The following is a 55,386-nucleotide window of genomic DNA, read 5'->3' as shown; positions in this document are numbered from 1 at the left end:
TCTGGCCTACATCAACGAACTTTTCGCCAGCCCGCCGATCGTCGCACTACGGCGCATCGATGTCGCACAGATGATGGAACGCGCATGGGACGCCGGACTCGTCGTCGACATGTCGGTGTCGAGGAGTCTGTTGGCACCTGCTCCCATCACCGACCGGGCAGGCTGAGCCTCGCGATTCGCCACACGGTGCGACGGTTCGGCGGATTGCCCACACTTCGACCCACTCGACTGGTTAGCTCGGACCTGCACGTGCCGTTTCGACGTGACACTCGTCGAATCACAACTCGTCACAACAAAAGGGGAGAGCTATATGGGTCGCCTTCATGTAATGCGAAAACTGACCGGCGTTGTCGCCGCAGCCGCCGCCGCAGCACTCGTATTCGCAGGACCGGCAAGTAGCGCGCCGACCGTCGGTGAGGACATCGACTGGAACGCCGCCGCACTCCAACTGCGCGACATCGCGCGCGAATCCGGCAACGCAGACGCGTTGGCAGCGATGAATCGTCTCGTCGAAGCGCCGAAGCAGTTCGCGCCGCAGGACTTCGCGCGCCAGGATGCCGCCCTGCCCGCGCAGCCGTTCCAGATCCCGGCGTTCTCGGACACCGGACGTATGGATCCCGCGTCGGGTCAGCTCTACGGCTCCGGCATCGCTCTCGGTGTCGATGGTTTCCGCTTCGGATTCTTCGGCGGACCCGGCACCATCTCGCCGAACCAGGGTGGGGCCAAGCTGGAGGTCATCTGGCTGAACCTGCTCAGCGGTCGTAGCGGTACCGAGGTGCTCAACGAACACCTCGACGTTCCCGTCGACACGACGATCAGGACGCGCGCCCTCAATCCCGGTGGCGGACCGATCGTCGCGGCCGTCTACGGATCGCTGTGGCATCGCTGGTCGGTACCCGTCAGCGACCAGTACCCCGACGGCTTCAAATACGTGAAGAGCAGCATCTTCTGGCCGTCGATGGGGTCGGTACTCGGCTGAGTCTCCTCGCTGTTCTCAACTGTTCAAAGAGCCGAGAAATTGCTCGAGCGCCGGGTTGACCTGGTCGGCGTGGGTCATGTTGGACGAGTGTCCGCCACCCTCGACGACCACCAACTCGGCGTTCGGCAGTTCGGCCGCGTACTTCTGCGCGATCGATAGCTCTATCGAGGCATCGTTCGAGCCGTGGACGACAAGGGTCGGCGCGGTGATTTCGGCCAGTCGTGGTGTGACGTCGTTCTCGCGGCTCACGAGCGTCGTGTAGGTTTGTCGCACGGTCGTGGTGTCGAGGTCGCGCCACTTCTGTTGCCAGGCAGGCGTGTCCGCGAAGCCAGGTCCGATGATGATTGCCGCGACTATCTCCGCGAGCTGATCGGTCATGCCAACGGCGGTCCAACCGTCGAGCAACTGGTTGTACGCGGCGACCTTTTCCGGATCCTCGACACCGGGTTGGCTGTCCATGAGAACGAGTGCGCGGACCCGCTCGGGTGCGGTCAGCGTGGCCCGCAGTGAGAGAAAACCACCCTGCGACATACCTGCCAGAACGGCGCGTTCGATGCCGAGATGATCGAGCAGTCCGAACAGATCGGCCGCGCTGTCCCAATAGGTGAACGCCGCCGACGACGTCTCGGTTCGGCCATGGCCACGTTCGTCCCAGCGAATACAGCGCCAGTTGCCGGAGAGTGCCGCAACCTGCGCATCGAACATCGTGTGGTCCATGAGGAACCCGTGGGAGAAGATGATCGGATCTCCGGAACCGGAATCCTCGTAGTAGAGCCGCTGACCATTGACTTCGGCGTAGGGCATTGCGGTTACTCCTTCGATCGGCGACGCTGCCGCCGCCGACCATACGCCTGTCATCGACTAGCGTTTCTGCTTGTGAGCGAAACCGTGTCAGGACCGCTTTCCGGTGTCCGTGTGATCGAGATGGGCCAGCTGATAGCGGGTCCGTTCGTGGGAAGTCGGCTCGCCGATTTCGGTGCCGAAGTTCTCAAGGTAGAGCCGCCGGGCAAGGGCGATCCGATGCGTAATTGGGGCCGCTCGTTCGAGGGCAACAGTCTGTGGTGGTCGGTGATCGGCCGCAACAAGAAGTCGATCGGCATCGACCTCGCGACCGACGAGGGACGCGACCTCGTCCGTGGACTCGTTGCGGAGGCAGACGCCGTCGTCGAAAATTTTCGGCCAGGAACGCTCGAGAAGTGGGGCCTCGGCCCGGCGGAGCTGCACGAGATCAACCCGAAGCTGGTGATCGTCCGCATCTCGGGTTTCGGCCAGACCGGTCCGTACGCGACCCGGCCGGGTTTCGCGAGCGTCGGCGAAGCGATGGGCGGACTCCGCTACATCAACGGGTTCCCCGGTCAGGTGCCGCCGCGCAGCGGTATCTCGCTCGGTGACACGCTCGCAGCACTGTTCGCTCTCGAAGGTCTGCTGATGGCGTTGTACTGGCGTGATGCGAAAGGTGGCACCGGCCAGGTCGTCGACGCGTCGATATTGGAAAGCTGTTTCGCGATGCTCGAGTCGACGCTGCCGGAGTACGACAAGCTCGGCATCGTCCGCGAGCCGATGGGCACAGGGCTGAAGAGTCTCGCACCGTCGAACGTCTATCCGACCAAAGAAGGCCGCAGCCTCATCATCGCCGCGAACGCGGATCCGCTCTTTCGCCGCCTCACCCAGGCGATGGGGTCGCCGGAACTCGCCGGCGATCCACGCTTCTCGACCCACGTCGCACGTGGCCAGAACTCCGACGAACTCGACGACCTCATCGCGCAATGGTCGGCGACCTTGGATTTCGGCGACCTCACCGCCGTCCTCGACGCACACTCGGTCGTCTGGGGACCGATCAATTCCATCGCCGACGTGGTCGCCGATCCCCAGGTCGAGGCGCGGGAGATGATCGTCCGCAAACAGGACCCGAGGTTCGGCGACCTCGCCGTGCCGGGTGTCGTCCCGAAACTGTCGCAGACGCCAGGCGCTATCGCGTGGCTCGGCAGGCAGACGCCCGGCGAGGACAACACAGCCGTCTACACCGAGGTGCTCGGACTTTCCGCCGAACGGCAGCATGAGCTTGCCGACAAGAACATCATCTGATCATGTCGGTACTACGAGTGTGCGAAGTCGGTCCGCGCGACGGCCTGCAGAACCAGACCCGGCATTTCTCTGTCGACGAACGCATCGAGTTGATCGATCGCCTGACCGGAACGACCCCTGCCGCGGTCGAAGCGGTGAGCTTCGTCAACGATCGCAGGGTGCCGCGAATGGCAGGTGCGGAAGAGATCCTCGATCGGATCGCCAGGCCGTCCGGTGTCGATATCGCAGCACTGGTACTGAACGGTCGCGGCGTGACCCGTGCACTCGAGTGCGAACTCGACGAGATTCGGTTCGCGGTCTCGGCGACCGACGCGTTCAATCTGCGCAACGTCAACGCACCCGTTTCCGCAACGGTCGACGACTTTCGAGCCAGCGCACGCGCGATTCGTGATCGCGACATCCGCCTCACCGCGATCATCGCGGTTGCGTTCGGTTGCCCTTTCTCGGGTGTGGTGGCTGCCGATGCGGTGATCGAGCTTGCCGGTGAGCTCGCGGCGGCGGGGGCCGAGGAGATCCTGCTCGCCGACACGATCGGGTGCGGCGTTCCGAGCCAGGTGTCGGTTCTGCTTGCAGGTGTCGCACAGGTGGCACCCGGTATTCCGCTCGGCGTGCACCTGCACAACACCCGCAATACCGGCTACGCAAATGCCGTCGCTGCTGTGTCGGCGGGCGCGACGACCTTGGATTCGTCGGTCGGTGGGCTCGGCGGGTGTCCGTTCGCTCCCAACGCGACAGGCAACATCGCGACCGAAGATCTGTGTTTCATGCTGCGCAACATGGGGATCGAAACCGGTGTGCGGCTGCCTGCGTTACTCGACGTCGTCGGTTGGCTCGGAAAGGTCGTGCCGGACGAGATCACCGGCCAATTGGCTAGGGCAGGGCTGTTTCCCGAGGTGGCCGGCGAGTAGCTGACGCGGTCGAGGTGACGGATTCTCACGGGAGTACCTGCTTGCATTTGCGCAGGAAGAAACCTCATGGCAACACAGACCCGTGATGCGTTCACGGGCGTGAAACATCCCAGCGTCATACCTGAAACACCGAGTGAGCACTCTTCTCTCCAGGTCGTCAGTCGGAATTGGCTGGGCTATGAAGGAGGAGACACAAGGTGGATGGATTCCCATTAACCGGCGCGCCCGACGCCGGCGACACAGCATGGATGTTGGCTAGCGCCGCGCTCGTGCTGCTCATGACCCCAGGGTTGGCGTTCTTCTACGGCGGCATGGTCCGCGCCAAGAGCGTCCTGAACATGATCATGATGAGCATCAGTGCCATGGGCATCGTGACGGTGCTCTGGGTGCTCTACGGCTTCTCGATCGCGTTCGGCAACGACAAGGCAAATCTGTTCGGTGACCCGACCCAGTACTTCGGTCTGAAGTCGGTATTCGGTGGCACCGACCAGGGCAACGTGCTTCCGGACGTCGACACGAGTGTGCCGCTGTTCGGCACGATTCCACTCTCGGTGTTCGTCGCATTCCAGCTGATGTTCGCCATCATCACCGTCGCGCTGATCTCGGGCGCAGTCGCCGACCGCATGAAGTTCAGCGCTTGGCTGGTGTTTGCAGGCGTCTGGGCAACCTTCGTCTACTTCCCGGTCGCGCACTGGGTGTTCGCCTTCAACGGCTACACCGGTGAAAACGGCGGCTGGATCGCGAACAAACTGAAGGCTATCGACTTCGCAGGTGGTACAGCGGTCCACATCAACGCTGGTGCAGCGGGTCTTGTGCTCGCCCTTGTGCTCGGCAAGCGGGCAGGCTGGCCGCGTACGCCGTTCCGGCCGCACAACCTGCCGTTCGTCATGCTCGGTGCCGGTCTGCTGTGGTTCGGCTGGTACGGCTTCAACGCTGGTTCGGCTGTCGGCTCGACTGCCGCAGCGGGCAACACCTTCCTGACCACGACGATTGCCACCGCAACCGCCATGATCGCCTGGTTGGTCGTTGAGAAGATCCGTGACGGCAAGCCGACGTCGCTCGGTGCAGCCTCGGGTGTCGTTGCAGGCCTCGTCGCCATCACGCCGTCGTGCTCCTCGGTCAATGCTCTCGGTGCTATCGCAATCGGTGCAACCGCAGGTGTCCTGTGTGCACTCGCCGTCGGACTCAAGTACAAGTTCGGCTTCGACGATTCGCTCGACGTCGTCGGTGTCCACCTCGTCGGCGGCATCGTCGGCACCTTGATGGTCGGCCTGGTTGCCGCCCCTGAGTCCTACGCCGGAATCAAGGGTCTGTTCTACGGTGGCGGAATCGAGCAGCTCAAGCTGCAGGCTGTTGGCGCGGGCGCCGTTCTTGCCTACTCGCTCGTTGCGACTGCAATCATCGCTTACATCATCAAGTTCACGATCGGCCTGCGCGCAAGCGAAGAGGACGAAGCGGTGGGCCTGGATGAATCCGACCACGCAGAGACGGCATACGATTTCGCTGCAATGGGTGGAAGCTCTGCAATTGGCCACGCGACCCGCAAGGAGGTATGAGCGAAAATGAAGCTGATCACTGCAATTGTCAAACCGTTCACGCTCGAAGACGTCAAGACCGGACTCGAGCAGGCGGGCGTGCTCGGCATGACCGTGAGCGAAGTACAGGGCTACGGACGCCAGAAGGGTCACACCGAGGTTTACCGCGGTGCGGAATACTCGGTGGACTTCGTTCCCAAGGTCCGGGTGGAGGTCGTCGTCGACGACGCCGCCGTGGACAAGGTCGTCGAGGTGATCGTCGAGGCATCCCGCACCGGCAAGATCGGTGACGGCAAGGTCTGGGTCACCCCGGTCGAAGCGATCATTCGAGTTCGTACCGGTGAACGTGGCGCGGATGCGCTCTGACCCACAAGGGTCGCGGAACAGCGGCCCCGTTCCTGCCGGGAAACCGGCGGGCGCGGGGCCGCTCGCATCTAGCGGGTCGGCGGGAGGTGCGAAGCAGGGACCCGAAGCTGCCGCCGATCTGGTCCGCGCCAGAAAGCAATTGCTCGACGGAGGCGGTACTCGCAATCGGCGGCTCGATGCTCACGCCCTGCGTCAAGCACTCGTCGATCTGCACGAATTCTGGCTGACGACAAAGGCAGCCGAACTCGGCATCAGGTCCGACACCGGCTTCGCGGTTGTCGCGGTCGGTGGGTTGGCTCGTCGTGAGATGTTGCCGTATTCCGACCTCGATCTGATTCTGCTGCACGACGATGTCGATCCGAAGCGGGTCTCCGAAGTCGCGGATCAGCTGTGGTATCCGCTGTGGGACGCGCACATCAAACTGGACCACAGTGTGCGGACGGTGCCGCAGGCGCTGCAGGTTGCGGGTTCGGATCTGACGGCAGCGCTCGGTATGCTCGAAGCTCGGCACATCGTCGGCGACGAGGATCTCTCCAATCTGCTGATCGGCGGTGTACGACGGGAATGGCGTACCGGTATCCGCACGCGCTTCGACGAATTGGTTGCGCAGACCCAATCGCGTTGGTCGCGTAGCGGCGAGATCGCACATCGCGCCGAACCCGATCTCAAGAACGGTCGCGGTGGTCTTCGGGACGTGCAGTTGCTCGATGCTCTCGCGATCGCGCAACTGACCGACGCGATGCCCGGTCTCGGGCCGGAGGCGCCGGGAGGCGGCCTCGAACAATCGCATCGACGACTGTTGGACGTCCGCACCGAACTGCATCGCGTCGCAGGACGTGCCCGCGACCAACTGCGAGCACAGGACGCCGACGAGATCGGTGCGGCGCTACGGATCGGCGACCGGTTCGATCTTGCTCGCACGCTGAGTGATTCGGCTCGGACCGTCAGCTATTCGGTCGATGTCGGTCTGCGTACTGCCGCCGCCGCCATACCGCGACGCGGGTTCTCTCGCCTTCGGCGCGTACCTGTGCGCCGACCACTCGATGAGGGAGTGGTCGAGCACGGTGGTGAGGTTGTGCTCGCACGCGATGCCAGGCCGAAGAAGGATCCCGGGCTGATTCTTCGGGTGGCAGCGGCGTCGGCGCAGACCGAGATGCCCATGTCGGCAACGACATTGAACCGCCTGTCCGAAGGCGCACCCGAGTTGCGTGAACCGTGGCCGAAGGAAGCGCTCAACGATCTGCTCGTGCTGCTCGACACAGGCAAGAGCGCGGCCGCCGTGATCGAGGCACTCGACCGCACCGGGCTGTGGGGTCGACTCCTTCCCGAGTGGGGCGCAATTCGCGATCTACCACCCCGAGATGCCGTTCATACCTGGACGGTCGACCGTCACCTCGTCGAAACCGTTGCCTACGCAAGCGGTTTCACGACCAGGGTGGCGCGACCGGACATTCTCGTCCTTGCCGCGCTACTACACGACATCGGCAAGGGGCGCGGCGGCGACCACAGTGTCGTCGGTGCCGACCTCGCGGTTCAGATCGGAAACCGCTTGGGGCTGTGGCCATCCGACGTCGCGCTGCTGAGTTCGATCGTCCGGTACCACCTGCTGCTGCCGGAAACCGCGACCCGTCGCGATCTGGAAGATCCGCTGACCGTGCAGACCGTCGTCGACGCGCTCGACGGCGACACCATGCTGTTGGAACTCCTGCACGCTCTCGCCGAAGCCGATTCTCTCGCAACAGGACCCGGCGTGTGGGGGGACTGGAAGTCGTCCTTGATCGGCGAACTGGTCCGCCGGTGCAGGCTGGTCATGGCAGGTGAGCCGTTGCCACAGCCCGATCCCATCGATCCGGACCACATCGCTCGCGCCGCGAACGGTGGCGTGTTCGTCGAACTGCAACCCGAGGGCGGCCAGCACACCTACATCGTCACCGTCATCGCACCCGACGAGCCCGGTCTGCTTTCGGATGCCGCGGGTGTTCTCGCGATGAATTCGCTGCGTGTCCTGTCGGCCTCGGTCGGCAGTCACGCCGGGTCGGCGATCAACACCTTCGTCGTGTCACCGAAGTTCGGCACACCGCCTGCCGCGGGTCTGATCAGGCAGGAACTGATCAGGGCGATTGCGGGCGACCTCGATCTGATCGCGCTGCTGGACAAGAAGGAGAAGGACGCCATTGCGGCCGCTCCGGTACGCGTCGGCGACGAAGGGGTGCCGACGACAGCGTTCGCGCAGGCGCCGCCGAAGATCATCTGGTTCGACGCAACGGAGGACGGGGAGGTCATCGTCGAGCTGCGTGCCGAGGACCGCGTGGGGCTGCTGTGCCGTTTGGCTCGGGTACTCGAGCTCGAGGGCGCCGACGTTCGCTGGGCAAAGGTGTCGACGCTGGGTTCGGTTGTCGTCGACTCGTTCTGTCTCGCACTCAGAGACGGGGACAGCTCTGCGAATCGCGAACGGATCGAAGCGGGCATCCTGGGGGTTGTTCCCATGATCCGGCCGCCCAAGCCCGTAGAAGAACAGACCACCTGAGGCGGCGACGGTCGTCGGTGTAGTCCTCACGCACTAGGCTGGTCTCCGACGTGTACCCATAGCCCATGATCAGGAGCGCGATCGGTGTTCGAATCCCTTTCCGACCGGTTGACCGGTGCGCTGAAGGACCTGCGCGGCAAAGGCCGCCTTTCCCCAGCCGACATCGATGCGACGTGTCGTGAGATCAGGCTTGCTCTGCTCGATGCCGACGTCGCGCTGCCCGTCGTGCGCAGCTTCATCGCCAAGATCAAAGAGCGCGCAAAGGGCCACGAGGTGTCCGGTGCGCTCAACCCGGCGCAGCAGGTCGTCAAGATCGTCAACGAGGAGCTCGTCGGGATCCTCGGTGGCGAGACCAGGCGGCTGACCTTCGCGAAGACGCCTCCAACGGTCGTGATGCTTGCAGGTCTGCAGGGTTCGGGTAAGACGACCCTCGCGGGCAAGCTGGCCAAGTGGCTCAAGGATCAGGGTCACACGCCGCTCCTCGTCGCGTGCGACCTGCAGCGCCCCGGCGCGGTAAGCCAGCTGCAGATCGTCGGTGAACGTGCCGGCGCGGCTGTGTTCGCACCGCATCCGGGCACGTCGATCGGCGGCGGCGACAACGCGCTCGGCATCACGGCGGCCGATCCTGTCGAGGTTGCGAAGGCAGGCATCGCCGAGGCGCGAAACAAGCAGTACGACGTCGTCATCGTCGATACCGCCGGTCGTCTCGGTATCGATGCCGAATTGATGAACCAGGCCATCGGCATTCGCGACGCTGTGCAGCCCGACGAGACGTTGTTCGTACTCGACGCGATGATCGGTCAGGACGCTGTCAGCACGGCCGAGGCCTTCCGCGACGGCGTCGGATTCACGGGTGTCGTGCTCACCAAGCTCGACGGTGACGCCCGCGGTGGTGCTGCGCTGAGCGTGCGCGAGGTGACCGGTCAGCCGATCATGTTCGCGTCCACCGGCGAGAAGCTCGAAGACTTCGACGTCTTCCACCCCGACCGGATGGCCAGCCGGATCCTCGGCATGGGCGATGTGCTGACGCTGATCGAGCAGGCCGAGTCGGTCTACGACGAGCAGCAGGCGATCGATGCTGCCGAGAAGATCAGTTCGGGCCAGCTGACGCTCGAGGACTTCCTCGACCAGATGATGGCGATCCGCAAGATGGGTCCGATCGGCAATCTGCTCGCCATGATGCCTGGCGCAGGTCAGATGAAAGAGGCGTTGTCGCAGGTCGACGACAAGCAGCTCGACCGCGTACAGGCGATCATCCGCGGCATGACGAAGGCCGAGCGCGACAATCCGAAGATCATCAACGCGTCGCGACGACTCCGGATCGCGAACGGTTCCGGTGTGAAGGTGTCCGAGGTCAACCAGCTTGTGGATCGCTTCTTCGAAGCGCGCAAGATGATGGCGTCGATGGGCCGACAGATGGGGCTACCCGGTGCGCGCCGCGGGCAGTCACAACGCGGCAAGAAGGGTAAGAAGGGCAAGGGTCGTGGCCCGACTCCGCCGAAGGTGCGGGGTGGGATGCCCGGCATGCCAGGTGGATTGCCTGCCGGTATGCCTGATCTGAGTGGCATGCCGAAGGGCCTCGATCAATTGCCGCCGGGCCTGGAAGGCTTCGACCTCTCACAGTTCAAGCTGCCCAAGAAGTAGCGATGGACGGCGCGCTCCATCTGCGCGGGACCGGGCTACCCGACGAACAACCGGTCGAGTTGTGGATTCACGACGGTGTCGTCTCGTTCGAGCCGGTCGCCGACGCGCACACGGTGACGAACTCGGGCTGGATATTGCCCGGCCTCGTGGACGCGCACTGTCACGTCGGCATCAAGTACAACGGCGGGCACGAGGACACTGCCGGTGCGATCGCGCAGGCCGAGACAGAACGCGATGTCGGAGCGCTGCTGCTGCGTGACGCAGGCTCGCCCATCGACACCCGCTTCATAGACGACCTGGAAGACCTGCCGAAGATCATCAGGGCAGGCCGTCACATCGCGACGCCCAAGCGGTACATCCCCGGCCTCGCGGTGGATCTCGAAGACCCCGCTCAGCTGCCGGAAGCTGTTGCGCAACAGGCGATGTTGGGCGACGGCTGGGTGAAGCTGGTCGGCGATTGGATCGATCGCTCGGTCGGCGATCTGCGTCCGCTGTGGGACGACGACATCCTGCGTGACTCGATTGCCGCGGCGCACCGGCACGGCGCTCGGGTGACCGCGCACGTGTTCGGCGAGGACGCCCTGCCCGGGTTGATCGCAGCCGGAATCGACTGCATCGAACACGGCACCGGACTCACCGACGAGACCATCGAGATGATGGTCGACGGTGGCGTCGCACTCGTGCCGACGCTCATCAACATCGAGACGTTCCCGGCCATTGCCGATTCCGCCTCCAAATATCCGGTGTACGCACGGCACATGCGTGATCTGCACGCCAAGGTCGCCGACACGGTCGGCCGCGCACACGATGCCGGGGTACCGATCTATGCGGGCACCGATGCAGGTGGCTCGATCGTGCACGGACGGATCGCCGACGAGGTCGCAGCACTCGTCAAGGTCGGGTTGTCGCCGACCGACGCGCTCGGTGCTGCCTGCTGGGATGCGCGAACCTGGCTCGGGCGTCAGGGCATCGAGGCGGGTGCTCCTGCCGATCTGCTTGTCTACGAACATGATCCGAGAACGGGTCCCGATGTGCTTTCTGCTCCCGATGCGGTGATCCTGCGCGGTCGGCTCGTGACTGTGCGCGGCTCGGTCGGGTGAGTTCACCGGCCCGGCGCTGGGGTCTGCCCGCGGCGGCGCTTGTGCTCGCAGTCAACGCGGTAGGTTTCGTCGTCGCAGCCATGCTGATCGACGAACAGACAGCCGCGACGTTCTTCGTCGCACTCACCGTGCCGACGATGGTTGCTGCACTGCTTGCGGTCGCGATCACCGTGTTCCGCGGCAACGGCCCTGTCACCGATTTCGGATTGCCGACGACCCTGCGGGAGGCGGGCGCGCAACTGCGCGCCGGTCTCGTCTGGGGCGCCGCGTCGGTGCTTGGCGGCCTGGCCATCGTCGTCGTTCTGCTTGCCCTCTCAGGGACGACCGAGGAGTCGCCACTCACCGAGATCGGGCTGCCCAGTGGCTGGAAAGTCGCTGTTGCACTCTGGGTTTGGCTCCTCGCACCGCTGGGGGAGGAGCTGATGTTCCGCGGCATGCTGTGGGGAGCGCTCGAAAAACGATCGATGTCCGCCGGGTGGACGCGCGTGCTCGGAAGTCCGTGGGTCACGCTCGCGATCACCGCCGCGCTGTTCGCCGCCTGGCACGGCGAGTGGTGGCGCTACATCGTGCTGCTGTGGGGCGGCGTCGCCATCGGGATGGCACGGCTGCGGACCGGCAGCGTGTTCGCGTCGTGGACCGCACATTCGATGAACAATCTGCTACCGGCGATATCGGTGCTGTTCCTTCCTGCGTAGCTAGGTCGCTCGGCGTACTGTCGTTTTACGTGAGCATTCGACTCGGCTATCAGATGCCGAACTTCAGTTACTCGAATTCAGTCGCCGACCTGTTCCCGACTGTGATTGCCCAAGCGCGCGAAGCCGAGTCCGCCGGATTCGACACCGCGTTCGTCATGGACCACTTCTATCAACTCCCCGGTATCGGCGAGCCCGACGAGCCGATGCTCGAGGCGTACACGGCGCTCGGTGCGCTCGCCACGGCGACACAGTCGATCCAGCTGTCGACCCTCGTCACCGGCAACACCTATCGAAATCCGCCGATGCTGGCCAAAACGGTATCGACACTCGACGTCGTCAGCGGTGGTCGTGCCGTGCTCGGTATCGGCGCAGGGTGGTTCGAGCTCGAGCACCGCCAATTCGGTTACGAGTTCGGCACTTTCACCGAGCGCTTCGAGAAACTCGACGAAGCGCTGCAGATCATCGTTCCGATGCTGCACGGCGAGAGGCCGACGTTCGACGGCAAGTGGTACCACGTCGAATCGGCGATCAACGAGCCCCGCATCCGCAACGACATCCCGGTACTGCTCGGCGGTGGCGGTGAGAAGAAGACGTTCGGGCTCGCCGCCCGGTTCGCCGATCATCTCAACATCATCTGCAACGCTTCCGAGTTGCCGCGGAAGATGGACGCGTTGATGCAACGGTGCGACGAGGCAGGCCGCGAGCGGTCGACGCTGGAGACGAGCTTCCTTGCGTTTGTCATGATCGACGAAAGTGGCGATCGCGCGCGGGAACTGCAGCGCGAATTCCTTCGTGCGCGTGGTGTCGACATCGACACGCTGTCCGCGGAGAAGCGTGCGGAACTGACCGATCGTCAGTTCGTCGGCGATCCGGACGACGTCGCCGAACAACTGCAGGACCGAGTATTGCGCCAAGGTATCGACGGACTTGTCATCAACCTCGTCACCAACGGTCACGAGCCGGGCATCGTCGAACTCGCTGGTAAGACGTTGGCGCCGCTCGTGGCATAGGCGGCGTGCTGCCTAACGGAATTCGAGCTCGGATTCGATGCCGCGGCGTCCGGCCATCCACAGGGCGAGCGCCTCGGTGGTGCCGTGGACCTCGGGTCCGCGCCCCCATGGCTCGCCGCCCGGCGTCGTCGGAATCACCCTGTTACGCATCGGCTTTGCGTTCAGGTACCGCCATGCCTTGCCTTCGCGGAAGATGGCTGCGGCCGACTCGGCGGGCACGTCGTGTGGCTTGCCGAGGCCACGGAGCACGCCCTGGTGATGCATCGCGCAATCGCCCGCGTATAGCCATGCCATCATCCGGCCGTCGATACTCGGCTTGTCGGCCGCCGCCCAACCCTGGGCGGTCAGTTCGGCACGGCTCAGTTCGTGGCTGCCGCGAACCATCGCCGCGTTGCCACGACTGATGGTCAGACCGCTCGGCTTGAGGTAGTTCGAAAGCTTGTCGGTACCGACGATGTGCGCCAACACATCTCGTGGCGTCCACCCGTCGCAGAGGGTCGTGCCGTTCTCGAACTCGTCGTCGGTCAGCGACTCGATCGTCGTCATGAAGCGTGTACGTTCGCGACGCAGATCGTCCTCGTTGGGGAACTTCATCGTTCCGGCTCCTCGCTCTCGAGACTGCTCTCGATTTACTCGGCGGTGATCTTCGGCAACCGCAGGACGTGACCCGCGTAGGCGAGGCCCGCACCGAACGCCATCACGAGCGCAACATCACCGGGCTTGGCCTGACCGGATCGCAGTACTTCCTCGATCGCGAGGGGAATCGACGCCGCCGACGTGTTTCCGGTTTCGACGATGTCCTTGGCGACGACGCAGTCTTCGCGCAACTTCAGCACGCGGGTCAACGCCTGCGTGATGCGCAGGTTCGCCTGGTGCGGAATGAACACGTCGATGTCGTCCATGGTCAGTCCGGCGCGGTCGACGGCCGAGCGGCAGGCCTGCTCGAGGAAGGTCGCGGCCCAGCGGAACACCTTCGTGCCCTGCATTCGGATGTACGGACGAACCGACGTCGTTCCCGCAGCTTCCGCGGCCGCAACCTCGTCGAAGTACGTTCCGAAATCCTTGTCCTGCCAGATGGCTTCCCACTGGCTGCCGTCCGAGCCCCAGGAGACCGGGCCGATGCCCTCGACGTCGGACGGCCCGACGACCGCGGCGCCCGCACCGTCGGCGAAGATGAACGCCGTCGTCCGGTCGGCCCGATCGAGCAGGTCGGACAATCGCTCCACGCCGACAACAAGTACGTATTTCGCTGTACCGCCGCGGATCAATCCGTTGGCGATGGTCAGGCCGTAGCAAAAGCCAGAGCAACCGGCGCCGACGTCGAAACCGGCTGTGTCGGCCATTCCGAGCAGCGTGGCGACCTGGGGACCCGCCGCGGGACCGAGGACGAGGCGCGACGACGTCGAGACGATGACAGCGCCGATCTGATCGGCGGTGATGCCACTTGCGGCGAGCGCGTCCTTGCTGGCCGCGACACTCATGCCGATGATGGACTCGTCCTCGCCTGCGAAGCGGCGTGCCTTGATGCCGGAGCGCGTCTGAATCCACTCGTCGCTCGAGTCGATCGCGTCGACAACCTCGGAGTTCGGAACCAGGCGCTCAGGGCGGTACACACCGAGTCCGAGGATCGCGGTGTGTTCGACGCTTTGCAGCGTTGCGATTGGCGCGGTCATGTCTGTTTCTCCTCGCGTGCTTCGATGCAGCCCGGTTGCAACCGGCACCCGCACACTACCCGGCCGGGGTAGGGCGCTTTGCGCCTCGTGCGTCTTTTCGGAGGTCCGGACCACCGAAAAGACGCACGAGCGGCGTGGTCGCCGCATGCCGCCTCAGTTGTCGGGGACGCGATATCGGCGTTCGGGTCGGCCGGCGCGGCCGTACTGCAGTCGAATTTCGACGGCACCGGTCGTGAGGTAGTACTCCAGATAACGTCGCGCACTCACCCTGGACAGACCGACGAGGTCGGCACACTCGGTCGACGACAGTTCGCCGCCGGTGCGCAGGGTTTCGAGCACGAGCTTGCCGGTTTCCGCGCTGAGTCCCTTGGGGAGTTGCGATTTCGAATGGTCGACCGACGACACGGTGGTGCCTGCGGGTTTGCCTGTGCTGCCGAACAGCGAGTCGATCAGCGACTGGTCTGCACCGGAGTCGGAGCCGAGTGCGCGAGCTCTGGCAGCGAAGGCACGCAGTTTGTCCTGCAACTGCACGAATTCGAACGGTTTGATCAGATAGTCGGCCGCGCCGCCGTGCAATGCCCCGCGAACGGTGTCGATCTCGCGTGCCGCCGTGATCATGATGACGCCGACGGGGTTGCCGTCGGCACGTAGGCGACGGAGGACGTCGAGGCCGGACATGTCCGGCAGATAGACATCGAGCAAGACGAGATCGGGCTGTTCCGACGCGATGGCCGCAAGTGCCTCGGCACCGTTGCGCGCGACTGCGACGACCGCGAAACCGTCGACCTTGGCGACGAAGCGTCGGTGGATCTCGGCGACCATGAAGTCGTCGTCCACGACGAGCACGTCGAATGTCTCGCGCGCGGTCATAGTTGCGCAGTGTAGGTAGGCACCGGTGCCGGTGGGGGCGAGTCGGGCAGCGTGACCGCGGCGCGAGGAAGGCGGACCGTGAACATCGCTCCGCCACCCGGGCCGTCGGAGATCGTCACCGTCCCGCCGTACTGGGCGCTGACCAGTCGCACCAGGGCAAGTCCGATACCGCGTCCGCCGGGTACGTCGGGCTTGGACGTCACACCCCGCGCGAACACGGCCGCGCGGAGATTCTCGGGAATGCCTGGCCCGGTGTCTGCGACGGTGAGTTCCAGACCGTCGGTGTCGTCGATTCCGATCGTGACCCGTGCGTCCGCACTGTTCTCGGACACGTCGACGGCGTTGTCGATCAGGTTGCCGAGCAGCGTGATCACGTCCGTCGACAAGGCAGGGTCGAGCGCCCGCAGGTGTGCGGTCGGGTCGAGTCGAAGGGCGACACCGGTTTCGGCGGCAAGCGAGGTCTTTGCGATCAGCAGTGCCGCGACGGCTGGATCGGAGATGCGTTGGGTGACTGCGTCGCTGATCGCCGCACGGCGTCGGGTCAACGTCCCGACGAATTCTGTCACCGAGTCGAACTCGCCGAGTTGAGCGAGCCCGGAAATCGTGTGCAGCTGATTGGCGAACTCGTGGGTCTGTGCGCGAAGCGTGTCGGTCACGCTCTTGTGCGATGTCAATTGGCTTTGCATGGAGGCGAGTTCGGTGCTGTCGCGCATGGTCGTCACCATGCCGATCTGCTTGCCCTGACTCGTCGCGGCCCGGCGATTCAAGGCTAGAACCTTTGTCGGCGTTGCGATCACGACATCGCGTTCGTCGTCGTCCGACAGCAGGAAGGCGCGGACCGTAGGGTCGAGTTCGGCTGCGGCCAAAGGCTTTCCGACGGCGGCGGGAGTCAAGCCGAGAAGTTCCTGCGCGCTGTCGTTGAGTACCGTGACGACGCCGTCGTTGTTCACGGCGACGACGCCCTCACGAATGCTGTGCAACAGCGCTTCTCGATGTTCGGCAAGACTTGCGATCTCGGCGATCTCGAGGCCACGTGTGCTCTTCTTGATCCGTCGTGCCAGCAACCACGAGCCGATGGAGCCCAGTGCGGCACCGAGACCGAGGTAGAGGACGAGCCGTTCGCCGGCACCGCTGAACAGCGTCCACAGCGACGGATACTTCTCGCTTACCGCAACCACTGCGATCACATCGCCGTCCGAGGTCAGGATCGGGACGTGCGCGGCCAATGAATGACGTGCGTCGATGTCGACGTCCCCGAACCACGCTCGACCGAGCAGCACGTCGCTCGAACCGAGTCCGACTGTGGTTCCGACCCGCAAAGGGTCCGACGACACTTCGACTCGACCGTCGGCGCCGATGATCTCGGCGAGGCTCGCACCCGACAAACCCACCGCCCGATCGACTTCCGGCGCGAGAGTGCTTGCGACGAACGGGTCACGGGCAGCGCCTGGCTCCGCCGGATACCGGTCCCGCACGATGGGAGTGGACGCGACGTTCTCGGCGACGGCGATCATGCGCTGGCCTCGGACGTCGCGAAACTCCTTCGTGGACTGGGTAACCGAGATCGCAGCGACGGCCACGAGCACAACGGCAACTACGACCAGCTGAAACAGCAGGAACTGGCCGGCGAGACTGCGTCCGCTACGAGAAACCGATGACCACAATGTCCAATACTTCCGTTGCGTTCGTAAGCGTGACGTAGGTCACGTATCGGCCCAGTATTGCTGAGGATCTCCACCCGAGCGAAATCGGATCAGCGAAATGGAACCTCCGAAATGAGAGACGACGATGTCGAAACGTAAAGCCCTCTCCGGGCTGATAGCGGCGCTGGTGGCGCTACTCGTAGTTGGTTGCGGGGTGACCCGCGGCGATGACGACCAAGGTTTGCATCGGCTCCGAATGATGGTGCCGAACAGTCCTGGCGGTGGTTACGACCTCACCGCCCGTACGGGCGTCAAGATCATGGAAGACCAGGACATCACCGGCCGCGTCGAGGTATTCAACGTGCTCGGCGCCGGTGGCACCGTCGCGATGGCCAGGTTGATGAACGAAGAAGGCAACGACGACCTCATGATGATGATGGGGCTCGGCGTCGTCGGCGCGGTCTACACGAACGGTTCGTCCGCGCGGGTCTCCGATGCGACCGCGCTCGCCAAGGTCGTCGAGGAGCAGGAAGGAATTCTCGTACCGGCAGATTCACCGTTCGAGACGATCGACGATTTCATCGCTGCGTGGCGTGCGAACCCAGCTGACATCACGATCGGCGGCGGATCGTCTCCAGGCGGTCCCGATCATCTCTTCCCGATGGAGACCGCACGCGCTGTCGGAGTCGATCCGAAGTCGGTCAACTTCGTCTCCTACGACGGCGGCGGCGACCTGCTGACCGCATTGCTCGGCAAGAAGATCGCCGCGGGCACATCGGGTCTCGGTGAATACGTAGACCAGATCGAGGCGGGAACCGTTCGGGTGCTCGCGGTGTCCGGTGACAAGCGTGTCGAAGGGATCGACGCGCCGACGCTCACCGAGTCCGGTATCGACCTCGTCTTCACCAACTGGCGTGGAGTGCTCGCACCGCCCGGAATCTCGGACGAGGCGCGTGACGCCATGGTCGAGGCGCTGCAGCAACTGCACGACACCCAGGAATGGCGGGACGCGCTCGTCAAGAACGGGTGGACGGACGCATTTATGACAGGAGCCGACTTCGAGCAGTTCCTGAAAGACCAGGACGAACGTGTGTCGTCGACACTGACCGAATTGGGGCTGGTATGACCGCCACGACAGATCGACCCGACGGCGGTGACCTCGGCCCGGAAGACGCAACGTCGAAACAGTCACCGCAGCCGCAGAAGAACGACTGGGCGCAGTTCATCGTGTGCGCAGTCCTCGTGGTGGTCGGAGCGTTCCTCATCTTCGACGCACTCACCCTCGCAGGTGGTTTCGCGAAAGTGGACCCAGTCGGTCCCAAGCTCTTTCCGCTCGTCGTCGGTAGCGGATTGCTGCTCTGCGCGGTGATTCTCGCGATCGCCATCACGCGTGGATCGAAAGGCGAAGCCGACGAAGGTGAGGACATCGATCCGGACTCGCCGGGGGACTGGAAGACCGTCGGAATGCTGGTCGGACTCTTCGTCGCCACCATCGCACTCGTCGACTTTCTCGGCTGGGCAATCACCGGAGGAATGCTGTTCGCCGGTGCAGCAACTGTTTTGGGAAGCCGGCACTACGTCCGCAACATCGTGATCGGTGGCGTGCTATCGGTCGTCAGCTTCTACGCGTTCTACTCTGGGCTCGGAATCCCGCTGCCCGCAGGCATTTTGGACGGGATCCTCTGACATGAACAACTTCGACTGGCTCCTGCAGGGCTTCGAACAGGCGGCAACGCCGATGAACCTGCTCTATGCGGTGATCGGCGTGCTGCTCGGCACGGCGGTCGGCGTGCTGCCGGGCATCGGTCCGGCAATGACGGTGGCACTCCTGTTACCGATCACCTACAACGTAAGTCCGAGTGCAGCTTTCATCATGTTCGCCGGCATCTACTACGGCGGCATGTACGGCGGCTCCACGACCTCGATATTGCTGAACACACCAGGCGAATCGTCCTCGGTGATCACGGCGATCGAGGGCAACAAGATGGCGAAAGCAGGTAGGGCCGCCCAAGCCCTTGCGACGGCGGCGATCGGGTCGTTCGTGGCGGGAACGATCGGTACTGTGCTGCTGGTTCTCTTCGCTCCGGTCGTTTCCAAGTTCGCCGTAACCCTTGGCGCGCCTTCCTATCTCGCGATCATGCTGCTCGCACTGGTAGCCGTCACCGCCGTTCTCGGTTCGTCGAAGCTGCGCGGTGCGATCTCGCTGTTCCTCGGTCTCGCGATCGGCTTGGTCGGCATCGATTTCCTCACCGGCCAGCCTCGCGCGACGTTCGGCATACCGCAGCTCTCCGACGGCATCGACATCGTCGTCGTCGCTGTCGCCGTCTTCGCGCTCGGTGAAGCACTGTGGGTCGCAGCGCATTTGCGTCGTCGTCCCGCGGACGTGATTCCGGTCGGTCGGCCGTGGATGGGCAAAGCGGACTGGAAGCGTTCGTGGAAGCCGTGGCTGCGGGGGACAGCGTACGGATTCCCGTTCGGCGCACTGCCTGCCGGTGGTGCCGAACTGCCGACCTTCCTGTCCTACATAACCGAGAAGAGGTTGTCCAAGCACAAGGACGAATTCGGAAAGGGCGCCATCGAAGGTGTTGCCGGTCCCGAAGCCGCGAACAACGCTTCGGCCGCAGGCACTCTGGTGCCGATGCTCTCGCTCGGTCTGCCGACCAACGCAACGGCGGCGGTCATGCTCACGGCGTTCGTCTCCTACGGCATCCAGCCCGGACCGACGCTGTTCGAAAAGGAGCCGCTGCTGATCTGGACGTTGATCGCGAGCCTGTTCATCGGTAACTTCCTGCTGCTCGTCCTCAACCTCCCGTTGGCGCCGCTGTGGGCGAAGTTGCTGCGCACGCCGCGGCCGTACCTCTACGCGGGCATCCTGTTCTTCGCCACGCTCGGTGCCTTCGCTGTGAACCTGCAGTGGCTCGACCTGGCGTTGCTGCTGCTCTTCGGACTGATGGGTCTGATGATGCGACGCTTCGGACTGCCCGTCCTGCCGCTGATCATCGGAGTCATTCTCGGACCGCGCATCGAACGTCAGCTACGCCAGAGTCTGCAGTTGGGCGGCGGCGAGTGGAGTGGCTTGTTCAACGAGCCGGTCGCCATCGGCGTCTACGTCCTGATCGCGATCATGTTGCTTGCACCGCTGATCATGCGTGCACTGCACAAAACCGAACCCGAGCTCGTCCATGTTCCCGACACCGACACCCGAAAGAAGGAAAACGCATGATCGTCATCGGATACTCGGCCGACGAATTCGGCGACGCAGCCCTGGAGCACGGAATAGCAGAGGCAAAGGTGCGCGGCGCGAACGTTCTCGTCGTCAACTCGACGAAAGGTGACGCACTCGCCGACCCGGCGTTCGCGCCGAGCGGTCAGGTGCGAGACCTCGAGGAATTGCTCGCGTCGAGCGGCGTGCCCTACGAGCTGACGCAGCTCGTCGGCGTTGACGTCGTCGACTCTCTGTTGGACGCGATGGAAAAACCGGAGGCAGAGTTGCTGGTGATAGGGATCCGGCATCGCACTCCGGTCGGGAAACTGCTGCTGGGAAGCCATTCGCAGCAGTTGATTCTGCGGTGCCCGAAGCCGGTGTTGGCTGTCAAACCGTAGAGGCGGCTACGCCGCTCGTGAGTCTTTTCGGTGGTCCCGCCCTCCGAAAAGACTCACGAGCAGCCTGCTGCCTTTGGTTCGTGCGAGGCCGTCTGGCACAATGGACAGCTGTTCGCCCGTCTCCGGTCACGTACCGCGCGGCGGTCACAACAAATCCCCAACGCAAGACCGGGCTCGCAAGCCGTGCGGGCCGCTGAATTGCGCCGTGACCACATCGAAAGGCTTTACCTATGGCTGTCAAAATCAAGCTCACGCGGCTCGGCAAGATCCGCAATCCCCAGTACCGCATCGTTGTCGCGGACTCTCGCACCCGTCGTGACGGGCGTTCGATCGAGACCATCGGCAAGTACCACCCGAAGGAAGAGCCGTCGCTCATCGAGATCGATTCCGAGCGCGCGCAGTACTGGCTCGGTGTCGGCGCACAGCCGACCGAGCCCGTCGCGGCCCTGCTCAAGATCACCGGTGACTGGCAGAAGTTCAAGGGCCTCCCGGGCACCGAAGGCACCCTGAGGGTCAAGGAGCCGAAGACGAGCAAGCTGGACCTGTTCAACGCCGCGCTCGCCGCTGCCGACGGTGAGCCGTCCGCCGCTGCGACAACGCCGAAGAAGAAGGCTGCCAAGAAGGACGCAGCCGTCGACGAGGCCCCCGCCGCTGACGCCGCCGAGGCTGCTGACAAGTGAGTGCCGTTGTTGCCGATGCCGTCGAACACCTCGTTCGCGGCATCGTCTCCAATCCCGACGATGTGCGCGTCGAACTGATCACGGGTCGACGCGGTCGCACCGTCGAGGTACACGTACATCCTGACGATCTCGGCAAGGTGATCGGTCGTGGCGGTCGTACCGCGACCGCGCTTCGCACGCTGGTGTCGGGTATCGGCGGACGCGGAATCCGCGTCGACGTCGTCGACACCGATCAGTAGACGCGGCACAAGCTATGGAGCTTGTCGTCGGTCGAGTGGCGAAATCGCACGGTGTCAAAGGTGAGGTCGTCGTCGACGTCCGCACCGACGACCCCGACCTCCGCTTTGCCGTAGGTGCCGTGCTGCACGGCCGCAAACCGCGCGACAAGGACGTCACGGACTACACGGTGGAAGCCGCCCGGGATCATTCCGGGCGGCTTCTGCTGCGTCTGGTCGGCGTCTCCGACCGCGAAGGTGCCGACGCTTTGCGTGGCACTTTGTTCCTCATCGACTCCGCCGATATCGAGCCGTCCGAGGACCCCGACGAGTTCTACGATCACGAACTCGAAGGCCTCGCTGTGCGGACCGTCGACGGAACCGCGGTCGGTACGGTCCGCGAGGTGTTGCATTCCGTTGGCGGCGAGCTGCTTTCGGTTCGTGCGGCCGACGATCGCGAGATACTCGTGCCGTTCGTCGCGGCCATTGTGACGTCGGTGTCGATCGCCGACGGCGTTGTCGAGATCGATCCTCCCGACGGACTGCTCGACTTGGAATCGTTGTGACGGTCGCCGCGGAGCAGCTGCGCAGCCGATGAAACTCGACGTCGTCACCATTTTTCCCGAGTATCTGGAACCGCTGCGAACTGCGTTGCTCGGCAAGGCAATCGACAAGGGTTTGGTCGAGCTCGGCGTGCACGATCTGCGTGCCTGGACGAGCGACGTCCACAAATCGGTCGACGATTCGCCGTACGGCGGTGGCCCCGGGATGGTGATGAAGCCGAGCGTGTGGGGCGCCGCGCTCGACGACGTCTGTCCCGACGATGCTGTGCTGGTTGTGCCGACACCCGCGGGCGTTCCGTTCACCCAGGCGACAGCGCAGCGCTGGGCTCGTGAGGCGCACCTCGTATTCGCTTGCGGCCGTTACGAAGGTATCGATCAGCGGGTGTTCGACGACGCAGCGAAACGCGTACGGGTCGAGGAGGTCAGCATCGGCGACTACGTGCTGATCGGGGGAGAGGCCGCGGTTCTCGTCATGGCAGAAGCCGTCGTCCGGCTCCTGCCCGGAGTGCTCGGCAATCAGCAGTCGCATCAAGAGGATTCGTTCTCCGACGGCCTACTCGAGGGACCGAGCTACACACGACCTGTCAGCTGGCGTGGGCTCGATGTGCCGCAGGTACTGCTGTCGGGCGACCATGCAAAGGTCGCGCAGTGGCGGCGCGAGGAATCGCTACGTCGCACCGCCGAACGTCGGCCCGACCTACTCCCGCGGCAGGAGTGAACACGGGCGACGCGACAACGTCGCGCCGCCCGGTAGGGCCGGAAAGTTCGAGTCAGAACGCTTCTTCCGCAAGATCCATGATCTCGTTGTCGATGTTGGCGATGATTCCCCGTGTCGCCGTCAGCTCGGGCAACATGTTGCGTGCGAAGAAGGCCGCCGCCGCAAGTTTGCCCTCGTAGAACGCCGTGTCCGCAGCCGATGTCTCGCCGTCGAGCGCATGCAGAGCAACTTCGGCTTGGCGCAGTAGCAGCCAGCCGATGATCAGGTCACCGGTTGCCATCAGGAACCGGACGGAACCGAGGCCGACGTTGTACAGCTCCGTCGGTCGCTGCTGGGCGGCCATGAGGTACCCGGTCAACGACGCTGCCATTGCCTGCACGTCTTCGAGCGCCGTCTTCAGCAGTGCGCGTTCGGTTTTGAGGCGTCCGTTGCCCGCATCGCTCTCGATGAACGCGGCGATCTGTCCGGCGACATGCGCGAGAGCGACGCCACGATCGCGTGCGATCTTGCGGAAGAAGAAGTCCTGCGCCTGAATTGCGGTGGTGCCTTCGTAGAGGCTGTCGATCTTTGCGTCGCGGATGTACTGCTCGATCGGGTAGTCCTGCAGGAAGCCCGATCCGCCGAAGGTCTGCAGCGACTCGGTCAGCTTCTCGTAGGCGCGCTCGGAGCCGACACCCTTGACGATCGGGAGTAGCAGATCGTTGACGCGGAACGCGACGTCGGCGTCGGCACCCGAAACCGCCTTCGCGACAACCTCGTTCTGATGCGCAGCCGTGTAGAGGTACAGCGCGCGTAGGCCTTCGGCGTAGGTCTTCTGAGTCATCAACGCGCGCCGCACATCCGGGTGATGCAGGATCGTCACGCGTGGCGCGTTCTTGTCCGTCATCTGCGTCAGGTCGGCGCCCTGGACTCGGGTTTTCGCATACTCGAGCGCGTTGAGATACCCGGTCGACAGTGTTGCGATCGCCTTGGTGCCGACCATCATTCGGGCGAGTTCGATCACCTTGAACATCTGCGCGATGCCGTTGTGGACGTCGCCGACCAACCAGCCCTTGGCCGGAATGCCGTGACCGCCGAAGGTGAGCTCGCACGTGGCGGAGGCCTTCAGGCCCATCTTGTGTTCGACGTTGGTGACGAAAGCGCCGTTGCGCTCGCCGGTTTCACCGGTCTGGTGGTCGAACAGGAACTTGGGAACGAGGAAGAGGCTCAAGCCTTTCGTGCCGGGGCCGGCACCTTCGGGCCGTGCGAGCACCTGGTGGAAAATGTTGGAGAAGAGGTCGTCGGAGTCGGCCGAGGTGATGAACCGCTTGACGCCTTCGATGTGCCACGAGCCGTCGTCCTGCTTGATCGCCTTGGTGCGGCCGGCGCCGACGTCGGAACCAGCGTCGGGTTCGGTGAGCACCATCGTCGCGCCCCAATTGCGTTCGATCGCAATCGAAGCCCAGTGCTTCTGCAAGTCGTTGCCGATGCCCCAGAGGATGTTGGCGAAGCCAGGACCGGTCAGGTACATGTACGCGGCCGGCTGTGCGCCGAGCACGAATTCGTTGATAGCCCAGGTAACTACGGCGGGGGCCGGGACGCCGCCGACGTTCTCGTCGAGTCCGACGCGGAACCACTCGGCGTTCTGCCACGCGCGGAACGAATCCTTGAACGGCTTCGGGATGGCGACGCTGTGCGTCTCGGGGTCGAACGTCGGTGGGGTGCGGTCGGTCTCGGCGAACGACGCCGCGACGGGACCTTCTGCAAGGCGGGCGGCCTCGCTGAGCATCGAGCGAACGGTGTCGCCGTCCAGATCTCCGAATGCGCCGGACTCGAGAATCGCGTCGAGACCGAGCACCTCGAACAGGTTGAACTCGAGATCACGAACGTTGCTCTTGTAATGACCCACTATGTGCAACCCTCCACGTCGTTCTTCCACCTTCGGCGCGAGGCATGTCTGCTCGAACCCGCGGATCAGAATTGCCTATCGCGGCCTCGCTACGCAACCGTAAGTTAACGATGACTAGGTTGGGCGTGTGTCGCAACCCCCGGCAACTACGGACTGAGAGCCGATTGGCCTGCGATGTTAGGCCCGGTTAGGTGCTCGGGGGCAGCGGTAGCAAACATGACGCGTTCGCCGATCGCACAGATCGCGTCGACGAGATCGGGCCTGGTACGGATCCGATCGTTGCGGACAGCGTCGTTGACGATCGTCGTCATCGCTTGGATCTGCACGCGGGCAGCGTCGAGTTCGAGCTCGGGCCGGGCAACCTGAAGTAGGCGCGCCCAGCGGACGACGCCGTCGCGGTGGGCCTTGCGGAAGCGGGCGCCGTGGGTGTCGGGAAGGTGAATCACCTCGGTGACCGCGGTGCCGATCATGTCGGGCTGCTCGAGAGCAAACTGCGTGTAGGACTTCAGAATCAGGCTCAGTGACTGCTCCGTCGTCGTGCCGACCATCAGCGCGCGCGAGGTGTAGAGCACGATCCACTGCTCGCTGCGTTCGACGATCTCGGTGAGCAGATCGGCCTTGCTTTCGAAGTGGTGGTAGATGCTCGGACCCGCGATTCCTGCCGCCGCGCCGATGTCCTCGATGCCGACCGCTGCGTAGCCCCTCGTGTTGAAAAGCCGCGCCGCGGCGACGAGGAGACGCTCCGGCCTGATCGCACGTTCCAGCGCGTCGTCGGTGGTGTCGGTGTCGTCGGTGTTCGACGACGTCCGTGGATACGGTCGACGGGTGTCGCCGCCGAACACGGTGTCGGACTCGACCACCGCATCGATCATGGCACCGAGTTGGGTGGCGAACTGGTCGGTCGGCAACTGGACGTTGTGGTGCGACGGGCTCACCGCGATCGACAGCACACACCACGCGAGCAGCTCGATATCTTCTGCGACCAGGTCGGGTCGGCGCATCGCAACCGCATGGCGCAGTTGCACATTGAGCCGCAGCACCCGCATCAGGACCCCGCGTCGGACATCCGGCGACAGATTCCGAACCTCCCGCTGCCACAGCCGCGGAAGGCCACGAAACTCGAGCGACATGGTGACAAGTTCGTCCAGGATCGCGACGCCGCTCTCGTCGGTCCGGCGGGCCTCCTGCAGTCGCGCGAGAGTTGCGTCGAGACCGCCGACCAACGTCTGCGCCAGGAGGTCTTCCTTGTTCTTGAAATGCCGGTACAGCGCTGTCGAGGTGATGTCGAGCGAGCGAGCGATATCGGCCATCGACGTGCGGTGGTAGCCGTTCTTCGCGAACGCGGTTTCGGCGGCACGCAGAATCGACAGCTTGCGATCTCGCGGGCGTGTGCGCCGCGTCGCTGCCGTCGACGATTGCGGACCTGTGCTCATCGCGACCAGTGTGGCGCATCGCGGTACCACTTCGCGCCCCCGGTCACTGGAAATGTGGGCGTGATCTCGCGGACGGGGTGTCGAGGCGGAAGGGTTGCGGTCGGTGTCGGATCGCGCCGGTAGTGTCGGGCGCCGTGACGATATTGCTGACTGTGAACCAACGCATCGCCGACGAACTGGGTGTGCGAGTAGAGCAAGTGCAGGCGGCGGTCGACCTGTTGGACGCCGGATCGACGGTGCCCTTCATCGCTCGCTACCGCAAAGAGGTCACCGGCGGCCTGGACGACGCGCAGTTGCGGTTGCTGGAGGAGCGGCTCAACTACCTGCGCGAACTGGACGAACGCAGGACCGTGATTCTCGAATCGATCCGTTCTCAGGACAAGCTCGATGCGGCGCTCGAACAACGGATCATGGCTGCCGAAACCAAGGCGCGCCTCGAGGACATCTACCTGCCTTTCAAGCCGAAGCGCCGCACGAAGGCGCAGATCGCTCGCGAGGCCGGCCACGAACCTGTCGCCGACGCGTTGATCAACGACCCGACCAACGATCCCGCCGACTACACCGCGGAGCAACTCGACGGCGCACGGTCCATCTTGGTCGAGCGCTTCGGCGAGGACGCAGATCTGGTCGGCGACCTGCGTGAGCTGATGTGGAAGCGCGGTCAGGTGAAGTCGTCCGTACGAAAAGGCAAAGAAGAAGAGGGCGCGAAGTTCAAGGACTACTTCGAGTTCTCCGAGCCTTTCGAGAAGCTGCCGTCGCATCGCATCCTGGCGTTGCTGCGGGGTGAGAAGGAAGACGTTCTGTCGCTCGGGCTCGAACCCGAAACCCAGGAGATCGCGCCGGGCGAGCGCACGGTCTACGAAGGCCGCATCGCGACCAAGTTCGGAATCGCCGATCGAGGTCGTCCCGCCGACCCCTGGTTGCTCGACACGGTTCGGTGGGCCTGGCGCACCAAGCTCCTCGTCACCCTCGGCATCGACACACGTATGCGGCTTCGTCAGTCCGCAGAGCGTGATGCCGCTGACGTGTTCGCCGCCAACCTGCGTGATCTGCTCCTCGCCGCACCCGCAGGCACCCGCGCGACGATGGGTCTCGACCCCGGTTTCCGCACGGGCGTCAAGGTCGCGGTCGTCGACGGTACGGGCAAGGTCGTTGCCACCGAAGTGATCTATCCGCATAAGCCGCAGGGCAAATCGGAAGCGGCGATCGCGGTGCTCGGCGCACTGGTCGCTCGGTTCGGCGTCGAGCTCATCGCCATCGGCAACGGAACCGCGTCGCGGGAGACGGACGCACTGGCGGCCGAGCTCATCTCGCGAATTCCCGACCGCAAGCCGACCAAGGTCGTCGTGTCCGAAGCTGGCGCCTCGGTGTACTCGGCATCGGCGTACGCATCCGCGGAACTGCCCGACATGGACGTCTCGCTTCGCGGTGCGGTGTCCATCGCGCGCCGCCTGCAGGATCCACTCGCCGAGCTTGTGAAGATCGACCCCAAGTCGATCGGCGTCGGGCAGTACCAACATGACATCTCGGAAGCGATTCTCGCCCGCTCCCTCGGTGCAGTCGTCGAAGACGCCGTGAACGCGGTCGGTGTCGACGTCAACACCGCATCGGTTCCGTTGCTGTCCCGGGTATCGGGAATCACCGGGACTCTCGCGGAAAGCATTGTCGCCCATCGTGACAAGACCGGCCGCTTCAATACCCGCGCCGGTCTCAAGGAGGTGCCACGGCTCGGGCCGAAGGCATTCGAGCAGTGCGCGGGGTTCCTGCGCATCGGTGGTGGCGACGACCCGCTCGATTCGTCGGCCGTGCACCCGGAGGCATATCCGATCGTGCGGCGCATCATCGACCGGACCGGCCAGGGAGTGCACGAGTTGATCGGCAATACAACGGTGTTGCGCTCGTTGCGCCCGGCCGAATTCGTCGACGACCGATTCGGTCTGCCGACGGTCACCGACATCATCGGCGAACTCGAGAAGCCGGGCCGCGACCCGCGACCTGAGTTCAAGACCGCGACGTTCGCCGCCGGCATCGAGAAGGTCGGTGACTTGAAGCCTGGGATGACGCTCGAAGGCGTCGTCACCAATGTTGCGGCCTTCGGGGCGTTCGTCGACGTCGGCGTGCACCAGGACGGACTCGTCCACGTATCCGCCATGTCGCACAACTTCGTCAAAGACCCGCACGACGTCGTGAAATCCGGAGACGTCGTTCGGGTGAAGGTGCTCGAAGTGGACGTCGCTCGGCAGCGCATCGCGTTGACCCTGCGCCTCGACGACGAGATCGGTGCCGCAGGTGCTCAGCCCGCCACGCCGGACCGTGGTCGTCCCACTCGCTCCGGCGCGCAGCAGAAGCGACCGTCGCAACCCCAGCGTGGTGGCGGTGCCCCGCGTGATCGCGACCGGAACGCGAAGTCGTCGCCGCCTGCAAGCGGTTCCATGGCGGACGCGCTGCGAAAAGCTGGATTCGGTCAGTAGTCGAGCGACGATTCAGGACACAATGGGCACATGAGTAGATGGCTGGACGAGGAGATCGTCGCTCACGGTCGGCTGCCGCTGCTTGCGTTCCTGATCGGATTCATCGTCGGGTTCCTGCTCATCCGACTGAGCGTGCGGATGATCAGGGCGAACGTGAAGTGGTGGCCGGGCAATGTGACGCCGAACGGCCACCACGTCCATCACGTCGTGTTCGGCGTCGTGACCATGATCGTGTCGGGCATCGCGATCATCACGATCTACGACGACGGCACCCAGACCAGCGGCGCCTGGCTTGCCGCGCTGTTCGGTGCGGGTGCCGCTTTGGTGCTCGACGAGTTCGCCCTGATCTTCTATCTGAAAGATGTGTATTGGGAGGAAGAAGGGCGAAGTTCGGTCGATGCTGTCTTCGTCGCGATCGCGGTGACGGGGCTGCTCCTGCTGGGTCTGCGTCCGCTCGAACTGATCAACGTCACAAGCTTCCGCCACGATCCGAACACGTGGGTGCGCATCGGAATCGTGGTTTCGTCGGTCGCGAACCTGGCTCTAGCGGCGATCGTGCTGCTCAAAGGCAAGATCTGGACGGGGCTGGTCGGACTGTTCGTCGTTCCGCTGCTGGTGATCGGTGCGATTCGATTGAGCAGGCCAGGAGCCCCGTGGGCACGCTGGCGCTACACCTCCCGGCCGAAGCGGATGGAACGTGCGGTGAATCGTGAGCGGAAGTTACGCCGCCCTGTGATCAGGGCCAAGATCTACATTCAGGACTTGATCGCTGGTAAACCGAGCATCGAGCACGCCCTGTCCGGTGCAGAGGAAGAGCTGGCCCGGACGGTGCATGCGGCGCCACCACCGCCACCACACACAGCGACCGACGGGAAGGTTCGCCAACCCGTCGCCTCGTAGCGGGGCGAAGCAGCCGATTTCACTGGTCGGGGGCCTATCTGGCACAATCGAACGGTTGCCTGTGCCAGTGCACCCATGGTGTACCGACTTACAGCGCAGGACAACTCTGACCTGACCTGGGTACGAACCAGTCGAGCACGATGCCGCTCGGTTCCTCTGCTCTCGCAACCGCAAGGATGAAACAACATGAATACCCTGGATTTCCTGGACAAGAAGTCACTCCGTGACGACGTTCCCGAGTTCCGCCCCGGCGACACGCTCAATGTCCACGTGAAGGTTATCGAAGGCTCGAAGGAGCGCATCCAGATTTTCAAGGGTGTCGTCATCCGTCGTCAGGGCGGTGGCGTCCGCGAGACTTTCACCGTTCGTAAGGTCTCCTTCGGTGTCGGTGTCGAGCGCACGTTCCCCGTGCACAGCCCGACCATCGACCACATCGAGGTCGTGACCCGTGGCGACGTTCGCCGCGCGAAGCTGTACTACCTCCGCGATCTGCGTGGCAAGGCCGCGAAGATCAAGGAAAAGCGCTGAGCGACAACGACGCTCTAGCTCCTGCACTTCGGCGCAGCGGACTTCGGTAGCTGCTCCCAGACGGCCCGGCTCGCAAGAGCCGGGCTAACCTGTCTCCGTGGCAGATGACGAGGCACGCGAGGACGATCCGAACGCGGCCGACAACAACAGAGGGAACGAGTCCGATTCCGGCAAGCGGAAGTTCGGACGGCGTGGTCGGGGAGAACGCAACGACAATGCCGGCAAGCCGCGCTCGTTCTGGCGTGAACTACCTGTCCTGCTGCTGGTTGCGCTGCTGCTGAGCTTCCTGCTGCAGACTTTCATCGCGCGGGTGTACCTGATTCCGTCGGAATCGATGGAACCGACGTTGCACGGCTGTGCGGGGTGCAGCAACGACCGCATCGTCGTCGAGAAGATCGGCTACCGCTTCGGCGATCCGACCCCAGGTGACGTGATCGTGTTCCTCGGCCCGGATTCGTGGAGCGAGAACTACAAATCGATCAGGTCCGACAACGTCGTCGTACGAGGACTCCAGAACATCGGGTCCGTCTTCGGAGTCGTCCCGCCCGATGAAAACGACCTCGTCAAACGTGTGATCGCCACCGGCGGCCAGACCGTCGAATGTTGTGACGACCAGGGCAGAATCCTGGTGGACGGCAAGCCGCTGGACGAGCCCTACGTAGTCAACGACTTCCCGTTCGTTCCCGGTTCGCTCACCTGCCAGACCGACGTCAAGTCGGGCCGTTGCTTCCCTGCCGTGAAGGTTCCGGAGGGCAACCTGTGGATGATGGGCGACAACCGAAACAACTCGGCGGACTCGCGATTCCATAGGGGCGACGAATACCAGGGCACTGTGCCGGTCGAGAACGTACGTGGCAAGGCGATCTTCATCGTGCTGCCACCGGGCCGGATGGGAAAGATCAGCTCACCGGACATTCAGAGCAACTGAGCGCACCTGCATATGGGTTCCTGGCCACCACGCACGGTCATCCGCAAATCTTCGGGTCTGCGGACGTTGGAGTCTGCGCTGATCCGCAGTGGCCTCGGTCCCGTTGCCGGTGTCGACGAAGCCGGCCGGGGGTGCTGTGCGGGTCCGCTCGTCGTTGCGGCGTGCGTTCTCGCTCCCAAACCGCAGGCGTCGCTCGCTGGGTTGGACGATTCCAAGAGGCTCACCGAGCGGGCACGCGAGCAACTCTTTCCGGTGATCAAGCGATTGGCGCTCGCGTGGAACGTCGTGTCGATCCCGGCGTGGGAGATCGACGCCATCGGCATCCACGTGGCCAACATCGAAGGCATGCGACGCGCGGTCGCGGGGCTGCGTGTGCAACCGGGTTACGTTCTCACCGATGGTTTCAAGGTGCCGGGCATACCTGTTCCGTCGCTGCCGGTGATCGGCGGCGACGCCAACGCGGCCTGCATCGCGGCGGCAAGCATCCTTGCCAAGGTCACTCGTGACCGCTTTATGGTGCAACTGGATGCGAAGCTGCCCGGCTACGAGTTCGCGGCACACAAGGGCTACAACACGCCTGTGCACATGGCTGCGCTGTCCAGGCTCGGTGCCAGCGACGAACATCGGCGTTCGTGGCGAAACGTCTCGCTCGGCCGAGAAGTCGATACCGAGGGTGACGCGATGGATCTGGGCCACGTAGGCGTCGAGACAACGAGTGCGACATGATGACTGTTCACGACAGACCAGGAGGATCTTCACACCGATGAGCGCCGAGGATCTCGAGAAGTACGAAACCGAGATGGAACTTTCCCTGTACCGCGAGTACAAGGACATCGTCGGTCAGTTCTCGTACGTCGTGGAGACCGAGCGACGCTTCTACCTGGCCAATACGGTGGAACTGCTGCCGCAGAACGCCGATGGCGAGGTCTACTTCGAGGTCCGGATGTCCGATGCCTGGGTATGGGACATGTACCGACCCGCTCGCTTCGTCAAACACGTCCGCGTGATCACGTTCAAGGACGTGAACATAGAAGAGCTTGACAAGCCTGACCTGCGCCTTCCCGAGTAGACACGCCGGCAGCGCGGCGTGTTGTCCACAGCGCGCGCTCTATCCACAGGGCAATTTGTTTTCCCAGTTCACGGGATCGAGCGCGGTGCAGACTCGGTCATCGTTGCGGTATGGGAAACAATGTCGCGCTCGGCGCACAGGGTGAGGATCTAGCAGCGGAGTTCTTGACCGCCGCGGGCATGACGATCGTCGATCGCAACTGGCGGACCCGCTACGGCGAGATCGACCTGATCGTCCGAAGCGACGACGTGTTGGTCTTCGTCGAGGTCAAAACCCGCACCGGCCGCCGAATGGGAGTGCCTGCCGAAGCGGTCACCTTGACCAAGCAGCGACGCATCCGACGACTGGCCGCCGTATGGCTGGCAGAACAGTCCGGGCCGTGGACGCCGGTTCGTTTCGACGTCGTGAGTGTGCTGATCGAGTCGGGCGCCGAGCCGGTGATCGAGCATCTCGAAGCGGTGTTCTGATGGCGCTCGGACGTGCACATTCGGTCGCGGTGTCCGGCGTTCACGGTCAGATTGTGGAGATAGAGGCCGACATCGGCCGTGGTTTGCCCGGAGTGCACATCGTCGGTCTGCCCGACACGGCGCTGCAGGAATCTCGTGACCGGGTGCGAGCGGCGGTCACGAATTCCGGGGAGAACTGGCCGGATTCGAAGGTGATCCTCGCGTTGTCGCCCGCGACTTTGCCGAAGGTCGGGAGTGTGTACGACCTGGCATTGGCGATGAGCGTGCTCGACGCAGCCGAAGATGTGCCGCGGGCCAAGCTCGAAAAGACCGTGCTGCTCGGTGAATTGGCGTTGGACGGTCGGCTGCGGTCGGTGCGGGGTGTGCTGCCGGCCGTGCTTGCCGCGAAGAACGCGGGATGGCAGCGGGTCGTCGTGCCGGATTCGACGCTGGCGGAGGCGGGTCTCGTCGACGGCATCGACATCTTCGGTGCGGGTTCGTTGCGTGACGTGCTCGCGTGGTTGCGGGGTGAGGTCGTGCTGTTGGGACCGGGCAGGCGTGCCAGAAACGTCGTGGTAGCAGGTGGTGATCTGAGCGACGTGGTCGGTCAGGACGAGGCGCGCTGGGGACTGGAGGTCGCTGCTGCCGGCGCCCACCACCTGATGCTCACGGGTCCGCCGGGCATCGGGAAAACAATGCTTGCACAGCGCCTTCCGGGTCTGTTGCCACCTCTCACCGAGCAGGAGTCGATCGAAGTGACGGCGATCCACTCCCTCGCCGGACTGCTGAGCGACGACAACCCGCTGATCATGACGCCGCCGTTTGTTGCGCCGCACCACACGTCGACGGTCAGCGCGATGGTCGGTGGTGGGTCGGGGATGGCGCGACCGGGGTCGGTCAGTCGTGCGCACCGCGGTGTGCTGTTTCTCGACGAGTATGCCGAGATCGGTACGAAGGTGCTGGAATCGCTGCGCACACCGCTCGAGGACGGGGAGGTGCGCATCGCGCGGCGCGATGGTGTGGCGATCTATCCCGCACGGTTTCAACTCATTCTCGCGGCGAATCCGTGCCCGTGTGCCCCGCCACGGGAGGCCGACTGTGTGTGCGCACCTGCGGTGCGGCGGCGGTACCTCGGCAAGTTGTCGGGTCCGCTGGTGGATCGTGTCGATGTACGAATCAAGATGCGGCCCATCGGAAGTGGCGGCTTTCACGCAGAGGAACCGGAGTGCAGTGCCGACGTGCGGGCTCGGGTCGCGGCGGCGCGGTCGGCCGCTGCGCAGCGGTGGCGCGAGTTCGGGTTTCGTACCAACGGTGACGTGACAGGGCCGTTGTTGCGCAGGGAGTTTCGCCTGCCCTACAAGACCGTGGCGCCGCTCGACGACGCAATCCGGCGCGGGCAGCTCACCGCTCGTGGCGCGGACAGGGCGCTGCGTGTTGCATGGACCGTGGCCGATCTGCGGGGTGCGGAAGCACCCGATGCCGGTGATGTCGGTCGTGCGCTCGGCTTCCGAGACGAGATCCGGCGTTGAGCGCCAACGATTCTCGCCGATTGGCGTGGGCATATCTGTCGTCCGTGGTGAGCGGTGCCTGTGCACCCTTGAACGATCTGATCGCGTCGGTCGGCGTCGAGGAAGCAGCGCGGGCTGTGCGGGAGTGGGATCTGCCGCCTGCACTGGTGAGGCGAACCGAGGCGCGTCGTCATATCGATACCGCCGCGCGGGATCTCGAGGCGGTCGCTCGGATCGGTGGGCGACTGGTGACGCCGGACGACGACGAGTGGCCGGCGTGGCGAATGGTCGGGTTCGGCGGCATCGACACCCGCCGCCAGCCGGAAGGCGCTGCACCGCTTGCCTTGTGGGTACGTGGATCGATGTCGATCGTCGAAGCGACCGAACGGGCGATTGCGGTCGTCGGGACGAGGGCGCCGAGTGACTACGGCAACTACGTCGCAACAGAACTCGTCAGCGAGCTTGCGGCACAGGGGTGGACGATCGTGTCCGGCGCCGCCTTCGGCATCGACGCCGCGTCCCATCGCGCGGCGTTGGCGGTCGAGGGCTCGACGATCGCGGTGCTGGCATGTGGGATCGAACAGCACTATCCGAAAGCACACGAGCGGTTGCTCGAGGAGATCGCAGCACGAGGTCTGGTGGTTTCGGAGTATCCGCCGGGGACGACGCCCGCGAAACATCGGTTTCTGGCGCGCAATCGGTTGATCGCGGCACTGTCGGATGCCGTCGTGGTCGTCGAGGCCGGCTGGCGAAGTGGTGCCCGAAATACCGCCAAATGGGCTCGGGGACTTGGTCGTCCGGCGTTGGCGGTGCCAGGGTCGGTGCTGACCGCGACCTCGACCGGCTGTCATCAGATGGTGCGTGACGGTGAGGCAACGCTGGTCACCTCGGCGCGGGAGATCATCGACGAGGCCGGACCGCTGCGGCTGCCGGTGCGGGGGAGTGACGACGCTGCCGCGCGTGACACGGACGGGTTGGCCGGCGATCAGTTGCTGGTCTACGAGGCGTTGCCCGCGGTCGGTTCGCGCGAGCCTCGCGAACTGTCGGAGGTTTCGGGTGTCGGGATCGATGGGGTGCGAGGTGTGCTGCCGCTGCTGGAGTTGGCGGGGTTCGTCGGTTCCGACGACACGGGCTGGTATCGGAGGAGGCGAGCGTGAACCGCCTCCGAAGTCGCGTCGCTGCGCCGATACTTGACGTCGACCACGCCTCGTTTCATGCTCACCCCTGGAGGGCATCGATGTCGCAAACTGTTGTCGAAGATACGTCCGTGGCGGACTACCGACGTCTGCGCGCCGCCCATCTGAACGAGGTGACGGCAGCGCTCGACGATCACGTCGGGCGCCTGGACTGGTCGCGCGAGCAGATCGACCGACACCGAACCGCGCGACTGCGAGCGTTGCTCGGTTACGCGCGCGAGCGGTCGCCGTTCCACGCCGATCGACTGCGCGGCCTCGATCCAGCCACGGCGACAGTCGCCGACCTCGCAGCGCTCCCCGTGATGACGAAGCAGGACGCGCAGGAGAACTGGGACGCCATCGTCACCACTTGCGATCTCGATCGTGTTCGAGCAGAACGGATTCTGGCCGAGCAGACGTGGTTCTCCTACACCCCAGGCGGAGAGCAGATCTTCAGCTCCGGCGGGTCGAGCGGTGTGCGAGGTGTCTACGTCTGGGACTGGCAGTTCTTCGTCTCGGCCGCGTGCCTCGCGTGGCGAACGCAAGCGCGTGAAGAACAGCGTCAGCCCTCGACGGGAGAATCTCGCCTGGCGGTTCTTTCGGCCGGGGAACCACCCCACGCGAGCACGCCGTTGTTCGACGTACCGACCGCGCCGGGCATGGAGACCGTCGTGATACCGGTCGGGGCGCCGTTCGACGACGTGCTTGCCGCTGTTGCCGCGGCAAAGCCGACACATCTCGTCGGCTACGCATCGGTGATCGGCAGGCTTGCGCGTGCGGCATCGAGGGGCGAGCTTTCGATCTCGCCGGTACGGGTGAGCACCAACTCGGAGCCACTTCTCGACGAAGACCGGCAGGCCATTCGTGAAGCCTGGGCTGCGCCCGTGCACAACCTGTGGGGTTCGACCGAGATCGGCTGGCAGGCTGTCGGCTGCGCTCACGGAGAGGGACTGCATATCGCCGAGGACGAGGTTGTGCTCGAACGCGTCGATGAGAACGGCATGCCGGTCGCACCGGACGAGCCTGCGGTACGCACGCTTGCGACTGGTCTGGCGAACCGGACCTTTCCGTTCATCCGTTACGACCTCGGCGACCAGGTCACACTGCTGCTCGACCCGTGCCCCTGCGGCAGCGCGTTCGCGCGAGTCGCCGACATCGGCGGCCGACGTGACGACGACTTCCGCTACGGGTCGATTACAGTGCCCGCCAGCGCCTTTCGCTATGTCCTCGGCACAGACCCACGCATCTCGGAGTATCAGGTCACCCAAACCGCAGGCGGAGCAGACATTCTCGCGGTCGGCGACCCCGATGTCGGGCAAGTGACCGCCGCGGTGGTCGCGGCATTGCGCGTTCAGGGCTTGGCGGACGCGACGATTCGAATCCAGGTGGTCGACCGACTGCAGCGGTTGTCCGGGAGTGGCAAGTTACGCAGGTTCGTCCCGCTCCGCTAAGTCGCGGTGCATCGGGGGTCAGCTATCGAGGAGTGCTCGCAACGCCTCCCGGTGCCTGGTGAAGGCAGCCTTGCCGGTCTTGGTCATGCGATAGGTGGTCGTGCTGCCGCGGCCATGGCCGGATTTGGCAGCGACGACGTAGCCCGCGGTTTCCAGCGCAGACATCTGCTTCGAGAGGTCCGAGTCGGTCAGCGCGAGATGCTCGCGAAGAAACGAAAAACTCGCGGTCGGAGCGTTGGCGAGCACTGCCATCGCGGCCAACCGCTTCGGTGCGTGGATCAGCGGATCCAACCCGTCGATCACGCCCATCGAGCGCGCACCGTCCGTGCAGCGAGAGCGTAGTTGCGCTCGTAGAGCGTCAGTCCCGCTGTCACGAGAACGAACGCCGCGACCATCGCCGCGACGAGTCCACCCAGCCACCAGCTCAGGCCCACCGCAGCAACGACGACGATCAGTCCGACGAAGAACGATTGGTACGCCCTGGTGATCTCCGGTGGCGGCGTCCCGTGACCGAGCCGGGGGAGTGCGCCGTGCCGTTTGCTGATCCACCGCACGAATACCACCTCGATGGCGACCAGAAGCATAAGTGCGCCGACGAACAGCACCGCATTCTCGCGCCACCACCAGAACGTTCCGATCATGGCGGTGACCCACAGTCCGACGGCGGTGGGGTACCAGGCAGGCGTCGGTGGATAGTCGACGTATGGAGCCGCCGCGGCTCGTTCGATCAGTTCGAGCTCGTTCGCGGGATCGATACTTTCCATAGTTGACAGTATTGCGAATACTTTCCACCTGTGCAACCTAGCGAGGGTCCGTACCCGGTCTATGCAGATATGTCCGTTGACGTCGCGGCATCGTGCTCGGGAAGTGTTATCAGCGTGAACTTCTCGACATCCAGCACGCGGACGGCATCGGCGTATTCGCGCATGTAACCCGGCCAGTTGGTGATGTTGCGTCCCGTGGCATCGTCGCGATACCAGGAGTCACACCGCAGCCAGGCCGTACCGCCGAAGCGTGCTTGCGTTGCGACGTCGAAGTCGGCCTCGATCTCGGGGCGGACCGCGAGCGCAGCAACATTGCGATCTCTGACGAGTTCGAGCGCCTGCCTGATATAGGCGGCCTGAGCTTCGAGGTAGTAGATGATCGAACCGCCGGAGGTGTTGGTGTTGGGTCCGTACATGACGAACAACGAAGGGAAATCGGGCACGGTCATGCCGAGATAGGCATGCGGACCGTCCGCCCACGCATCGCGCAACGACCGACCGTCGACGCCGGTGATCTCCATCGGAAACATAAAATCGGTCGTCTTGAAGCCCGTACCCCAGATGATGGTGTCGACGTCGTGCTCGACACCGTCCGCGGTGAGCAGCCCTGTCGGCGTTATTCGGGTGATCGCGTCGTCGACGAGCGTGACGTTGTCTCGTTGCAGCGCCTTCAGAAACCACGAACTGAACAGCACTCGTTTGCAGCCGAAGGTGTAGTCCGGCCAGACCTTTCGGCGTACCTCGGGGTCCCGCAGTTGCCACTGCATGAAGATTGCCGACTTTGCCTTGCCGACCCGACCCCAGGTCTTGGGATGGCGAATCATCAGCGTCAGAAATTCGGCGTACCAGTAGACGAACGAACGCCGGAAGGTCTCGACGCCGGGAACAGTTCGGAACAGAGTCTTGAGCCACCCTGGATACGCGTGATTCTTGCGTGGCAGGAACCAGTTGCCGGTCCGCTGGAACACGGTGAGCTGACCCACCTCCGGCGCGATGGCAGGAACGAACTGCACAGCGCTCGCGCCGGTTCCGACGACTGCGACCCGTCGTCCCGCGAGCTTGTGATCGTGATCCCACTGCGCCGAGTGAAAGCTGTGCCCTGCGAAGTCGTCGATGCCGTCGATACGTGGGTAGGCGGGTTGGTGCAGCTGTCCTGTCGCGACGATCAGGGCATCGGACTCCCAGCTACGGCCATCGCGACTTTCGACGGTCCAACGCCGCGATGCGTCGTTCCAGCGACAGGCCGTAACGTCCGTACCGGTCCGGACCGCGCCTGTGATGTCGAAATCGTCGGCGACGCCTTGTAGGTAGTCGAGAATTTCCTGCTGCGGTGAGCAGAGGCGAGACCAATGTTTGCGTTGGGCAAACGAATACGAGTACAGGTGACTCGGCACGTCGCACGCGCAGCCGGGATAGGTGTTGTGCCACCAGGTGCCACCGAGGTGGGTCGCACGCTCGAGAATCGTGACATCGGTGATGCCGTGCTTGCGCAGCTCGATCGCCGCGCCGATCCCGCCGAACCCGGCGCCGACGATAGTCACCGACAACTCTCTTCTACCAACCATCAAGCCAACCTACTGCGCCTGCGCAGTCCGAATGCGGCGGTAGTCGAAAACCTTCCCCACGAAGACGCCGAGGCCGCACAATGGTTGCGATCCTCGCCAGGACCGTCGATGATCTCGCCCGAATCGACAATCATCCGGGGCACCGCGACAACCGAACGGAAGACCAATGCCGAGCCAGCTTCGCCGACGCCATTTTCGGTCGATGGTCACAGTGCTAGCAGTCGTTGCACTCGCAGCGGCCGGGTGCGGTGACTCCGACGACGATGCGGACGGCTCGTCGTCGACCTCGAGTTCGAACGCAACAGAGGTCGGAAACGAGCAGTTCACCCCGATCGTCGGCGCGGTCGAGTTCGCGCCCGTACCGTTCGAAGGCTCCGATGGGAAAGTGCACCTCGTGTACGAGTTGTCGGTCACCAACTTCACAAGCGGGTCGACGAAGATCGAAGGATTGAAGATACTCGACGAGGGCTCCGGCCGAGCCGTCGGTGAATTGACCGGTGATGCACTGAATTCGCGGGTCCAGCCTGCGGGGAGCCGCGACGGCACCGACGTTCTTGACGCCGGCCAGGCCGCGACGATCTTCCTGCACGTCACGTTGGATAAGGACGCCACCGTGCCGGACAAGTTGATCCACGAGGTGAGTGTCAACGCCGAGGCTGCTCCACCCGGGCAGAACCGAATCACCGAGCGGCTCGGCGAAGTCGACGTGGACGACCGTACATTGCCGGTCCTGTCGGCACCGCTGCGTGGCGAGCGGTACATCGCGGCGGACGGCTGCTGCGATGCGGTAAGGCACACGCGCGCAATCCTTCCGGTCGACGGGCAGACCTATGTCGCTCAGCGTTATGCCATCGACTACGAGCAGGCGGACGAAGAGTTCAAGATCTTCACCGGCGACCCGAAAGATCCGAAGAACTACGAGATCTTCGGCAAAGAGGTCTACGCGGTTGCCGACGGAACCGTCGTCGGGACGAAGAACGACCTGCCCGAGCAGGAACCGGGAACCTTCCCGTCGGGCATCTCGCTGCAGGACGCGGACGGCAACTACGTCGTCCTCGACATCGGCAACGGCTTCTACGTCAACTACGCGCACATGCAGCCAGGAAGTGTGAAGCCGAAGGTCGGCGACAAGGTCACCAAGGGCGACGTCATCGGGTTGGTCGGCAATACCGGCAATTCGGTTGCGCCACATCTGCATCTGCACGTCATGAACGGTCCGTCGCCGCTCGCGTCACAGGGTCTGCCTGCCGTGTACGACAAGTTCTCGGTCACTGCGCAGGTGGCGAGCACCGCAGATTTCGATGCATCCGAGGGGACCGGTATTCCGTTGAAGTTGGTACCGGGGCTTTCGCCGTCGGACCACGAGGACGAGATGATCCTTGACCAGAACCTGGTGACGTTCACCGATTGATCCGTCCCTGATCCGAGCTACTTCAGGTCGGGGTTCTCCTTGTAGATCTCGTCGATGATCGAGAGGTCGAAAAGCTGGTCGGCGGTGACGTCGAGCTTCGCCTTCGCAAGCGCGGCGATGTTCTCCTCGACCAGCTTCGGCGTCATGGTGAACAAGCCGTTTGCGGTGGTGTCTTCGGACACGACCAGACCGATCTGCGCGGTCGCCTCTTTCGTTTGCTCGGCGACGTCGAGGTTCTGATCCTTGCCGTAGACCTCGGCTGCGAGTCGTGCGGACTCCGCGGGATCGGCGATGGCGTCCTTCCAGCCTTTGATTTCCGCGATGAGGAAGGCTTTGAGCTTGTCGCGCTCGTTGTCGATCGTGTCCTGCAGAACTGTGAAGGTTTCCGCGACGAGCGGCAGATTGTAGTCGGCGAACAGCATTGCATGGTTGGGAAAGCCTTTGGCTGCCAACGTTATCGGTTCGTTGGTCACGTAGCTGACCCAGCCGTCGACCTCGCCGTTCGCAAGCGGTGTCGGGTCGAACTGTGCAGGAACGACGGTGATCGAGCCTGGATCGATACCGTTTGCGTCGAGGAGTGCCCCGAAGACGAGTTGGTTGGAATCCTGCACGCCGATCTTCTTGCCGACCATGTCTTGCGGTGTGAGGATCGGCTTGGCAGCAGAACTGACGATCGCGAACGGGTTCTTCTGATAGGTGGCACCGACGATCTTGGCGGGCAGCCCATTCAGAACCGCAGGAGCCGTGAGCTGTGGAGCCGAAAGGCCGATCCAGACCTTGCCTGTGTCGAGGCCCGCTTCGATGCCGGTTCCTGCGGCGCCGCCGGCAATGAGATTCACATTGCCGAACCCGGCGTCCTTGTAGTAGCCCTTCTCCAGCGCGAAGTACTCGCCTGCGAACTCGATGTTCTTGATCCAGGACAACTGCACTGCGACCGTCCCGAACTTCGACCCGTCGTCGGTGGTGCCGCCCGACGAATCGGACGAGTCGCTGCCGCACGCCGCGAGCAGTGCGGTGCCGCCGACAGCGACGCCTGCGAACGCGGAGTATCGGAAGAAGGTGCGACGATCGATAGGTCGGGGCGAGCGGGGAAGGCTTGGCTGCGACGACGTCATGGCCGAACACTATGGCTGCCGAGTTTCGGGAACTTTGCCTCTCCGGTGGAGAATGTTTAGCCGATGTAAACAACGGCGAGAGTGCGTTCAGGCACTCTTGCCTGCATCGGGACCGAAGCGGGCGAGCACGATGTTTTCGAGCACTCCGACGATGGCGTAGAGCAGGATCGACACGATGGTGACGATGGCAATCGAGGCCCACAGCTCGTTGTACTGGTAGCGCGGTATGGCCTTGATCAGGCTGGAACCGAGGCCGCTGCCGCTACCGAGCCATTCGCCGATGAGTGCGCCGATCAGCGCACAGGAGGCTTCGAGATGCGTGCAGCCGCGAACACCGACGGTAGCGCGGCAGGTATCGCGACGAGCCGCAGCGCCGTCCATCGACTGCCGCCGTACGCCTCGACTAGTTCCTGAGATTGGCGAGGCGCCGCCCGCAGCCCGACCATGATCATCACCAGCGCAGGAAAGAACACCACGATCCCGGCGAGGACCGCGACGCCGACTACGCCGCGACCGAAGATCAGCACGATGATCGGGGTCAGCGCGACGAGCGGCACGGATCGCAGGAGCATGGCCACGGGAAGGAACGTCTGCTCGATCGACCTGAATACGACGAACACTGCGGCGACAGCGAGAGCGGCGAGCATGCCGGCCGCGAATCCGACACCCGCATCGCGCAGCGTGATCTGCAGATTGTCGATCAGGTTCGATCGAGCTGTTCCCGAGGCCGGACCGGTGAACAGGTAGTTCCACACATCCTGCGGCGATTTACCGACGCGCGGCCCCACCTGCGGAAAGACGGCGAGAAAGAGGTACCAGATGGCCAGCATCAGAACCATCGAGATTGCCAACGGCAGCAGGAACCTCCCGATCCGGCGCAGCGCTGGCGTCATCGGATCGCTCCCCGTGCCGACGTCCACGGCGTGACGAGCCTGGCGACGGCCGCGACGATCGCATAGCCGAGACCGGCAAGTGCCGCCGCTGCGATCGCCATACCCCAGGTGCGCGGAACGTTGTACGACGTCTGTGCCGCGGTGAGCGCAACGCCGATGCCGCTGTCGACACCGCCGAGATACTCACCGAGAATCGCGCCGAGAACTGCGCTCGGAGCGGCGATCTTCAACGCCGCGAACGTGCTCGGCGCTGCAGCGATGAGCCGCACTTTCGTGAACTTCTGCCACGCTCCGCCCCCGTAGGCCTCGACGAGATCCAGGCTCGCGGGGTCGGCAGAGCGAAGCCCGGCGACCGTGCCGACCATCGTCGTGAAGAAGCAATACATCGCCGCGAGGAAGATCGTCGGGGTCCGGCCCCCGAAGACGACAAGGATGATCGGACCGAGTGCAAGCAGTGGAGTGCAGTAGCTGAGGATCGCGAGCTGTGTTGCCAACGACTCGATCGGTGGCACGAGGATGATCGCGACGGCGAGCGCGATGGCCAGCGCGTTGCCCCAGAGAAAGCCTTTCAGCGCGCCGGACGCGGTGATCCCGAAGTTCGGTCCGTAGAGCGACCAACCGTCCGAATACATCGTCGACACAACGGTGCCAGGCGAAGGGATCGTGCCGCCCGCGACGTCGAACGCGGCGAGCAGCCACCAGACGACGATCAGACCGAGGATGCCGATCGCGCCGCCGAGCCAGGTCGGTCGCGCCTTCACGCAATTCCTTCGGCAACCGCGGATCGACCGAACAACAACTCCGACAGCTGATCGTGGATCTTGTGAAACTCGGGTGTTCGCATCATGTCCGGCGTACGTGGTCGGGGGAGGTCGATACGGACGATCTCGAGCACGCGACCGGGACGCGGACTCATCACCGCGACAAGGTCCGACAGGAATACCGCCTCGGCGATGCCATGGGTGACCATCAAGGTTGTGGCGGGCTTCTCCGTCCAGATGCGGAGCAATTCGAGGTTGAGTCGTTGGCGGGTCATGTCGTCGAGCGCGCCGAACGGTTCGTCGAGCAGCAGGACCGTCGGCTTCACGACGAGAGCGCGCGCGATCGAGACCCGTTGACGCATGCCACCGGACAGTTGAGCGGGCTTCGCTTTCTCGAAACCTTCGAGTCCGACGAGGGCGACGAGGTCGGCAATCAGCTTCGGGTCGGGGGCAATCCCGGCAACCTGAAGCGGCAGTTTGATGTTGGACACAACCGTGCGCCACGGCAGCAACGCCGAATCCTGAAATGCAATCCCGAGTTCGTGCCTGCCGCGCAACTGCGCCGGGGTGTACCCGTTGATGAGCGCGGTACCCGTTGTCGGCGTCTCGAGTCCCGCGAGAATCCGCAGCACTGTCGACTTACCGCAACCAGACGGCCCGAGCAGCGTCAGAAAGGCACCTGACTCGGTGTGCAGGTCGACCGATTGCAGTGCTTCCACCGATCGGCGACCCAGCTTGAACGTCTTGGTCAGGCCGGTGATGTCGATGCCGGTGCCCGGCGAATCACTCGTCATCATTCGCACAGTAGGAGTCCGTGGTTGCGTCGAGGTTGCGCGTCGGACCGTCAGAGTTGCGGGGACGTTACGCGGGCAGGGTCTGTACCGGTTCCTTGTCGACCGGCGAGCCAGCTTGCATGCGCGGGCGCGGGCAGCGACTGTTGGGCCATGACTGCGGAACTGCCCGATTCGATGCGGGCGGACGTCGATGCGTTCGCCGAACATCTTCGGCTGCAGCGTGGTCGGTCGGCGCACACGGTCCGGGCGTACGTCGCCGATGTGACTGCGCTGCTCACCCACCTCTTGGCCCAGATGCCGGAAGCGCAGTTGACGGATATCGATCTGCGGTTGCTCAGGTCGTGGCTTGCAGCACAGTCGAAGAGCGGTGCGGCCCGAACGACGATGGCTCGACGGACCTCGTCCGCCCGAACTTTCACTGCGTGGCTCACCCGTACCGGCCGAATTTCGGCCGACCCGGGTACGCGTCTCGCTTCGGCAAAGGCGTTGCGGCCGTTGCCTGCCGTGCTTCGGCAGCAACAGGCGGCAGACGCGATGGACGCCGCGGAACTTGGCGCGGCGCAACACGATCCCCTTGCGGTGCGGGACCGGCTGATCGTGGAGATGCTGTACTCGACCGGTATTCGGGTCGGTGAGCTGTGTGGCCTCGACATCGACGACGTCGACCGTGACCGTCATCTCGTTCGGGTGATCGGCAAGGGCAACAAGGAGCGGTCGGTGCCGTTCGGTCGCCCGGCCGCCGAAGCGGTCGAGACCTGGTTGCGGTTCGGGCGACCCGAACTGGCGACCGCCGAGTCGGATCGCGCGCTGCTGCTCGGCAAACGAGGCAAACGTATCGACCAGCGTCAGGCGAGGACCGTTGTGCACGAGACGGTCTCGGCGATTCCCGGTGCGCCCGACATCGGTCCTCATGGGCTGAGGCATTCCGCGGCAACACATTTGCTCGAAGGTGGTGCGGATTTGAGGATCGTGCAGGAGTTGCTCGGCCATGCCAGCCTCGCCACGACACAGCTCTACACACACGTCTCGGTCGCCCGGTTGCGCAAGGTCCACGATCAGGCCCATCCGCGCGCATAGCAGTTGCTAGGTAACGGGTTTCAGTCTGATGGGCCTGGCGTGCAGCAAGCCGAGTGGATCGAGATACTCCCTGTCGCGGCGCAGACCCCAGTGCAGGCACGCAGCGGCCGGACAGCCCGGATGTCCCGCTTCCAGCGTCCCGATGGTGTGACCGCGACCGATCCGCCGACCGACGGACACCGACGCGTCGACCGGTTCGTACGTGGTGCGCAAGCCGCCGGCGTGGTCGATAGAGACGACCGGTTTGCCCGCGACCGTGCCAGCGAACACGACGATGCCGTCGCCTGCGGCCACAACGGATTGACCGGGTGCGCCGGCGAGGTCGACACCACGGTGACCGGGGAGCCAGTCGCGTTCGGGGTTGTCGAACGGGGTCACCACCTGTGGTCGCGGGCGTAGCGGCCAGTCGTACTCGCCACGCGGGGCCGCGCCGGCCGGCGAACTGCCGACGACCGCGAGAACCAGTCCAGTCGCCACGAGGTGTTTCCACATCCGTTCAGCGTTGTGCCGTTGCCACGGTTTGCGACAGTGCCGATCACCGAATGTGGATAACTATCTGCTCATCCACAGGCACACAACGCGCGGACCGCCGTAGCATCCGAACGATGTGCCTCGGCTGTATGGCGGCAATGACCGCACCGACTGCGGGAGCTCCCGCAGACATCTTTCCGACCGACGGTCCGGCGCCGGGTTGGCTCCGCGACGAGCCGATCGGCGCAACGATCACGTGGACGGGATGTGCCGGCATCGTGCTCGCCTACGAGGGGACGCGAATCTGCTTCGATCCCTTCGTCAGCAATCCTGGATTCGTCGACACCTTCTTCCGGTCGGCGCGCTCCGACGGTGAGCGGGTCCGGCGGTCGTTCGCCGACATGTCCGCGATATTCGTCGGGCATACCCACTGGGATCATGCGATGGACGTCGCCGAAGTTGCGACGATCAGTCCGAGCGCTGTGGTCTACGGCAGCGATACGACGACCGAAATCGTTCGGCGGCAAGGCATCGGTGAATCGCAGCTGCACACGGTCGTCGACGGCGAGCAGCTGACGGTCGGCCCCTTCAGCGTCGAGGCAGTGGCGTCACGGCACGGCATCGTGCCGGTCGCAAGCAAGATTGATGTGATCGACCTCCGCGGCACCGGCATGCCGCGCAGCCCGTTCCGCTGGCCACGCGGTCAGGTTTTCTCCTATCGGGTGACGTTCGCGGACACCTCGTTCTATCTGCACACCAGCGCAGGCTTCGAGCCAGAACCTTTCGCTCGTCAGCAGCCTGTCGATGTCGTAATCGCCTGCCTCGCCGCACGTCAAGGCACACCCGACTACTTCGCCAGAATCGGTGCGCAGTTGCGTCCGAGGGTGTTCATCCCGTGCCACCACGACAACTTCCTGGAGTCGCAGGACAAGCCGCCGAAACCGGTGCCGCGGCTGGAGTGGCCGCAGTTCCTGGCCGATGTCGACGACCTCGGACGTGACTACGGCACCCGCCTCGTCCAACTGCCGCGCGGGGAAGCGATTTCCTTCTAGGCGGCTATGCCGCTCGTGCGTCTTTTCGGTGGTCGGGCCCGCCGAAGAGACTCACGAGCGGCGCAGCCGCCCTATCGACCGGTCGCGCCACGCTGTCAGGCGTCTCGGCATGCTGTCGAGGTCGGGATCCTGGATCCAGCGATACGAGATTCCGATGGCTTCGATCAACAATTGCTCGACCTCTGCCTCGACATCGATTCCGGCGCTGACGGTTCCGTCGTCGAGGCCCTCCCGAATCCACTGCTGGAGTTGGGCGCCGAGCGCTGCGAGCCACCTATCGACGACGGGCCGCATGACGTGCCCGCCGGCCGCCGCTTCGAAACTTGCAATGAGGATCGCCTTCAGCAGTATCGGTTTCTCCAGTGAGAATTGGTGCAGGCGATCGAACGCTCCGAGGATCCGCGCGAGTCCGCTCTCCTCGTCGTTGCGGCCGAGCAGCAGCGCTTCGTAGTCGCGGTGCAGCGCGCCGAGCAGTTGGTCCTTCGATTCGTATCGTTCGCGCACCATCGCGCGGCTGTATCCCGCTCGGAGTCCGATCTCGGCCGCGGTGGTGCGTTCGTAGCCCTGCTCGATCACCAGTTCCGCCAACGCCTGCCGAAGGCGTTCTGCTGATTCCGCCGATCGTTGCTGCTGGGTTCGTCTCGGCGCGGTCGTCTTCATACCACCACTCTACTTGCTTGCGTGCGCGCAAGTATGTAGCGTCGAGGAATGAAGTCGAATACCGGTCGATCACGTCGATGGGCGCGCAACACCATTGCGGAGCTCGATCCGCGAGTCGACGACGCGCGGATCACGCACCTCAGCGCTGAGGTTCGCTACGGCGATCCGGTGCTGACCGCCGCTCTGTATACCGTTGCCTTCCTTCGGCAAATGGCGGTGCCGTCGATCGCGGCAGTCGTGCACCGTGGCGGTCGAGGTCCGATCATGCGATCGACCCGTAAGCGCAACGACGACACCATGGTGTTCTTCGGTGAGTTCATGCAGAACGGCCACTCGTCCGAGCGTGGCCGCGCCGCGATCGAACGCCTCAACGAGATCCACGCTCCTTTTCCGATCACCAACGACCAGAGCCTCTACACGCTGGCATCACTGTCGTTCGAAGCCGCCCGGATACCCTCCTTCGTCGGCGTCGACCTGTTGACGGATCGTGAAAAGGAAGCGAATCTCCGGTTCTGGCGCGGCGTCGGCAAACAGATGGGCCTACATGACATCCCGGAAACCTACGACGAATTCTGGGACTGGTCGTGCCGCTACGAACGAGACAATTGGGCGTTCTCCGCTGGCGGCGTGGCCGTTGCACAGGCCATGATCGACGACTACGCCGCTCGGTGGCTGCCTCCGCGCCTGCAATTTCTCGGTGGGGCCTTCGTCGCGGCTCTGTGTGAGGACGAGCTGCTCGACGTGCACGGTCTGCCACGGCCGAAAAGAGGTGTGCGCCCGACGATCGGAGTAGTGCTTCGCCTGTATGCCATCGGCCGTCGAATTCTCCCCGATCCGCAGGAACGATCGTGGACCGACTACTTCGGTTCGGAATACGGCAGCTGTCCACATCTCGCCGAGGTCGGCTATCGGGGTAAGCGAACTCCGTAGCGCGAAGCGCCCTACGTTCTGCGACGATGGAGCCGTGCCACCGAATCCCGACGCATCCGCACCGCGAGAACGTATCGAACGAATCGGTGCCGTCCTGCGCGCCGTGGACGCCGACCTCGCCCTGCACTATCGGCACGACCGGCCCGAGGTGCAGCCGCTGCACACCGTGTACGTCAGCGCCGCCGACGCGACACCCGAAACACCGTCGGAATGGGGTCGCGGAGCAGGCGAACTCATCGCCGACCACTCCGAGCTCTTCACTGCATTGGACATATCGGGCGCGCTGCCGAAAGTCCGGGACATGCTGGCCCGCAACCCGATCCAGGATCTACGTATCGACTTCGAGGACGGCTACGGCCGACGTCCGGATGCTGTGGAAGATCACGATGCCCGCCGTGCCGGTGCGACGTTCCAAGCGCTGCGTGAGGTCGCAGGCGGACCGCCGTGGTGCGGCATCAGGATCCGCGGACTGACGACCGACGAGTTCGCGCGGTCGCTGCGCACACTCGAGTTGGTGCTCGACGGTGCAGGCGGTGTACCCGCCGGTTTCGTCTTCACGATTCCCAAGCTTCGTGTCGCCGAACAGGTGACGGCGGCCGTCCTGCTGTGTGAAGAATTGGAGGACGTGCACGGATTGCCATCGCACACACTGCGATTCGAGCTGCAGATCGAAAGTCCACAGGCGATACTCGGCCGCGACGGCGCTGCGACCGTAGCGAAGGCGATCCACCTCGCCGACGGTCGGTGCACCGCGTTGCATTACGGCACTTACGATTACAGTGCCGCGCTCGGCATCGCATCCATTCAGCAGTCCCTCGAGCATCCGGTCGCAGACCATGCCAAGGCCGTAATGCTGGCTGCGGCAGCGCAAACCGGTGTGTGGGTGTGCGACGGCTCGACGCAGGTCAATCCCACCGGATCGGCCACCGCCGTCGCCGATGCGATCGGACGCCACTACCGACTCGTCACTCGGTCGCTGGAGCGCGGCTACTACCAGGGGTGGGACATGCACCCAGGGCACTTGGCGACCCGCTGGCTCGCCACGTTCGCCTTCTATCGCACGGCGCTGCACGCTGCTGCTCCTCGACTCCAGGCCTACCTGGACAAGCAGGGTGGTGACGTAGTCGACGAGCCTGCGACCGCGCAGGCGCTGGCGAAAGTTGTGCTGCGAGGAATCGATGCTCGGGCATTCGATGAGCAAGACTTAGTCGATCTCGCGCCGTGTGCTCGGCGTGACGTACTCGACGAGTTGGTTGGAAGGACACGATGACCGCGGACCGAAGTTCCGTTCGGATGCCCGATTTCACAATGCTTCCCGACCTCGCACTGCGACCACTCGGTGGTGCGGTGATCTGGGCGAACGACGAACTGTTCGCCGAGAAGGAGAACCTGATCCGCCCAGGTCCGTCGGTGTATCAACCTGCGACGTTCGGCCACAAGGGCCAGATCTACGACGGCTGGGAGACGCGCCGCCGACGTGCGGACGGGATCGACGAGGCAGTCGTGCGCCTCGGAGTTGCAGGGGTGATCCATGGCGTCGTCGTCGACACAGCGTGGTTCAAGGGCAACTTCCCGCCGGAGGTGTCTGTCGAAGGCCTCGTCGTCGACGGCTATCCGGATCCTGCCGACATCGCGGCGCGGACCGACTGGACGACACTGGTTCCCCGCAGCAAGGTGTACGGCGACACCCGCAATCCGTTCGACGTGGCATCGGAAAAGCGTTGGACGCACGTGAAACTCACGATGTACCCGGACGGTGGAGTTGCGAGGTTCCGGGTGCACGGCGAGGGTCGCCCCGATCCGCGGCTACTCGGTGCCGGGCCGCTCGACCTCGCCGCACTCGAGAACGGCGCGATGGTCACCGATTGCTCGAATCGGTTCTACAGCTCCCCGCAGAACCTGCTGTTTCCCGGTGTGGCGAAGGTGATGGGCGACGGTTGGGAGACCGCTCGGCGTCGCGACGGAGCCAACGATTGGGTCCAGGTCAAGCTGGCCGGTGCTGGAACGATCAGGCTCGCCGAGATCGACACGTCCTACTTCGTCGGCAACAGCCCCGGCGCCGCTGCGCTGCGAGGCAAGACCGAAGCCGGTGAGTGGATCGACCTGTTGGATCGCACGACATTGCGAGCCGACACCAGGCACCGTTTCCTCGTCGATGACGCCGTGCCCGTGACGGACGTCCGGCTCGACATCTACCCGGACGGCGGTCTGGCGCGGTTGCGATTGTTCGGCACGCTGACCGACGCCGCTTTCGCTGAGATCGAACGCCGTTGGCGGTAGCGTCGTAGCGTGAGCGAGTACAGGCGTGAGGACCCGCGCGACTATCCCCGTGACATGGTCGGCTACGGACCGCATCCGCCGGATCCGCAGTGGCCGAACGGTGCGCGTATCGCCGTGCAGTTCGTCCTGAACTACGAGGAGGGCGGCGAGAACAACGTTCTCGACGGTGCCGAGGCTTCGGAGACGTTCCTATCGGAAATCACTCCGGCGCAGGCCTTTCCGAATCGGCACATGAGCATGGAGTCGCTCTACGAGTACGGGTCGCGGGCGGGACTGTGGCGTGTACTGAGGGTCTTCGAACGACGCAAGCTGCCACTCACCATCTTCGCGGTCGCGCGTGCGATGCAGCGCAATCCCGAAGCGGTCGCGGCGTTCGCCGAACTCGGTCACGAGATCGCCTGCCACGGCTTGCGGTGGGCGTCGTATCAACTGACCGATCGTGACGAGGAACGAGCCGACCTGCACGAGGCCGTCGCGATCCTTCGCGATCTCACCGGTGCGGCACCGCTCGGTTGGTACACGGGCCGCGATTCACCGCAGACCCGAGATCTCGTCGTCGAGCACGGAGGCTTCGTCTACGACTCCGATTCCTACGCCGACGACCTGCCGTACTGGGTCGAGGTGCAGGGCACCGACCATCTCGTCGTTCCCTACACGCTCGACACCAACGACATGCGATTCGCTTCTGCCGCAGGCTTTCCCAGCGGCGATCAGTTCTTCGCCCACCTGCGCGACGCCTTCGACGTGCTGTACGCGGAGGGTGTTGCCGGCGCGCCGAAGATGCTGTCGATCGGCTTGCACTGCCGGATAGTCGGTCGACCAGCGCGGACCGCAGCTCTGGAACGCTTCCTCGATCACGTCCAGTCGCACGAGCGCGTCTGGATCGCGAAACGGATCGACATCGCCGAGCATTGGCGCACCACTCATCCAGCGGCGGACCCGAATTCGCGCAGCAGTCCGATGTAGGCCTTGGGCGGGGGTGTCGCGAACTCACCTCTGCCCGACTTGCGAAGGCCGAGTCGCACAAGCGATTCCACCAACGTCGTGCCTGCGGCTACGCCGTCGATAACGGGTACGCCGATCTCGGCCGATATCTCACGGCAGAGGTCGGCCATACCCGCACAGCCGAGCAGGATCGCATCCGAGTTGTCGGACTCGATTGCCCGCAAAGCAGATTCGGTGATGATCTTTCGTGCCTCTGGATCGGTTTCCAGGTCGAGGACCGGGATGTCGCTGGCATGGACGCCGCGGCAGAACCGTTGCATGCCATACCGTTCCGCGAGATCCCACGTCCGACCCGCCGACCGTTCCAGCGTCGTGACGACGCTGAAGCCTCGGCCGAGGAAGCTACCCATGTGCATGGCCGCTTCGGCCATTCCGACGACCGGCCCGCGTGCTATTTCGCGAGCAGCGTCGATTCCTGGATCGCCGAAGCATGCGACGACGTAGCCGTCGACACCTGCTGCCTCACCTTTGGCGATTTCGGTCAGGAGGCCGGGAACGGCGAGAGCTTCGTCGTAATGACTCTCGATGGACGCCGGACCCATGTCCGGATTGACCGCATCGACGAGCGTGCCAGGACCGGCGACGGCCCTGGCACACTCCTCGATCTTCGCGGTCATCGTCGCCGTCGTGTTCGGATTGACGAGCCGAATGTGCATGCCCGAGAGCCTATGCCGCCGCGTTCGGCGCGGTGTTGGTGACTGCGGTGTTGGTGACGGCAAGGCGAGACTTGGTTGCGAGCACGTAGTAGATCGCGAAACCGAGGCCACAGCCGATGAACCAGCTGTACTGCGCGGCCGTGTGCATGCCGTACACGTCACCGGCCGTGAGTACCGGGAACATTGCGACGATTGCACCGATCGCCGTCGCGATCACCGCGGCAGGGTTGTAGCCCTTCGTGTACCAGTAGGTGCCCTGGGTAGACATGGTGAACAAATCGTCGACCACGATGTGCTGCTTGCGGATCAGGTAGTAGTCGGCAATCAGGACACCGAACAGCGGTCCGATGAACGCACCCAGAGTTTCGAGCGTGTAGTGGATGACATCGGGATTGTTGTAGAGGTTCCACGGTGTGATCAGCACGGAACCGACGGCGGCGATCATGCCGCCCGCGCGCCAGCTGATCTTCTGCGGGCTGACGTTCGAGAAGTCGAAGGCGGGGGAGATGAAGTTGGCGACGATGTTGATGCCGATCGTCGCGATGGTGAAGGTCAGCGCGCCGAGAACGATCGCGAACGTGCTGTCGATCCGCGCGACCGTCGCGACCGGATCGGTCAGCAGCTCACCGAAGACGGGCAGGGTGAGCGACGCGGTGACGACGACGAGGATCGAGAACACGAGGAAGTTCACCGGTAGTCCGAGGAAGTTGCCCTTCTTCACTGCTTCGAACGACTTGCCGTAGCGCGAGAAGTCGCCGAAGTTGAGCATCGGCCCCGAGAAGTAGGAGACGACGAGCGCGATGGCACCGAGAATGACCGGGATGGCGTCCAGGCCGGAATACTTCACTTCGCCGAGGTTGAGGTCGATCGCACTCCAGCCGGCCTTCCAGATGAGGTAGCCGCAGAGCATGAACATCACGACATAGACTGCGGGACCGCAGAAGTCGATGAATTTGCGGATCGACTCCATGCCTCGCCAGAACACGCAGGCCTGCAGTATCCAGAGCAATATGAAGCTGCCCCAGCCGAGCAGTGGCAGACCGAGGAAGCCGTAATCGTCGACCACCGCATAGGGAGCGAGGGACGGGAACAGTTTGATCAGGACGACGTCGAGTGCCGCTGATGCGAGGAACGTCTGAATTCCGTACCAGGCCACAGCGATGAGGCCGCGGATGATGGCTGGAATGTTGGCGCCCATGACGCCGAACACGCTGCGACAGATGACGGGGTAGGGCACCCCTGTTGCCTGGCTCGGGCGGGCGACGAGGTTGCAGAAGAAGTAGACGATCATGATGCCGACCACAAGGGCGATGAGTACCTGCCAGCTCGCCAGTCCGAGAGCGAACAGGCTGCCCGCGGTGACGTAGCCGCCGACGGAGTGCACGTCGGACATCCAGAACGCGAAGATGTTGTAGGACCCCCAGGTCTGCTTGCGCAGTGGCGCGAGGTCCTCGTTGGTCAGCTGGGGGTCGTATCCGGGTTTGATGAGGCCGCCGCCGACGGGGTGGCCTGCGGCCTCGACGATGTCGTTTGCACCGAGCAGCGAGCCTGAAGGCAGGCTGGAGGTTTGCTGCGATGGAAGAGTTTCGGTCATGGCTACTCCCGATCTGGAGTGTCGTGCGAGCTGGCGAAACTCAAGTTATCCAGCGGAAGTTGCGTGCCTATTTCCGCAGAGATATATCTTCTGCAGCCAGTAGACCGGTATCTGTGGGCAATGTTGCGATGACCGTGTTGAGCCGTGTGTGGTGGTGCTCGCTCGCCGCGAGCAGTCGCGCGACATCGTTTGCGAGAAACGCGTCGAGCATCGCCTGATGATCGGAATGCAATGTTGCACGATCGCCGCGCGCCACGTGGACCATCGGCTGCACCGGTTCGGTCATGTTCCACGCCGATTCGAGCATGTGCAGCAGCCGGTACATACGAGACGGCCTCGTCAGCGCAAGGTGGAATTCGCGGCTGAGGCGGTGATAGGCGACGGGATCGTCGTCACGGATCGCGTCTTCCATCCTGGCGTGAATGCCCGCGATGTCGGCGCGGTCCTCGGCGGTCGCCTGCTCGGCGGCGGCGGAAAGCGCGGCCGTCTCCAAAGTCTCACGCACGATGTAGATTTCGCGCAGTTCGGCCGAAGTCAGTTGCGCGACTGTATATCCCAAGTTGGCGCGATGATCGACCAAGCCTTCGCCGATCAACGTCTTCAACGATTCTCGGACCGGGATGTGACTGACACCGAACAGTTCGGCAACCTCGCCGAGCGGAATGGCTGTGCCGGGAGGTACGGCACCGTCGAGGATCACACGGCGCAACTCGTCGAGGATCTCGCGTTGCGGGCTGCCCTGGTTCTCGATCACCAGCTTCGACAGCAGCACCGATCGTCGTCGCGGCGGCATCGCCACAGGGTAGCGACCTGATGTTGCGTCGATGTTGATTCACGCAAATGCGGCAGCAGCCTCGTGGGCAACCTCCTCGGCAACCGCTGTGTACCTTGGTTAGGTAAGCCTAATTTCTTGGAGGTATCGATGGCACGACGAAAGACGACACTGACGGTGCTCCGGTCCGAGCGCGTCAGCCCGCACCTCGTTCGGGTGGTGCTCGGCGGAGCGGGATTCGACGACTTCGCCCCAAGCGAGTTCACCGACTCCTATGTGAAGTTGCTGTTCGAAGCGGACGGCGCCGAGATCACGCGGACCTACACGGTGCGATCGGTGGACCCGACCGCTCGTGAGATCGCGATCGACTTCGTCGTCCACGGTGACGACGGTATTGCTGGGCCGTGGGCAGAGCGGGTGCAGCCGGGGGAGACGATCTCGATGTTCGGCCCCGGTGGCGCGTACGCGCCGCGCGCCGATGCCGATTGGCATCTGCTGGCAGGCGACGAGTCGGCGATCCCCGCGATCGCGGTCGCGCTGGGAGCGCTGCCGGCCGGTACGAAAGCGAAGGTGTTCGTCGAGGTGGGCTCGGCGCTCGACGAGATCGCGTTCGAGACCGCCGCGGATATCGAGCTGACGTGGGTCCACCGCGAGGATGCACCCGAATCGCTGCTCGGTGATGCGGTCCGTGCTGCCGAGTGGTTGTCGGGGGTTGCTCAGGTGTTCATCCACGGTGAGGCCCAGGTCGTGATGGCTGACCTGCGTAAATACGTGCGAAACGAGCGCGGCGTCGCGGCGGAATGGGCGTCGATTTCCGGATACTGGCGGCGCGGCCACACCGAGGAGGGTTTCCGCGTCTGGAAATCGGAGCAGAGGGAGCTCCGCGCGTCGTGAGTCTTTTCGGCGGTCCGTCCCGCCGAAAAGACTAATGGGGGTGGATCGGCGGGAACGGTTTCGTGACGGAGCTGTTTCGGG

The 55,386-nt window shown here is 64.1% G+C and carries 57 protein-coding genes (1 of these 57 only partly in view); 37 read left to right on the top strand and 20 right to left on the bottom strand.

Features of this window, described 5'->3' with window-relative positions:
* Together ACHIRB_RS14140 and ACHIRB_RS14135 are read left to right on the top strand one after the other, a co-directional pair.
* Positions 1–166: the 3' end of a hypothetical protein gene (locus ACHIRB_RS14140; protein ID WP_395119032.1), read on the top strand. It extends 455 nt beyond the left edge of the window; 166 of the gene's 621 nt are visible here — the last part of the coding sequence; its start codon lies off the left edge, out of view; the stop codon is at positions 164–166.
* Between the two features lie 162 nt (positions 167–328).
* A complete protein-coding gene (locus ACHIRB_RS14135; protein WP_395127718.1) occupies positions 329–979 on the top strand; it encodes a hypothetical protein in 651 nt (216 codons plus the stop codon).
* A 15-nt stretch (positions 980–994) separates the two neighbouring features.
* Here the strand turns inward: ACHIRB_RS14135 and ACHIRB_RS14130 are convergent, their stop codons facing one another.
* Positions 995–1,837, bottom strand: coding sequence for an alpha/beta fold hydrolase (locus ACHIRB_RS14130; protein WP_395119028.1), 843 nt, complete (start codon positions 1,835–1,837; stop codon positions 995–997).
* 18 nt (positions 1,838–1,855) lie between these two features.
* Here ACHIRB_RS14130 and ACHIRB_RS14125 point away from each other — a divergent pair, with 18 nt between their 5' ends.
* From ACHIRB_RS14125 to ACHIRB_RS14085, 9 genes are all read left to right on the top strand, one after another.
* A complete protein-coding gene (locus ACHIRB_RS14125; RefSeq protein WP_395119026.1) occupies positions 1,856–3,064 on the top strand; it encodes a CaiB/BaiF CoA transferase family protein in 1,209 nt (402 codons plus the stop codon).
* 2 nt (positions 3,065–3,066) lie between these two features.
* Positions 3,067–3,972 carry a hydroxymethylglutaryl-CoA lyase gene (locus tag ACHIRB_RS14120; RefSeq protein ID WP_395125025.1) on the top strand — a complete coding sequence of 302 codons (906 nt, stop codon included), beginning with the start codon at positions 3,067–3,069 and terminating at the stop codon, positions 3,970–3,972.
* A gap of 197 nt (positions 3,973–4,169) precedes the next feature.
* On the top strand, positions 4,170–5,528 hold the full coding sequence (locus ACHIRB_RS14115) for an ammonium transporter (RefSeq protein WP_395119022.1): 1,359 nt from the start codon (positions 4,170–4,172) through the stop codon (positions 5,526–5,528).
* A 6-nt stretch (positions 5,529–5,534) separates the two neighbouring features.
* The gene (locus tag ACHIRB_RS14110; protein WP_199707561.1) at positions 5,535–5,873 is read left to right on the top strand and encodes a P-II family nitrogen regulator; all 339 of its coding nucleotides are present in this window, start codon (positions 5,535–5,537) and stop codon (positions 5,871–5,873) included.
* Complete coding sequence (locus ACHIRB_RS14105) at positions 5,863–8,400, top strand: [protein-PII] uridylyltransferase (protein WP_395125026.1); 2,538 nt, start codon at positions 5,863–5,865, stop codon at positions 8,398–8,400. The genes ACHIRB_RS14110 and ACHIRB_RS14105 overlap by 11 nt, the downstream gene beginning before the upstream one ends.
* An 84-nt stretch (positions 8,401–8,484) precedes the next feature.
* Positions 8,485–10,044: a signal recognition particle protein gene (gene ffh / locus ACHIRB_RS14100; RefSeq protein WP_199707557.1), complete on the top strand. Its 1,560-nt coding sequence runs from the start codon at positions 8,485–8,487 to the stop codon at positions 10,042–10,044.
* A gap of 2 nt (positions 10,045–10,046) precedes the next feature.
* Complete coding sequence (locus ACHIRB_RS14095; protein WP_395125027.1) at positions 10,047–11,144, top strand: amidohydrolase family protein; 1,098 nt, start codon at positions 10,047–10,049, stop codon at positions 11,142–11,144.
* Positions 11,141–11,839 carry a CPBP family intramembrane glutamic endopeptidase gene (locus ACHIRB_RS14090; protein WP_395125028.1) on the top strand — a complete coding sequence of 233 codons (699 nt, stop codon included), beginning with the start codon at positions 11,141–11,143 and terminating at the stop codon, positions 11,837–11,839. Before ACHIRB_RS14095 ends, ACHIRB_RS14090 begins: the two co-directional genes overlap by 4 nt.
* Before the next feature lie 29 nt (positions 11,840–11,868).
* Entirely contained in the window at positions 11,869–12,849 is a 981-nt protein-coding gene (locus ACHIRB_RS14085; RefSeq protein WP_395125029.1) for an LLM class F420-dependent oxidoreductase, read from the top strand.
* Positions 12,850–12,861: 12 nt separating this feature from the next.
* Here the strand turns inward: ACHIRB_RS14085 and ACHIRB_RS14080 are convergent, their stop codons facing one another.
* The 4 genes from ACHIRB_RS14080 to ACHIRB_RS14065 all read right to left on the bottom strand — a co-directional run bounded on the left by ACHIRB_RS14080 (position 12,862) and on the right by ACHIRB_RS14065 (position 17,056).
* Entirely contained in the window at positions 12,862–13,443 is a 582-nt protein-coding gene (locus tag ACHIRB_RS14080; protein WP_395127717.1) for a maleylpyruvate isomerase family mycothiol-dependent enzyme, read from the bottom strand.
* A gap of 35 nt (positions 13,444–13,478) precedes the next feature.
* The gene (locus ACHIRB_RS14075) at positions 13,479–14,522 is read right to left on the bottom strand and encodes a beta-ketoacyl-ACP synthase III (protein WP_395119006.1); all 1,044 of its coding nucleotides are present in this window, start codon (positions 14,520–14,522) and stop codon (positions 13,479–13,481) included.
* Between the two features lie 153 nt (positions 14,523–14,675).
* A complete protein-coding gene (locus ACHIRB_RS14070) occupies positions 14,676–15,392 on the bottom strand; it encodes a response regulator (RefSeq protein ID WP_395125031.1) in 717 nt (238 codons plus the stop codon).
* Entirely contained in the window at positions 15,389–17,056 is a 1,668-nt protein-coding gene (locus ACHIRB_RS14065) for a sensor histidine kinase (RefSeq protein WP_395125032.1), read from the bottom strand. Before ACHIRB_RS14065 ends, ACHIRB_RS14070 begins: the two co-directional genes overlap by 4 nt.
* A 124-nt stretch (positions 17,057–17,180) precedes the next feature.
* Between ACHIRB_RS14065 and ACHIRB_RS14060 the strand changes: the two genes are divergently transcribed.
* The 8 genes from ACHIRB_RS14060 (at position 17,181) to trmD (ending at position 22,814) form a co-directional block, all read left to right on the top strand.
* A complete protein-coding gene (locus ACHIRB_RS14060) occupies positions 17,181–18,161 on the top strand; it encodes a Bug family tripartite tricarboxylate transporter substrate binding protein (protein ID WP_395119002.1) in 981 nt (326 codons plus the stop codon).
* Positions 18,158–18,721 carry a tripartite tricarboxylate transporter TctB family protein gene (locus ACHIRB_RS14055; protein ID WP_395125033.1) on the top strand — a complete coding sequence of 188 codons (564 nt, stop codon included), beginning with the start codon at positions 18,158–18,160 and terminating at the stop codon, positions 18,719–18,721. Before ACHIRB_RS14060 ends, ACHIRB_RS14055 begins: the two co-directional genes overlap by 4 nt.
* Position 18,722: 1 nt before the next feature.
* Positions 18,723–20,258, top strand: a complete 1,536-nt coding sequence (locus ACHIRB_RS14050) for a tripartite tricarboxylate transporter permease (protein ID WP_395118998.1) — start codon at positions 18,723–18,725, stop codon at positions 20,256–20,258.
* The gene (locus ACHIRB_RS14045) at positions 20,255–20,638 is read left to right on the top strand and encodes a universal stress protein (protein WP_395118996.1); all 384 of its coding nucleotides are present in this window, start codon (positions 20,255–20,257) and stop codon (positions 20,636–20,638) included. The genes ACHIRB_RS14050 and ACHIRB_RS14045 overlap by 4 nt, the downstream gene beginning before the upstream one ends.
* 230 nt (positions 20,639–20,868) lie before the next feature.
* Positions 20,869–21,318, top strand: a complete 450-nt coding sequence (gene rpsP, locus ACHIRB_RS14040) for a 30S ribosomal protein S16 (protein ID WP_395125034.1) — start codon at positions 20,869–20,871, stop codon at positions 21,316–21,318.
* On the top strand, positions 21,315–21,557 hold the full coding sequence (locus ACHIRB_RS14035; RefSeq protein WP_199707540.1) for an RNA-binding protein: 243 nt from the start codon (positions 21,315–21,317) through the stop codon (positions 21,555–21,557). The genes rpsP and ACHIRB_RS14035 overlap by 4 nt, the downstream gene beginning before the upstream one ends.
* Before the next feature lie 14 nt (positions 21,558–21,571).
* On the top strand, positions 21,572–22,099 hold the full coding sequence (gene rimM / locus ACHIRB_RS14030; RefSeq protein WP_395125035.1) for a ribosome maturation factor RimM: 528 nt from the start codon (positions 21,572–21,574) through the stop codon (positions 22,097–22,099).
* Positions 22,100–22,127: 28 nt separating this feature from the next.
* Positions 22,128–22,814 carry a tRNA (guanosine(37)-N1)-methyltransferase TrmD gene (gene trmD, locus ACHIRB_RS14025; protein WP_395125036.1) on the top strand — a complete coding sequence of 229 codons (687 nt, stop codon included), beginning with the start codon at positions 22,128–22,130 and terminating at the stop codon, positions 22,812–22,814.
* Positions 22,815–22,866: 52 nt separating this feature from the next.
* Here trmD and ACHIRB_RS14020 read toward each other — a convergent pair whose 3' ends face one another.
* Positions 22,867–24,702: an acyl-CoA dehydrogenase gene (locus ACHIRB_RS14020; protein ID WP_395125037.1), complete on the bottom strand. Its 1,836-nt coding sequence runs from the start codon at positions 24,700–24,702 to the stop codon at positions 22,867–22,869.
* A 146-nt stretch (positions 24,703–24,848) separates the two neighbouring features.
* On the bottom strand, positions 24,849–26,135 hold the full coding sequence (locus ACHIRB_RS14015) for a TetR/AcrR family transcriptional regulator (RefSeq protein ID WP_395125038.1): 1,287 nt from the start codon (positions 26,133–26,135) through the stop codon (positions 24,849–24,851).
* Between the two features lie 134 nt (positions 26,136–26,269).
* Here ACHIRB_RS14015 and ACHIRB_RS14010 point away from each other — a divergent pair, with 134 nt between their 5' ends.
* The 10 genes from ACHIRB_RS14010 (at position 26,270) to ACHIRB_RS13965 (ending at position 36,611) form a co-directional block, all read left to right on the top strand.
* Positions 26,270–28,606, top strand: a complete 2,337-nt coding sequence (locus ACHIRB_RS14010) for a Tex family protein (RefSeq protein ID WP_395125039.1) — start codon at positions 26,270–26,272, stop codon at positions 28,604–28,606.
* A gap of 30 nt (positions 28,607–28,636) precedes the next feature.
* Positions 28,637–29,506, top strand: a complete 870-nt coding sequence (locus tag ACHIRB_RS14005; protein WP_395125040.1) for a hypothetical protein — start codon at positions 28,637–28,639, stop codon at positions 29,504–29,506.
* 186 nt (positions 29,507–29,692) lie between these two features.
* Entirely contained in the window at positions 29,693–30,034 is a 342-nt protein-coding gene (rplS, locus tag ACHIRB_RS14000) for a 50S ribosomal protein L19 (protein WP_199707534.1), read from the top strand.
* 97 nt (positions 30,035–30,131) lie between these two features.
* Entirely contained in the window at positions 30,132–30,962 is an 831-nt protein-coding gene (lepB, locus tag ACHIRB_RS13995; RefSeq protein ID WP_395125041.1) for a signal peptidase I, read from the top strand.
* Between the two features lie 12 nt (positions 30,963–30,974).
* A complete protein-coding gene (locus ACHIRB_RS13990; RefSeq protein WP_395125042.1) occupies positions 30,975–31,688 on the top strand; it encodes a ribonuclease HII in 714 nt (237 codons plus the stop codon).
* A gap of 37 nt (positions 31,689–31,725) precedes the next feature.
* The gene (locus ACHIRB_RS13985; RefSeq protein ID WP_199707532.1) at positions 31,726–32,031 is read left to right on the top strand and encodes a DUF2469 domain-containing protein; all 306 of its coding nucleotides are present in this window, start codon (positions 31,726–31,728) and stop codon (positions 32,029–32,031) included.
* Positions 32,032–32,141: 110 nt separating this feature from the next.
* Positions 32,142–32,498, top strand: a complete 357-nt coding sequence (locus ACHIRB_RS13980; protein ID WP_395125043.1) for a YraN family protein — start codon at positions 32,142–32,144, stop codon at positions 32,496–32,498.
* Positions 32,498–34,006 carry a YifB family Mg chelatase-like AAA ATPase gene (locus ACHIRB_RS13975; protein WP_395125044.1) on the top strand — a complete coding sequence of 503 codons (1,509 nt, stop codon included), beginning with the start codon at positions 32,498–32,500 and terminating at the stop codon, positions 34,004–34,006. Before ACHIRB_RS13980 ends, ACHIRB_RS13975 begins: the two co-directional genes overlap by 1 nt.
* Positions 34,003–35,142, top strand: a complete 1,140-nt coding sequence (gene dprA / locus ACHIRB_RS13970) for a DNA-processing protein DprA (RefSeq protein WP_395125045.1) — start codon at positions 34,003–34,005, stop codon at positions 35,140–35,142. The genes ACHIRB_RS13975 and dprA overlap by 4 nt, the downstream gene beginning before the upstream one ends.
* Before the next feature lie 80 nt (positions 35,143–35,222).
* Positions 35,223–36,611 carry a phenylacetate--CoA ligase family protein gene (locus tag ACHIRB_RS13965; RefSeq protein WP_395125046.1) on the top strand — a complete coding sequence of 463 codons (1,389 nt, stop codon included), beginning with the start codon at positions 35,223–35,225 and terminating at the stop codon, positions 36,609–36,611.
* Between the two features lie 18 nt (positions 36,612–36,629).
* On the opposite strand, the gene ACHIRB_RS13960 is transcribed toward ACHIRB_RS13965, so the two are convergent.
* The 3 genes from ACHIRB_RS13960 to ACHIRB_RS13950 are packed head-to-tail and all read right to left on the bottom strand — an operon-like array spanning position 36,630 to position 38,916.
* On the bottom strand, positions 36,630–36,920 hold the full coding sequence (locus ACHIRB_RS13960) for a transcriptional regulator (protein ID WP_395125047.1): 291 nt from the start codon (positions 36,918–36,920) through the stop codon (positions 36,630–36,632).
* The gene (locus tag ACHIRB_RS13955) at positions 36,911–37,375 is read right to left on the bottom strand and encodes a hypothetical protein (protein WP_395125048.1); all 465 of its coding nucleotides are present in this window, start codon (positions 37,373–37,375) and stop codon (positions 36,911–36,913) included. Before ACHIRB_RS13955 ends, ACHIRB_RS13960 begins: the two co-directional genes overlap by 10 nt.
* 59 nt (positions 37,376–37,434) lie before the next feature.
* Positions 37,435–38,916 carry a flavin-containing monooxygenase gene (locus ACHIRB_RS13950; RefSeq protein ID WP_395125049.1) on the bottom strand — a complete coding sequence of 494 codons (1,482 nt, stop codon included), beginning with the start codon at positions 38,914–38,916 and terminating at the stop codon, positions 37,435–37,437.
* Positions 38,917–39,142: 226 nt separating this feature from the next.
* On the opposite strand from ACHIRB_RS13950, the gene ACHIRB_RS13945 reads away from it, so the two are divergent.
* On the top strand, positions 39,143–40,351 hold the full coding sequence (locus ACHIRB_RS13945) for a M23 family metallopeptidase (RefSeq protein ID WP_395125050.1): 1,209 nt from the start codon (positions 39,143–39,145) through the stop codon (positions 40,349–40,351).
* 17 nt (positions 40,352–40,368) lie between these two features.
* On the opposite strand, the gene ACHIRB_RS13940 is transcribed toward ACHIRB_RS13945, so the two are convergent.
* The 5 genes from ACHIRB_RS13940 to ACHIRB_RS13920 all read right to left on the bottom strand — a co-directional run bounded on the left by ACHIRB_RS13940 (position 40,369) and on the right by ACHIRB_RS13920 (position 43,914).
* The gene (locus ACHIRB_RS13940) at positions 40,369–41,466 is read right to left on the bottom strand and encodes an ABC transporter substrate-binding protein (protein WP_395125051.1); all 1,098 of its coding nucleotides are present in this window, start codon (positions 41,464–41,466) and stop codon (positions 40,369–40,371) included.
* Positions 41,467–41,553: 87 nt separating this feature from the next.
* Positions 41,554–41,847, bottom strand: a complete 294-nt coding sequence (locus ACHIRB_RS13935) for an ABC transporter permease subunit (protein WP_395125052.1) — start codon at positions 41,845–41,847, stop codon at positions 41,554–41,556.
* The gene (locus ACHIRB_RS13930; protein WP_395125053.1) at positions 41,760–42,359 is read right to left on the bottom strand and encodes an ABC transporter permease; all 600 of its coding nucleotides are present in this window, start codon (positions 42,357–42,359) and stop codon (positions 41,760–41,762) included. Before ACHIRB_RS13930 ends, ACHIRB_RS13935 begins: the two co-directional genes overlap by 88 nt.
* A complete protein-coding gene (locus tag ACHIRB_RS13925; RefSeq protein WP_395125054.1) occupies positions 42,356–43,120 on the bottom strand; it encodes an ABC transporter permease in 765 nt (254 codons plus the stop codon). The genes ACHIRB_RS13930 and ACHIRB_RS13925 overlap by 4 nt, the downstream gene beginning before the upstream one ends.
* A complete protein-coding gene (locus ACHIRB_RS13920; protein ID WP_395118954.1) occupies positions 43,117–43,914 on the bottom strand; it encodes an ABC transporter ATP-binding protein in 798 nt (265 codons plus the stop codon). The genes ACHIRB_RS13925 and ACHIRB_RS13920 overlap by 4 nt, the downstream gene beginning before the upstream one ends.
* Before the next feature lie 150 nt (positions 43,915–44,064).
* Here ACHIRB_RS13920 and ACHIRB_RS13915 point away from each other — a divergent pair, with 150 nt between their 5' ends.
* The gene (locus ACHIRB_RS13915) at positions 44,065–44,991 is read left to right on the top strand and encodes a tyrosine recombinase XerC (RefSeq protein ID WP_395125055.1); all 927 of its coding nucleotides are present in this window, start codon (positions 44,065–44,067) and stop codon (positions 44,989–44,991) included.
* Between the two features lie 6 nt (positions 44,992–44,997).
* On the opposite strand, the gene ACHIRB_RS13910 is transcribed toward ACHIRB_RS13915, so the two are convergent.
* On the bottom strand, positions 44,998–45,483 hold the full coding sequence (locus tag ACHIRB_RS13910) for a murein hydrolase activator EnvC family protein (RefSeq protein WP_395125056.1): 486 nt from the start codon (positions 45,481–45,483) through the stop codon (positions 44,998–45,000).
* 137 nt (positions 45,484–45,620) lie between these two features.
* Between ACHIRB_RS13910 and ACHIRB_RS13905 the strand changes: the two genes are divergently transcribed.
* The gene (locus ACHIRB_RS13905) at positions 45,621–46,514 is read left to right on the top strand and encodes an MBL fold metallo-hydrolase (protein WP_395125057.1); all 894 of its coding nucleotides are present in this window, start codon (positions 45,621–45,623) and stop codon (positions 46,512–46,514) included.
* A gap of 51 nt (positions 46,515–46,565) precedes the next feature.
* Here ACHIRB_RS13905 and ACHIRB_RS13900 read toward each other — a convergent pair whose 3' ends face one another.
* Complete coding sequence (locus ACHIRB_RS13900; RefSeq protein ID WP_395118946.1) at positions 46,566–47,174, bottom strand: TetR/AcrR family transcriptional regulator; 609 nt, start codon at positions 47,172–47,174, stop codon at positions 46,566–46,568.
* Positions 47,175–47,222: 48 nt separating this feature from the next.
* On the opposite strand from ACHIRB_RS13900, the gene ACHIRB_RS13895 reads away from it, so the two are divergent.
* Genes ACHIRB_RS13895 through puuE form a run of 4 tightly spaced genes read left to right on the top strand, consistent with a single transcriptional unit; the run spans position 47,223 to position 51,350 of the window.
* On the top strand, positions 47,223–48,104 hold the full coding sequence (locus ACHIRB_RS13895) for an oxygenase MpaB family protein (RefSeq protein ID WP_395125058.1): 882 nt from the start codon (positions 47,223–47,225) through the stop codon (positions 48,102–48,104).
* Between the two features lie 34 nt (positions 48,105–48,138).
* Entirely contained in the window at positions 48,139–49,374 is a 1,236-nt protein-coding gene (locus ACHIRB_RS13890; protein WP_395125059.1) for a DUF6986 family protein, read from the top strand.
* Positions 49,371–50,384: an allantoicase gene (gene alc / locus ACHIRB_RS13885; RefSeq protein ID WP_395118940.1), complete on the top strand. Its 1,014-nt coding sequence runs from the start codon at positions 49,371–49,373 to the stop codon at positions 50,382–50,384. The genes ACHIRB_RS13890 and alc overlap by 4 nt, the downstream gene beginning before the upstream one ends.
* Before the next feature lie 54 nt (positions 50,385–50,438).
* Positions 50,439–51,350: an allantoinase PuuE gene (puuE, locus tag ACHIRB_RS13880; protein WP_395119062.1), complete on the top strand. Its 912-nt coding sequence runs from the start codon at positions 50,439–50,441 to the stop codon at positions 51,348–51,350.
* Here the strand turns inward: puuE and ACHIRB_RS13875 are convergent.
* The 3 genes from ACHIRB_RS13875 to ACHIRB_RS13865 form a co-directional block, all read right to left on the bottom strand.
* A complete protein-coding gene (locus ACHIRB_RS13875) occupies positions 51,308–52,045 on the bottom strand; it encodes an aspartate/glutamate racemase family protein (RefSeq protein ID WP_395118938.1) in 738 nt (245 codons plus the stop codon). The two genes, puuE and ACHIRB_RS13875, sit on opposite strands and share 43 nt — an antisense overlap.
* 10 nt (positions 52,046–52,055) lie before the next feature.
* Entirely contained in the window at positions 52,056–53,639 is a 1,584-nt protein-coding gene (locus ACHIRB_RS13870; RefSeq protein WP_395118936.1) for an NCS1 family nucleobase:cation symporter-1, read from the bottom strand.
* 67 nt (positions 53,640–53,706) lie between these two features.
* The gene (locus tag ACHIRB_RS13865; RefSeq protein ID WP_395118934.1) at positions 53,707–54,432 is read right to left on the bottom strand and encodes a GntR family transcriptional regulator; all 726 of its coding nucleotides are present in this window, start codon (positions 54,430–54,432) and stop codon (positions 53,707–53,709) included.
* 129 nt (positions 54,433–54,561) lie between these two features.
* Between ACHIRB_RS13865 and ACHIRB_RS13860 the strand changes: the two genes are divergently transcribed.
* Complete coding sequence (locus tag ACHIRB_RS13860; protein ID WP_395118932.1) at positions 54,562–55,305, top strand: siderophore-interacting protein; 744 nt, start codon at positions 54,562–54,564, stop codon at positions 55,303–55,305.
* The last annotated feature ends 81 nt before the right edge of the window (positions 55,306–55,386 follow it).

Origin of the sequence: Antrihabitans spumae (genome assembly GCF_043944905.1) — a bacterium.
GTDB lineage: Bacteria > Actinomycetota > Actinomycetes > Mycobacteriales > Mycobacteriaceae > Antrihabitans > Antrihabitans spumae.
Note: the sequence above shows the minus strand (reverse complement) of the source record. Positions and strands in the feature narration are given on the sequence as shown.

What these genes read in the sequence shown, in the direction of transcription:
- ACHIRB_RS13915 (WP_395125055.1), top strand. Translation starts at nt 44,065, where the DNA reads ATGACTGCGGAACTGCCCGATTCGATGCGGGCGGACGTCGATGCGTTC.
- ACHIRB_RS13965 (WP_395125046.1), top strand. Translation starts at nt 35,223, where the DNA reads ATGTCGCAAACTGTTGTCGAAGATACGTCCGTGGCGGACTACCGACGT.
- ACHIRB_RS14050 (WP_395118998.1), top strand. Translation starts at nt 18,723, where the DNA reads ATGAACAACTTCGACTGGCTCCTGCAGGGCTTCGAACAGGCGGCAACG.
- ACHIRB_RS14110 (WP_199707561.1), top strand. Translation starts at nt 5,535, where the DNA reads ATGAAGCTGATCACTGCAATTGTCAAACCGTTCACGCTCGAAGACGTC.
- ACHIRB_RS14095 (WP_395125027.1), top strand. Translation starts at nt 10,047, where the DNA reads ATGGACGGCGCGCTCCATCTGCGCGGGACCGGGCTACCCGACGAACAA.
- ACHIRB_RS14015 (WP_395125038.1), bottom strand. Translation starts at nt 26,135, where the DNA reads ATGAGCACAGGTCCGCAATCGTCGACGGCAGCGACGCGGCGCACACGC.
- rimM (WP_395125035.1), top strand. Translation starts at nt 21,572, where the DNA reads ATGGAGCTTGTCGTCGGTCGAGTGGCGAAATCGCACGGTGTCAAAGGT.
- ACHIRB_RS14060 (WP_395119002.1), top strand. Translation starts at nt 17,181, where the DNA reads ATGTCGAAACGTAAAGCCCTCTCCGGGCTGATAGCGGCGCTGGTGGCG.
- ACHIRB_RS13895 (WP_395125058.1), top strand. Translation starts at nt 47,223, where the DNA reads ATGAAGTCGAATACCGGTCGATCACGTCGATGGGCGCGCAACACCATT.
- ACHIRB_RS13940 (WP_395125051.1), bottom strand. Translation starts at nt 41,466, where the DNA reads ATGACGTCGTCGCAGCCAAGCCTTCCCCGCTCGCCCCGACCTATCGAT.
- ACHIRB_RS13860 (WP_395118932.1), top strand. Translation starts at nt 54,562, where the DNA reads ATGGCACGACGAAAGACGACACTGACGGTGCTCCGGTCCGAGCGCGTC.
- ACHIRB_RS14130 (WP_395119028.1), bottom strand. Translation starts at nt 1,837, where the DNA reads ATGACAGGCGTATGGTCGGCGGCGGCAGCGTCGCCGATCGAAGGAGTA.
- ACHIRB_RS13875 (WP_395118938.1), bottom strand. Translation starts at nt 52,045, where the DNA reads ATGCACATTCGGCTCGTCAATCCGAACACGACGGCGACGATGACCGCG.
- ACHIRB_RS13955 (WP_395125048.1), bottom strand. Translation starts at nt 37,375, where the DNA reads ATGGAAAGTATCGATCCCGCGAACGAGCTCGAACTGATCGAACGAGCC.
- ACHIRB_RS13910 (WP_395125056.1), bottom strand. Translation starts at nt 45,483, where the DNA reads ATGTGGAAACACCTCGTGGCGACTGGACTGGTTCTCGCGGTCGTCGGC.
- ACHIRB_RS14080 (WP_395127717.1), bottom strand. Translation starts at nt 13,443, where the DNA reads ATGAAGTTCCCCAACGAGGACGATCTGCGTCGCGAACGTACACGCTTC.
- ACHIRB_RS13905 (WP_395125057.1), top strand. Translation starts at nt 45,621, where the DNA reads ATGACCGCACCGACTGCGGGAGCTCCCGCAGACATCTTTCCGACCGAC.
- ACHIRB_RS14045 (WP_395118996.1), top strand. Translation starts at nt 20,255, where the DNA reads ATGATCGTCATCGGATACTCGGCCGACGAATTCGGCGACGCAGCCCTG.
- puuE (WP_395119062.1), top strand. Translation starts at nt 50,439, where the DNA reads ATGGTCGGCTACGGACCGCATCCGCCGGATCCGCAGTGGCCGAACGGT.
- ACHIRB_RS13920 (WP_395118954.1), bottom strand. Translation starts at nt 43,914, where the DNA reads ATGACGAGTGATTCGCCGGGCACCGGCATCGACATCACCGGCCTGACC.
- ACHIRB_RS13975 (WP_395125044.1), top strand. Translation starts at nt 32,498, where the DNA reads ATGGCGCTCGGACGTGCACATTCGGTCGCGGTGTCCGGCGTTCACGGT.
- ACHIRB_RS13945 (WP_395125050.1), top strand. Translation starts at nt 39,143, where the DNA reads ATGGTCACAGTGCTAGCAGTCGTTGCACTCGCAGCGGCCGGGTGCGGT.
- rplS (WP_199707534.1), top strand. Translation starts at nt 29,693, where the DNA reads ATGAATACCCTGGATTTCCTGGACAAGAAGTCACTCCGTGACGACGTT.
- ACHIRB_RS14120 (WP_395125025.1), top strand. Translation starts at nt 3,067, where the DNA reads ATGTCGGTACTACGAGTGTGCGAAGTCGGTCCGCGCGACGGCCTGCAG.
- ACHIRB_RS13960 (WP_395125047.1), bottom strand. Translation starts at nt 36,920, where the DNA reads ATGGGCGTGATCGACGGGTTGGATCCGCTGATCCACGCACCGAAGCGG.
- alc (WP_395118940.1), top strand. Translation starts at nt 49,371, where the DNA reads ATGACCGCGGACCGAAGTTCCGTTCGGATGCCCGATTTCACAATGCTT.
- ACHIRB_RS13935 (WP_395125052.1), bottom strand. Translation starts at nt 41,847, where the DNA reads ATGGACGGCGCTGCGGCTCGTCGCGATACCTGCCGCGCTACCGTCGGT.
- ACHIRB_RS14070 (WP_395125031.1), bottom strand. Translation starts at nt 15,392, where the DNA reads ATGACCGCGCGCGAGACATTCGACGTGCTCGTCGTGGACGACGACTTC.
- ACHIRB_RS13985 (WP_199707532.1), top strand. Translation starts at nt 31,726, where the DNA reads ATGAGCGCCGAGGATCTCGAGAAGTACGAAACCGAGATGGAACTTTCC.
- ACHIRB_RS13980 (WP_395125043.1), top strand. Translation starts at nt 32,142, where the DNA reads ATGGGAAACAATGTCGCGCTCGGCGCACAGGGTGAGGATCTAGCAGCG.
- trmD (WP_395125036.1), top strand. Translation starts at nt 22,128, where the DNA reads ATGAAACTCGACGTCGTCACCATTTTTCCCGAGTATCTGGAACCGCTG.
- ACHIRB_RS14055 (WP_395125033.1), top strand. Translation starts at nt 18,158, where the DNA reads ATGACCGCCACGACAGATCGACCCGACGGCGGTGACCTCGGCCCGGAA.
- ACHIRB_RS13865 (WP_395118934.1), bottom strand. Translation starts at nt 54,432, where the DNA reads ATGCCGCCGCGACGACGATCGGTGCTGCTGTCGAAGCTGGTGATCGAG.
- rpsP (WP_395125034.1), top strand. Translation starts at nt 20,869, where the DNA reads ATGGCTGTCAAAATCAAGCTCACGCGGCTCGGCAAGATCCGCAATCCC.
- ACHIRB_RS14135 (WP_395127718.1), top strand. Translation starts at nt 329, where the DNA reads ATGCGAAAACTGACCGGCGTTGTCGCCGCAGCCGCCGCCGCAGCACTC.
- ACHIRB_RS14105 (WP_395125026.1), top strand. Translation starts at nt 5,863, where the DNA reads ATGCGCTCTGACCCACAAGGGTCGCGGAACAGCGGCCCCGTTCCTGCC.
- ACHIRB_RS13870 (WP_395118936.1), bottom strand. Translation starts at nt 53,639, where the DNA reads ATGACCGAAACTCTTCCATCGCAGCAAACCTCCAGCCTGCCTTCAGGC.
- ACHIRB_RS13930 (WP_395125053.1), bottom strand. Translation starts at nt 42,359, where the DNA reads ATGACGCCAGCGCTGCGCCGGATCGGGAGGTTCCTGCTGCCGTTGGCA.
- ACHIRB_RS13900 (WP_395118946.1), bottom strand. Translation starts at nt 47,174, where the DNA reads ATGAAGACGACCGCGCCGAGACGAACCCAGCAGCAACGATCGGCGGAA.
- ACHIRB_RS13990 (WP_395125042.1), top strand. Translation starts at nt 30,975, where the DNA reads ATGGGTTCCTGGCCACCACGCACGGTCATCCGCAAATCTTCGGGTCTG.
- ACHIRB_RS14075 (WP_395119006.1), bottom strand. Translation starts at nt 14,522, where the DNA reads ATGACCGCGCCAATCGCAACGCTGCAAAGCGTCGAACACACCGCGATC.
- ACHIRB_RS14005 (WP_395125040.1), top strand. Translation starts at nt 28,637, where the DNA reads ATGAGTAGATGGCTGGACGAGGAGATCGTCGCTCACGGTCGGCTGCCG.